Annotated in this window: 50 protein-coding genes, 1 tRNA gene and 1 riboswitch (1 of these 52 running past the window's edge); of the genes, 21 read left to right on the forward strand and 30 right to left on the reverse strand. The window is 39.7% G+C overall.

Annotated features, from left to right (window positions below; all coding sequences use genetic code 11):
- Positions 1-182, forward strand: a 182-nt coding sequence (locus tag L634_RS30920; RefSeq protein ID WP_034262390.1) for a transposase, incomplete at its 5' end; no start/stop codon positions are given.
- A gap of 354 nt (positions 183-536) precedes the next feature.
- Here L634_RS30920 and L634_RS0109405 read toward each other — a convergent pair.
- Both L634_RS0109405 and L634_RS0109410 read right to left on the reverse strand, forming a co-directional pair.
- Positions 537-2,831, reverse strand: a complete 2,295-nt coding sequence (locus L634_RS0109405; RefSeq protein WP_026582231.1) for a thiamine pyrophosphate-dependent enzyme — start codon at positions 2,829-2,831, stop codon at positions 537-539.
- Complete coding sequence (locus L634_RS0109410) at positions 2,831-3,844, reverse strand: 2-oxoacid:acceptor oxidoreductase family protein (RefSeq protein ID WP_026582232.1); 1,014 nt, start codon at positions 3,842-3,844, stop codon at positions 2,831-2,833. The genes L634_RS0109405 and L634_RS0109410 overlap by 1 nt, the downstream gene beginning before the upstream one ends.
- 348 nt (positions 3,845-4,192) lie before the next feature.
- On the opposite strand from L634_RS0109410, the gene L634_RS0109415 reads away from it, so the two are divergent.
- Together L634_RS0109415 and L634_RS0109420 are read left to right on the forward strand one after the other, a co-directional pair.
- Entirely contained in the window at positions 4,193-5,233 is a 1,041-nt protein-coding gene (locus tag L634_RS0109415) for an acyltransferase family protein (RefSeq protein ID WP_026582233.1), read from the forward strand.
- Between the two features lie 101 nt (positions 5,234-5,334).
- Positions 5,335-5,408: transfer RNA gene (locus L634_RS0109420), tRNA-Arg, on the forward strand.
- 561 nt (positions 5,409-5,969) lie between these two features.
- On the opposite strand, the gene L634_RS0109425 is transcribed toward L634_RS0109420, so the two are convergent.
- The 7 genes from L634_RS0109425 to L634_RS0109455 all read right to left on the reverse strand — a co-directional run bounded on the left by L634_RS0109425 (position 5,970) and on the right by L634_RS0109455 (position 13,780).
- Positions 5,970-6,479, reverse strand: a complete 510-nt coding sequence (locus tag L634_RS0109425) for an SRPBCC domain-containing protein (protein ID WP_026582234.1) — start codon at positions 6,477-6,479, stop codon at positions 5,970-5,972.
- A gap of 149 nt (positions 6,480-6,628) precedes the next feature.
- Entirely contained in the window at positions 6,629-7,123 is a 495-nt protein-coding gene (locus L634_RS0109430; protein ID WP_051428300.1) for an SRPBCC family protein, read from the reverse strand.
- Between the two features lie 12 nt (positions 7,124-7,135).
- Positions 7,136-7,471, reverse strand: a complete 336-nt coding sequence (locus L634_RS0109435) for an ArsR/SmtB family transcription factor (protein ID WP_026582236.1) — start codon at positions 7,469-7,471, stop codon at positions 7,136-7,138.
- A 436-nt stretch (positions 7,472-7,907) separates the two neighbouring features.
- Positions 7,908-8,276, reverse strand: coding sequence for a DUF2294 domain-containing protein (locus tag L634_RS0109440; protein WP_026582237.1), 369 nt, complete (start codon positions 8,274-8,276; stop codon positions 7,908-7,910).
- 768 nt (positions 8,277-9,044) lie between these two features.
- The gene (locus L634_RS0109445) at positions 9,045-9,551 is read right to left on the reverse strand and encodes a carbonic anhydrase (RefSeq protein ID WP_026582238.1); all 507 of its coding nucleotides are present in this window, start codon (positions 9,549-9,551) and stop codon (positions 9,045-9,047) included.
- 72 nt (positions 9,552-9,623) lie between these two features.
- On the reverse strand, positions 9,624-12,248 hold the full coding sequence (locus L634_RS0109450; protein WP_026582239.1) for a DUF2309 domain-containing protein: 2,625 nt from the start codon (positions 12,246-12,248) through the stop codon (positions 9,624-9,626).
- 2 nt (positions 12,249-12,250) lie between these two features.
- Entirely contained in the window at positions 12,251-13,780 is a 1,530-nt protein-coding gene (locus L634_RS0109455; RefSeq protein ID WP_026582240.1) for an NADH dehydrogenase subunit 5, read from the reverse strand.
- 1,551 nt (positions 13,781-15,331) lie between these two features.
- Between L634_RS0109455 and L634_RS0109470 the strand changes: the two genes are divergently transcribed.
- The 3 genes from L634_RS0109470 to L634_RS33805 all read left to right on the forward strand — a co-directional run bounded on the left by L634_RS0109470 (position 15,332) and on the right by L634_RS33805 (position 16,897).
- A complete protein-coding gene (locus L634_RS0109470) occupies positions 15,332-15,946 on the forward strand; it encodes a hypothetical protein (RefSeq protein ID WP_026582242.1) in 615 nt (204 codons plus the stop codon).
- Positions 15,947-16,100: 154 nt separating this feature from the next.
- On the forward strand, positions 16,101-16,259 hold the full coding sequence (locus L634_RS32615; protein ID WP_084028877.1) for an aspartyl-phosphate phosphatase Spo0E family protein: 159 nt from the start codon (positions 16,101-16,103) through the stop codon (positions 16,257-16,259).
- A gap of 491 nt (positions 16,260-16,750) precedes the next feature.
- Complete coding sequence (locus tag L634_RS33805; protein ID WP_198029738.1) at positions 16,751-16,897, forward strand: hypothetical protein; 147 nt, start codon at positions 16,751-16,753, stop codon at positions 16,895-16,897.
- A gap of 557 nt (positions 16,898-17,454) precedes the next feature.
- Here the strand turns inward: L634_RS33805 and L634_RS0109490 are convergent.
- Genes L634_RS0109490 through L634_RS0109500 form a run of 3 tightly spaced genes read right to left on the reverse strand, consistent with a single transcriptional unit; the run spans position 17,455 to position 20,362 of the window.
- Positions 17,455-18,174: a LutC/YkgG family protein gene (locus L634_RS0109490; RefSeq protein WP_026582243.1), complete on the reverse strand. Its 720-nt coding sequence runs from the start codon at positions 18,172-18,174 to the stop codon at positions 17,455-17,457.
- Entirely contained in the window at positions 18,171-19,604 is a 1,434-nt protein-coding gene (locus L634_RS0109495) for a LutB/LldF family L-lactate oxidation iron-sulfur protein (protein WP_026582244.1), read from the reverse strand. The genes L634_RS0109490 and L634_RS0109495 overlap by 4 nt, the downstream gene beginning before the upstream one ends.
- Before the next feature lie 41 nt (positions 19,605-19,645).
- A complete protein-coding gene (locus L634_RS0109500; protein WP_026582245.1) occupies positions 19,646-20,362 on the reverse strand; it encodes a (Fe-S)-binding protein in 717 nt (238 codons plus the stop codon).
- A 203-nt stretch (positions 20,363-20,565) separates the two neighbouring features.
- Here L634_RS0109500 and L634_RS0109505 point away from each other — a divergent pair, with 203 nt between their 5' ends.
- Positions 20,566-22,317, forward strand: coding sequence for a B12-binding domain-containing radical SAM protein (locus L634_RS0109505; protein WP_026582246.1), 1,752 nt, complete (start codon positions 20,566-20,568; stop codon positions 22,315-22,317).
- Between the two features lie 182 nt (positions 22,318-22,499).
- Here L634_RS0109505 and L634_RS33815 read toward each other — a convergent pair whose 3' ends face one another.
- Positions 22,500-22,661, reverse strand: coding sequence for a hypothetical protein (locus L634_RS33815; protein WP_198029742.1), 162 nt, complete (start codon positions 22,659-22,661; stop codon positions 22,500-22,502).
- 151 nt (positions 22,662-22,812) lie between these two features.
- Between L634_RS33815 and L634_RS0109520 the strand changes: the two genes are divergently transcribed.
- The gene (locus tag L634_RS0109520) at positions 22,813-23,163 is read left to right on the forward strand and encodes a DUF3905 domain-containing protein (protein ID WP_026582247.1); all 351 of its coding nucleotides are present in this window, start codon (positions 22,813-22,815) and stop codon (positions 23,161-23,163) included.
- A 40-nt stretch (positions 23,164-23,203) separates the two neighbouring features.
- Here L634_RS0109520 and L634_RS0109525 read toward each other — a convergent pair whose 3' ends face one another.
- The gene (locus L634_RS0109525; RefSeq protein WP_026582248.1) at positions 23,204-24,568 is read right to left on the reverse strand and encodes a TrkH family potassium uptake protein; all 1,365 of its coding nucleotides are present in this window, start codon (positions 24,566-24,568) and stop codon (positions 23,204-23,206) included.
- 184 nt (positions 24,569-24,752) lie between these two features.
- Between L634_RS0109525 and L634_RS0109530 the strand changes: the two genes are divergently transcribed.
- The 4 genes from L634_RS0109530 to L634_RS0109545 all read left to right on the forward strand — a co-directional run bounded on the left by L634_RS0109530 (position 24,753) and on the right by L634_RS0109545 (position 29,034).
- Positions 24,753-25,871 carry a CdaR family transcriptional regulator gene (locus L634_RS0109530; RefSeq protein WP_026582249.1) on the forward strand — a complete coding sequence of 373 codons (1,119 nt, stop codon included), beginning with the start codon at positions 24,753-24,755 and terminating at the stop codon, positions 25,869-25,871.
- Between the two features lie 118 nt (positions 25,872-25,989).
- On the forward strand, positions 25,990-27,402 hold the full coding sequence (gene glcD / locus L634_RS0109535) for a glycolate oxidase subunit GlcD (protein WP_026582250.1): 1,413 nt from the start codon (positions 25,990-25,992) through the stop codon (positions 27,400-27,402).
- Positions 27,399-28,724: a (Fe-S)-binding protein gene (locus L634_RS0109540; RefSeq protein WP_026582251.1), complete on the forward strand. Its 1,326-nt coding sequence runs from the start codon at positions 27,399-27,401 to the stop codon at positions 28,722-28,724. Before glcD ends, L634_RS0109540 begins: the two co-directional genes overlap by 4 nt.
- A gap of 109 nt (positions 28,725-28,833) precedes the next feature.
- Complete coding sequence (locus L634_RS0109545; protein ID WP_009331086.1) at positions 28,834-29,034, forward strand: alpha/beta-type small acid-soluble spore protein; 201 nt, start codon at positions 28,834-28,836, stop codon at positions 29,032-29,034.
- 41 nt (positions 29,035-29,075) lie between these two features.
- Here L634_RS0109545 and L634_RS30925 read toward each other — a convergent pair whose 3' ends face one another.
- The 7 genes from L634_RS30925 to L634_RS0109590 all read right to left on the reverse strand — a co-directional run bounded on the left by L634_RS30925 (position 29,076) and on the right by L634_RS0109590 (position 40,879).
- Positions 29,076-30,185 carry an anti-sigma factor domain-containing protein gene (locus L634_RS30925; RefSeq protein ID WP_051428301.1) on the reverse strand — a complete coding sequence of 370 codons (1,110 nt, stop codon included), beginning with the start codon at positions 30,183-30,185 and terminating at the stop codon, positions 29,076-29,078.
- The gene (gene sigI, locus L634_RS0109555; protein WP_026582252.1) at positions 30,182-30,928 is read right to left on the reverse strand and encodes an RNA polymerase sigma factor SigI; all 747 of its coding nucleotides are present in this window, start codon (positions 30,926-30,928) and stop codon (positions 30,182-30,184) included. The genes L634_RS30925 and sigI overlap by 4 nt, the downstream gene beginning before the upstream one ends.
- A gap of 120 nt (positions 30,929-31,048) precedes the next feature.
- Positions 31,049-32,329: a DUF5667 domain-containing protein gene (locus L634_RS0109560; protein WP_026582253.1), complete on the reverse strand. Its 1,281-nt coding sequence runs from the start codon at positions 32,327-32,329 to the stop codon at positions 31,049-31,051.
- Positions 32,330-32,684: 355 nt separating this feature from the next.
- Positions 32,685-33,158, reverse strand: a complete 474-nt coding sequence (locus tag L634_RS0109565; protein ID WP_026582254.1) for a hypothetical protein — start codon at positions 33,156-33,158, stop codon at positions 32,685-32,687.
- A gap of 262 nt (positions 33,159-33,420) precedes the next feature.
- Positions 33,421-36,714: an efflux RND transporter permease subunit gene (locus tag L634_RS0109575; RefSeq protein ID WP_034262395.1), complete on the reverse strand. Its 3,294-nt coding sequence runs from the start codon at positions 36,712-36,714 to the stop codon at positions 33,421-33,423.
- 226 nt (positions 36,715-36,940) lie between these two features.
- The gene (nhaC, locus tag L634_RS0109580; RefSeq protein ID WP_026582256.1) at positions 36,941-38,338 is read right to left on the reverse strand and encodes a Na+/H+ antiporter NhaC; all 1,398 of its coding nucleotides are present in this window, start codon (positions 38,336-38,338) and stop codon (positions 36,941-36,943) included.
- A 963-nt stretch (positions 38,339-39,301) separates the two neighbouring features.
- Positions 39,302-40,879 carry a peptide chain release factor 3 gene (locus L634_RS0109590; RefSeq protein ID WP_026582258.1) on the reverse strand — a complete coding sequence of 526 codons (1,578 nt, stop codon included), beginning with the start codon at positions 40,877-40,879 and terminating at the stop codon, positions 39,302-39,304.
- A gap of 184 nt (positions 40,880-41,063) precedes the next feature.
- Here L634_RS0109590 and L634_RS0109595 point away from each other — a divergent pair, with 184 nt between their 5' ends.
- Together L634_RS0109595 and L634_RS0109600 are read left to right on the forward strand one after the other, a co-directional pair.
- Positions 41,064-41,939 (forward strand): metal-dependent hydrolase, encoded by an 876-nt coding sequence (locus L634_RS0109595; protein WP_026582259.1) that lies wholly within the window; start codon positions 41,064-41,066, stop codon positions 41,937-41,939.
- A gap of 189 nt (positions 41,940-42,128) precedes the next feature.
- Entirely contained in the window at positions 42,129-43,346 is a 1,218-nt protein-coding gene (locus tag L634_RS0109600) for a NupC/NupG family nucleoside CNT transporter (RefSeq protein WP_026582260.1), read from the forward strand.
- Between the two features lie 390 nt (positions 43,347-43,736).
- On the opposite strand, the gene treC is transcribed toward L634_RS0109600, so the two are convergent.
- From treC to L634_RS0109625, 5 genes are all read right to left on the reverse strand, one after another.
- On the reverse strand, positions 43,737-45,422 hold the full coding sequence (gene treC / locus L634_RS0109605) for an alpha,alpha-phosphotrehalase (protein ID WP_026582261.1): 1,686 nt from the start codon (positions 45,420-45,422) through the stop codon (positions 43,737-43,739).
- A 257-nt stretch (positions 45,423-45,679) separates the two neighbouring features.
- Positions 45,680-47,353: a glycoside hydrolase family 13 protein gene (locus L634_RS0109610; protein ID WP_026582262.1), complete on the reverse strand. Its 1,674-nt coding sequence runs from the start codon at positions 47,351-47,353 to the stop codon at positions 45,680-45,682.
- An 80-nt stretch (positions 47,354-47,433) separates the two neighbouring features.
- Complete coding sequence (gene treP / locus L634_RS0109615; RefSeq protein WP_026582263.1) at positions 47,434-48,837, reverse strand: PTS system trehalose-specific EIIBC component; 1,404 nt, start codon at positions 48,835-48,837, stop codon at positions 47,434-47,436.
- 315 nt (positions 48,838-49,152) lie between these two features.
- Positions 49,153-49,338, reverse strand: a complete 186-nt coding sequence (tatA, locus tag L634_RS0109620) for a twin-arginine translocase TatA/TatE family subunit (RefSeq protein WP_026582264.1) — start codon at positions 49,336-49,338, stop codon at positions 49,153-49,155.
- Positions 49,339-49,457: 119 nt separating this feature from the next.
- Positions 49,458-50,174: an NAD-dependent deacylase gene (locus L634_RS0109625; protein WP_026582265.1), complete on the reverse strand. Its 717-nt coding sequence runs from the start codon at positions 50,172-50,174 to the stop codon at positions 49,458-49,460.
- Between the two features lie 125 nt (positions 50,175-50,299).
- On the opposite strand from L634_RS0109625, the gene L634_RS0109630 reads away from it, so the two are divergent.
- The 6 genes from L634_RS0109630 to L634_RS0109655 all read left to right on the forward strand — a co-directional run bounded on the left by L634_RS0109630 (position 50,300) and on the right by L634_RS0109655 (position 54,782).
- Positions 50,300-50,713, forward strand: a complete 414-nt coding sequence (locus L634_RS0109630; protein ID WP_026582266.1) for a YkvA family protein — start codon at positions 50,300-50,302, stop codon at positions 50,711-50,713.
- Positions 50,714-50,969: 256 nt separating this feature from the next.
- A riboswitch (TPP riboswitch) is annotated at positions 50,970-51,079 on the forward strand.
- A 120-nt stretch (positions 51,080-51,199) separates the two neighbouring features.
- A complete protein-coding gene (locus tag L634_RS0109635; protein WP_026582267.1) occupies positions 51,200-52,198 on the forward strand; it encodes an ABC transporter substrate-binding protein in 999 nt (332 codons plus the stop codon).
- A gap of 13 nt (positions 52,199-52,211) precedes the next feature.
- Positions 52,212-52,505, forward strand: coding sequence for a thiamine-binding protein (locus tag L634_RS0109640; RefSeq protein WP_026582268.1), 294 nt, complete (start codon positions 52,212-52,214; stop codon positions 52,503-52,505).
- Positions 52,502-53,269: an ABC transporter permease gene (locus tag L634_RS0109645; RefSeq protein WP_026582269.1), complete on the forward strand. Its 768-nt coding sequence runs from the start codon at positions 52,502-52,504 to the stop codon at positions 53,267-53,269. The genes L634_RS0109640 and L634_RS0109645 overlap by 4 nt, the downstream gene beginning before the upstream one ends.
- On the forward strand, positions 53,266-54,000 hold the full coding sequence (locus L634_RS0109650) for an ABC transporter ATP-binding protein (protein WP_026582270.1): 735 nt from the start codon (positions 53,266-53,268) through the stop codon (positions 53,998-54,000). Before L634_RS0109645 ends, L634_RS0109650 begins: the two co-directional genes overlap by 4 nt.
- Before the next feature lie 11 nt (positions 54,001-54,011).
- On the forward strand, positions 54,012-54,782 hold the full coding sequence (locus L634_RS0109655) for a TatD family hydrolase (RefSeq protein WP_026582271.1): 771 nt from the start codon (positions 54,012-54,014) through the stop codon (positions 54,780-54,782).
- Here L634_RS0109655 and L634_RS33355 read toward each other — a convergent pair.
- A complete protein-coding gene (locus tag L634_RS33355) occupies positions 54,779-54,940 on the reverse strand; it encodes a hypothetical protein (protein ID WP_157452382.1) in 162 nt (53 codons plus the stop codon). The two genes, L634_RS0109655 and L634_RS33355, sit on opposite strands and share 4 nt — an antisense overlap.
- 166 nt (positions 54,941-55,106) lie before the next feature.
- On the opposite strand from L634_RS33355, the gene L634_RS0109665 reads away from it, so the two are divergent.
- The gene (locus L634_RS0109665; RefSeq protein WP_026582272.1) at positions 55,107-55,844 is read left to right on the forward strand and encodes a hypothetical protein; all 738 of its coding nucleotides are present in this window, start codon (positions 55,107-55,109) and stop codon (positions 55,842-55,844) included.
- 345 nt (positions 55,845-56,189) lie between these two features.
- Here the strand turns inward: L634_RS0109665 and L634_RS0109670 are convergent, their stop codons facing one another.
- The 3 genes from L634_RS0109670 to L634_RS0109680 all read right to left on the reverse strand — a co-directional run.
- Positions 56,190-56,798, reverse strand: coding sequence for a hypothetical protein (locus L634_RS0109670; RefSeq protein ID WP_026582273.1), 609 nt, complete (start codon positions 56,796-56,798; stop codon positions 56,190-56,192).
- Complete coding sequence (locus L634_RS0109675; protein WP_026582274.1) at positions 56,773-57,309, reverse strand: RNA polymerase sigma factor; 537 nt, start codon at positions 57,307-57,309, stop codon at positions 56,773-56,775. Before L634_RS0109675 ends, L634_RS0109670 begins: the two co-directional genes overlap by 26 nt.
- A gap of 256 nt (positions 57,310-57,565) precedes the next feature.
- On the reverse strand, positions 57,566-57,671 hold part of the coding region annotated (locus L634_RS0109680; RefSeq protein ID WP_026582275.1) for an IS3 family transposase (this coding region is incomplete at its 5' end). 77 nt of the annotated region lie beyond the right edge of the window; 106 of 183 annotated nt are visible.

The following is a 57,671-nucleotide window of genomic DNA, read 5'->3' on the forward strand; positions in this document are numbered from 1 at the left end:
AAGGCAATAAAAAGTACAGAAGCCGAAAAATAGATGTCGAGCCCGTCTTTGGACAAATTAAACACAACCGAAAATTCAACCGGTTTTCTCTAAGAGGCCTATCCAAAAACACCACGGATTGGGGTCTTATTTGTGTTGCCCACAATTTAAAAAAGTGGGATGATCTTCTACAAAACAGGTAAAAAGAGTGAAGGTTTAGGAGGATAAATNGGGATATCTCTCCTAATTTTGAATAAGTTACTCGAAATTGAGGACAAAATGATCTCAAAATAAAAAACTGACTCAAAAGAGTCGTCGTTCAACGACCTTTTGAGTCAACCTCTTCCTTGCCTGTTGTTTTCCGCTAAGGCGCAAGCGAGCCGAGAGCTGTCCAGCGCTCCTCTGCGCCATGTACCCCAGGGCTTCCCTTTAATCTGTATTCCCGGAAGACTTCAAATAAGCTTCCTTAAAAATACAACGCATTTTTGAGAATCCCGCGTCTTCCACTTCAATCAACTAATTGGCAAAATCAATATTTAACTTAACACAGCCTCATTTTAAAGTGATGGATGCTCATGCTTGGCTTTAATTTTCTGCCACCTATATTCAATTTCTTCTTCTAGTTCATTTAAAAGCATTTTGTTTTCTTCCTTAAGCAAATGCTTTGTTTTGCCCATATATTTTAACCACTCAGATAACTCAACTCTTTTATTTTTAGATTCTGGATTATAAGTTAAGGTCGTAATCCCTTCTTCTACCTCATAAAGAGGGAAGAAGCAGGAATTTACAGCCGTTTCAAGGATTTTTTCTCCATACCGCTCTTCTGACTTCCAATTCAGCGGGCAAGTTATTAAGATTTTCCCGTAAACAGTCCCTGCATTCTGAGCATACCATTGTGCCTTGGCTGCCTTTTTAATTAAATCCTGCGGAAAAGCTTCACTGCCGGTAAATACGTACGGAATATTTGTTGATGCCATAATCTGAGCAGTATCCTTATGGTGGAAGCTTTTTCCCTTCTGGGTCCTTCCCACATTGCTGGTACTTGTCATATGGCCTTTTGGTGTTGAATAGGACAGTTGAGAACCGGTATTCATATAGCCCTCATTGTCATATTCAAGCATGATCAGCTTATGGTTGCGAAGCGCGGTGCCAATGGCTGAACCCATTCCGATATCCATGCCCCCATCACCAGTCACCATTACAAATATGGCATCATCCGATATGGTGATTTCCCCGCGATCTTTTAATTCCATAAAAGCTTCAACAGTGCCGGATAAGGTTGCTGCCCCGTTTTGGAAAAGATTATGAATCATCGTTTGCTTATGGGATGAATATGGATACGCAGCAGTTGTTACATAAGCGCATCCGGTTTGAAATAAGACAACAATATCGCCTTCAATGCCTTTAAAGAACAATTCCAGCCCTGTAAAAATTCCGCAGCCAGGACATGCGCCATGGCCTGAGGCAATTCTCTTTGGTTTTGAAGCCAGAGCACGAAGCGGCGGAATTTTAACCTTTAATTTATTGGTTTCAGGGTCTTTTTCAGTCTTGATCAAACCAGTGTTATATACTTCCCCATGCTGTGGAGCAATGACCGGGAACAGCATTTGCTCTTTTCTGCCTCGAATATGGCCATAATAATCAAAAGGCTTTTCAGCAAAACCTTTCTCTTGAGCTTTTATAGCTGCTTTGAAGAAAGCTTCAGCATCATCAGCATAGAAGTCTTTTCCACCGAGCCCAAATACCCGGCTTAAAACTATGGTTCGATTTTCCGGATCTTCCTGAAGAGCGGATTTAACTTCATGAGTAAGATTTGGCCCATGTCCGCCATAGGAGTCAGCACGTTCTCCAATTAATAGAGCCTTAACATTTTTTAAAGCCTTGCGGATTTCTGCTGAAGGGAACGGCCGAATAATATTTGGGCTGATTACACCTGCTTTGATTCCTTGCTTTCTAAGGCTGTCAACGGTGTCCCTAGCTGTTTCTGCAGCTGAATTTAGCAGGAACAGAGCTACTTCAGCATCTTCCATTCCATATAAATCAAGTACTGGGTAATCCCGTCCGGATAATTGGGCATATTCTTCCGATACCTCTTTAAATACTTCCCCTGCAGCGTACATCGCTTCAGACTGCTGGTAATGATTATTAATTAAATCGTCCCCATTCATATGGGCACCGATTGTGACCGGCTTTTTAGGGTCCCTTGCGAAATTGTAATCTGTCGGACATTCACCTACAAATTTCTGAACAATTTTACGATCTTTAAAATAATCTACTTTCCTTTTTTGGTGGGAGGTAAAGAAGCCATCATAAGCAACAATTACAGGAAGGCGGACCTTAGAGTGCTCCGCAACTCTAAGCGCCATTATGTTCATATCGTAAACTGCCTGGGGAGTCTTGGCCGTTAAAATAACCCACCCCGCATTCAGTGCAAAATACAAATCGGAATGATCCCCTCTTATATCCAAGGGGCCGCTGATTGAACGGGTTACAAGATTTAATACCATCGGAAAGCGCGTACCTGATTGAACTGGAAGCTGTTCAAGCATATACATTAATCCATTGGCGCTTGTTGCATTAAAAACCCTTGCCCCTGTAGCTGCCGCCCCGTAGCAAATCCCAGCTGAGCCATGCTCGCCATCTGCGGGTATTAGTTTTATATCATGTTCCCCTCTTGCCTTCATCTGATCGAGAAATTGAGCAACCTCAGTTGATGGCGTAATCGGAAAATATCCCATAATATGATAATTAATTTGGGCTGCTGCCATGGCTGCCATTTCATTTCCCGACTCGAACGTTGTTAGCTGTTCAGCCTCTTTCATTGTTTTCAGTTTATTTTCTAAAATAGCCATTATAAAACCCCTCCTGCTGCATAAGGAAAGTTTTGTTTTACCCTACGGGTATCCGCAAACCCTATCGTTTCACGTATTTCACTAAGAGCACTTGTCGGACAAGCCTCAACACACTTTAGACAGCCTTTACAATACTGATAATCGATTCCCTGCAGAAACATTTGCTTTCTGCCTTTTTTGTCTTCTCCTTCATGCCATACGAAGCAAAAATCAGGGCAAACTGTATCGCAGGCAGCACAGTTGATGCATTGCTCCTGATCAAACTGCGGCAGAAACCCCTGCCTAGAACCGCTAAGATCTTTTAGAATACTATTTGCCTGAGCTATAATGACACCGCCGATTTCCTGTGTTTCATACCCCAGCTGGGGTGCTGGTCTGCTAAAGTTTTTTCCTTCTGCATCTTCAGGAGCTTCATATGTTTTAAACTGGACTTCATGAAATCCTCTCTCAAAGGTACGAAGATTCGCTTCCACAAGATGCGGATATTTCTTCTCAAAGGTTTTGCGAATAACCATTTTAATAGATTCAGGATCAAGGAAATCGCAAATTCTGAAAAGAGCTCCAAGCATAGCTGTATTTACTTTTGTTTTTTCTTCAACTGCAATTTGCAGTGCATCTACGATGGCAAGAGTCCCATATTCAAGTTTCAGATCTTTCTTTATATCATCAAACTCCCTGGCCGAATTAACGAGCAGGATTCCGTCAGGTTCCATGCCGCTTGCTACATTAACCATTTTGTATAACGCCTCGTGAAAAACACCAATTACGTGAGGCTGCTCAATTGGGCTATGCGCCCTTATTTCTGTATTCGCTTCGCAAAACCTTACAAATGACTTGACTGGAGTTCCCTTTTTTTCTGAGCCGTAAGATGAGAAATTCGAGCCATTCAGTCCAAGCCCCAGAACTCCTGCCTCCGCGAGCATTTTCCCTGCCAGATTAGCCCCCAGTCCGCCAATAGACTCCAATCTTATTTCATAAAATCCCAATTCATTCGTTTTCGGTAAGATTGACATGTTCTCCCTCCCTAAATTGTTAACGGCTTAAAACACCGTAAGAGTATCCCCTATTGCAATTCTAAAAGAACTATTTCCATTTATCTGTGACAAATGTTATACTTCACATAAAAATTTTGAAACAGATCAAAAACAATCTAACAGAGCTTTATAACATAAGAAGTGAGCGCGCTTACATAATTATATAACAGAACAATTTTTGTAATATAACAGACTGAACAGGCTTTTTCCGGCTTACTTTTTCTGTAAATTAAACCTTCTTTTTACACGAGAAAAGCGGTTTACTTCATGTTAAAGTGGGTAAAGAAGGAAAGAGTTTTTGTGGGGGTCTTTAATAGAGGGGGATTTATGAATCAACGTGATTATTATTTCGACAATGCCAAGTTTATTTTGATCTTCTTTGTCGTTTTCGGACATTTGCTCCGCTCTTTTATTGAAGATAATGAAACGATCTACACCTTATACAAGGTGATTTACACCTTTCATATGCCGGCCTTTATATTAGTTTCAGGTTTTTTTGCAAAAGGTTTTTATAAAAACGGCTATATAAAGAAAATTGCAAAAAAACTGATTCTGCCGTATATCATATTTCAGGTTATTTATTCCGTTTTCTATTACTTCCTATATAACAAAGGAACGTTTGAGATGGACCCATTCAACCCGCATTGGTCTTTGTGGTTCCTGATCAGCATGTTCTGCTGGAACATCATGCTTTTATACTTTGCAAAGCATAAAGCTGTTTTTTCCTTAACAGCTGCCCTGCTGATTGGACTTGCCGTTGGCTATGCCGACTGGATCTCCAACTATTTAAGTTTATCAAGAACATTTGTTTTCTTTCCTTTGTTTTTACTTGGGTATTATTTAAAGAAAGAACACTTCTACGCTCTGTTTAAACCAAAGTACAGAATAAGTGCCTTATTTGTATTTGCAGTGGTGTTTACCGGTTTTTATTTATACCCGGATATCGATTACAAATGGCTCCTTGGCTCCAAGCCATATACAGAATTGGGCGCAGCATCTATAGGAGCAGTATTTACGAGACTTGGTTTCTACATCCTTAGCTTAATCATGGTATTTAGCTTCTTTGCCTTTGTTCCCCGTAAGCAATATTTCTTTACGAACCTGGGGAAAAATACACTTTACGTTTACCTCCTGCACGGCTTCTTTGTCCGTGTATTCCGGGTAAGCGAAGTGCAAAACTTCTTCAACAAGCCGGAAAACTTCCTGCTGCTTGCAGGAATTTCCTTGCTGCTTACCTTAATTTTATCAAGTAAACTGATTACATCGCTTGCCCAGCCAATAATTGAATTAAAAACATCACAACTAAAGAAATTAAAGGAAAGAACGAGGGCATATGTCCGCTTTTACCGCAAAAAGCTTACAAGTTAAAACTTGAACCGGCCAATTAGAATGGCTGGTTCTTTCTTTTTGCATATCCATTGACCAATTTTGATAAAGGCGCTATAATAAATAACTGTGTCAGATAATCTGTCCCAGTAGCTCAGCTGGATAGAGCAACAGCCTCCTAAGCTGTAGGTCGTGAGTTCGAATCTCGCCTGGGACGTCACAATAAAGAAAAGTGCAGAATCCATATGTATCAAGGATTCTGCGCTTTTCTTTATAATTATTTACTCTTGTAGTAAACCTTAAAATTTTTTATTTGGGGTCGGTTTGGGGTCGGAACGAATTTTATTAGTGACTTTATACCGCTATTGCGACTTGTTTTAGAACATTTATAATCAGTGTTGACGTATGATTCCGACTGGGTTCGAACCAGCGACCTCTCCCCTGTCAAAGTGGCAAACAATCACGGATACTATAGATATATTTCTAAAAATCCATTACATATCAAGGCTTCAGATGGAATGAAGTTTGTTCCTGTAGGGTTAAAAAGGACCGTTGTTTACCGTGTTCGTCAACAATTCGTCAACATCCAACACTTGTGCTCATTTTTGATTTCTTATTCAACTGCAGCACCCTTTAGCTTAAGTGCAATCTTCACAAACTTGAACAAGAAAATTATCTCTAAAGCTAACTTTTAAATATTTTAGAGGAATTAAAAAGAAAAAAAGCAATCCATATTGGCGGATCGCCCTTTTCCATGCAGGTTTAGCTGAATGAACTATTATTTAATGGAGGTAATATGCTCTTCTAGACGATCCCAAGTTTCAGTAATTCCTTGTTCCATTCCCATATCTAGGACGGTTTTTAGTGCTTCTGCAGAAGTATATACTGCACGATTAATAAGCCTTGTCTTTCCTTCATAATCTTCAAATGATAAGGTGATGTGAGTTGAAGGCATCTCATCGTTTTCTTTACCTTCAGCATCTGAAAAATAGTCAATATAAACGATCTCTTCATCCTGAATGATCTCTTGATAAACCCCTTTTCCCCAAGATTCGAATCCAAAAAAATCTCCTTGATTCTCATCAATACACTTCATACAATAATGCCAGATTCCACCTACTCTAAAATCCACGTTACATACAGTAAGAACCCAGCCACGCGGTCCCCACCATTGCTTAAGATGTTCTGGCTCCGAAAATGCTTTGAATAACAATTCCTTAGGTGCATCAAACTCACGTTCAAGAACAAGTGCGTTATCCTCTACTTTTGAGATCATTTTAGTTGACATATAAAATCCTCCAAAGATTATTTTTAATAATACCAACTGCGGAATACCCCATATCCTTTACTTGTTGTAGTATCTGGATTGAAGCAATTTGAAAGTATGATAATATCCTTTTTACACTGACATTTACATTTACCTGCCAAACTTTTTAATTATTTACCCATTATTCTCAACTGTTCTTCAAGGCGATCAAGGGTCTGGTTTGCTCCCTCAATGGCTCCATACTCTTTAACCACTTTTTCTCGAGTTTCTTCAGAAGAGAAGATCAATCGCATTGTAAGGAATGTTTTATTGTCCTGCTCGACAAAATTTACTATTGTTTGGAATTGTCCTGGATCATCCTCTATATCATCGCTGGATGTGTAAACGAGACGCTCTGGCTTTACAATTTCACGAAAGGAGATCTTGTTTGGATATTCAACACCATCCGGTCCTTTCATAATAAATCTCCAGATACCACCTGGCCTTATATCAATTTCAGAGGTCCTAATTGAAAAACCTTTTGGCCCCCACCAGTTTACTACGTGTTCTGGTTCCGTCCACGCTTTCCAGACAAGTTCTCTAGGTGCATTAAAAATTCGATTGACAATGAGCTCTGGTCCATTAACTTCCACGGTGGTCTGTTTATTCGCATTTATTTCTACCATATGAAACCTCCATCATTCACTATTATTATTTTCCATCTTTTTTTGCATTACCTTTAAATAATCGTCCAAGTTGTCAAATCTTTCTTCCCAAATTTGGCGATAAGATGCCAGCCATGAGTCCAATTGGATAAATGGCTCAGATTGTAATTGGTAGATGCGGCGATTCGCATCCACGTGCGCTTTAACAATTCCGGCGTCACTAAGAACACGGAGGTGTTTGGATGCTTGTGGCTGACGGATTTGTAAACGTTCTGCAATTTCCCCCACAGTAAGGGGCCCTTCTCGTAAAAGTTCAACAATCTGTAAACGATTGGGTTCGGCAAGAGCGCTCAATGTTGTCGTATCCATATATAGAACCTACCCCTATCCATAAAAACAGCTAAATATAATAATAACTATACTCTTTATAATCAACTGAAACATGTATTCAGCAGTCTCAATCCCCCCTCCCAACTTGCACACACTCCTCGAGAAATGAACTTATACTTTGGAGTTCTAACATGCGTTTTGTATTCCTCAAAAAGAATATAACACATAAGGAATATTCCTGTAAAGGAATATTTTAATTATTTTGTTGTTATTTTTAATTCATTAAGGCATTTTTATTCCTTTTATAAGGAAAAGTGTAATGTAACTAAACAGTCGAATAAGAAAATTTATCCTTCTTCCGCCAGGGAACATACTTTTCTGCATTGCCGCACAATTCACTCCAAAAGTGCCGACATAAAATTTTCTATAACAACAAAAAACACTGCCATTGAAAATGGCAGCAGACATTATTTCTTTACATTAAAAGTTTCTTCTCAAGATTATTAAATAATTTAAATACCATCACTCGTTCACCAGTACGAGTGCTTATATCAGTATAAAAACTTTTCACTTTTTCTCCAGTTATCGTTAATATAATATCCTTAAGACCTTCTTTACCTGATTCAACCAATTCCGAACGAGTTTTCTTTATAGTAAGCATTCCCTCCTTTGTTTTACAAACGGTATATTCAGCTGGTGTTAAAATACCTTTTAGATTTACAATTATCATATCCCTTAATATATCTGTCTTAACTGATACAGACCCACGCCCAAGAAAATCTTTTTCCCAATGAGTAATTGCCTTACTTATCTCAGATTCATAAGAACCTTTAGATATCTTCATTAATAATACATCTCCTATTTGTCTATTCCATATGCTTTTTAAGTATTTTTGACGATTTTCATCCTTATAAATTTAAGTTGAGCGCCGGTCGTCAATACAATTTCGAAAAGGTTCCAAGATGCATGCAAAACTGATTATTGCCCATCAATTAATCATGCCTAATGACCAAGACCTTCATTTACACCTTCAATATTTAATTCTATCTCACTGTTTATTGAGACCTCTATAATTTTGTAAAACCACAAGCTTCACAAGGTTACCTCGGAACTACATCTTATTACTCCTAATACTGGATTTTGACATAAGTTTGGGAATCTAATAAATTAACTTATTGTTGATATCTACATACGGCAGGGTTCATAGACATGAACGAAGCCATCTCAGATGCAGAAATACAAAGCAATGACATGCTTTACTTAAAAAACACTCTTCATCTCATAAAAGTAAAATCTAGAATTATACCTGAATTTGGTCTAACAACTTCCTCGTTTTTCAACAATCCACAAATGAATCTTATGATCCTCTGTCCCCCTAGAATAACGATAAGCTCCAAACCCTTCACTAACTATTCCCAGATAGACCAAGTTCTTCCATTCCCACTACCGCTTTTTCCGGTGAGTTTTTGAGGAAGTATGCTCTCGCTCAATATCTCCGGAAAAAGTTATACAATTGCCTGCTGTTTCCCAAACATTGTAGATGCCTTTTTCCCACATGTATGGATTCTAATAAGTTAATTCCCTGTTCTAATTCCAAAGTGACAAGTGATGATCAGCTAAGGGTCGGCACTGTTTTATTAACAGGAACCTCTACAATTGAAAACTTTCCATCCTTATTATTTACTAATAAGCCCCGAACTTTAACATATGACGGAACTAGTGGATGATGACGAATGATATCAACACTTTTTTCGATACTGCCACTACCATTTTCTTTACCATTTAGCCATTCATCAAGCGTACCTCCTGAAAATTCAGGCCTGCTATTTTGAAAAAGATAATCCAATGTTTGTATTTTATCTTTCATTGCTTCAAGTTGAGTTAGTACATTAACTTTGGAATTCCTCTTACCTTTTGTCCCTATAACAAAAATCTCCTCAACATTTTCCTGGTAAATAGCAATGATAACAGATCTCATTATATCCCCATAAGGATGTGAGATATCGGTACCATAGCTTTTTATAGTCAACATGTTTTCTGATCGAATATTAGTCACTTCTTGTATAATAGGCGCCAACCCGTCTTCAATGTCCGTTAAAAATAATGCTTTTTTATTCATATACGTACACCCATCCCTTCTTTATTTTTATGAACTTTTGATGGAGTAACAAACCAATGTTGTTTTCTGGAGTTACCAGTTTTCCCAACGTCCCTCTGGATCAATACTAGCAAGTCGAACCCATCCATTTTGAACTTTTTCTCGAAATGCTGAATCATTATTTAATAACCGCTTTACATATTTTCTAGGTGCTTGGATGACAATCAGTAAACGAAGAGGAGAATGATAAGCTTCGTGATCTGACTGCATAACTGATTGCCAAGGCAGTCCGGCTAACAAGTCACTTGCATTCCCCTGCATTACACCGAGACCTGCTGTAACGGTTTGAGTTGCTTTATTTCCACTACCATAAAAATGAGGTGCTACCGTTGAAGCGTAATATTGCAGATTAATCCATTGGGTCACCGTTCCTGGTCCTGCAATAATATTAGCTAGGAGATCACCACTTTCATCCTGCTTCCAATCATAATTATGAAGGAAAGCTCTACCTTCCAAGTCACAATCCCGAGTTAGTTCACGTTGGCCGATAATAAAAGCGGCATTACGAGCTAATCCCCATTCCGGACGTATCTCACTCCAATCTTCTGCAAACCGGTGTGCCTCAGCCTTGGGATTTTTAATTTTCGATTGAATATTCGGTAATTGGGTTAGACGTACTTCATTTGCTTTATGGCTCACTTTCGGCATAATAGCTTCGATACAATTAAATGCTTCTTGTGCAGCTTTAGAAAGTTCAGGAACATAAATCCAGTGTAATTCATCCACCGATGTTATATGCTCGGCGGCTACGAAAACGGTGTCATCAGGGATTTTAATTCCTTCAGAAGAAAGCTCTTCTCTTACAGTAGGAAGGTTGCATAAAGCAGCTAAAACCCTAGCATTGAATCCACCAGCCGCTCCACCACAGGCACCACAGTCGAGAGCGGCTGCATAGGGATTGTTGGTACTTTTGCTACCATGTCCGCATATTACGACTAATGGTGCGAAATTCTTTGTTAACCCCATCATTTTCAGAGCTTGGCGAGCATAATTCACTTTTTCATCTTCAGAAAAACCAACAGGTATCTCCTCTTCTTTATTATGATCATGATTAAGCGAGAGCGTTGTATTAGGTTTGCGTAACCAAGCCTCACGAAGTTCACGAATAAAACGATCTGCTCCTCTTGGCACAAAACTACGCGCTAACATTTGTAGACTAAGCCAAGGTCCACTTAGCTCAGGTAAAAGCAAGCTCGAAAGTACATTCTGTTTCATCATTTTAAATGTATAGCTTAAGGAATTAACTGCCTGCTTACGTTGTTGATATGATTTGAGTTCATTTTCATCTGCAAACTCTTTTATCTTGTGCCGAGGCTTTAGTATAACTGGCAAAGAAGAATGACTATGATTATTCCCGAGTTCACTAGTTGCGATCGGTAAGCCAAAGAAACCGGCAACTCCAACCGTTTCAAACGGACCTTCTTTTTCAAGTTGACGGCGAAAAGGTTCTGATCGTACATCAATGCAAAACGCAAATTGAGCTATTGCAGATTTTTTATCGTTGGTCTCACATTGTTTAGAGATAATCTTCTGACTTAAACGGTCTGTATGTGTTTTTTCCCAAGCTTCTAACCAAATTTTCCTGCGAAGTTTCTCATCAAAGCTATAGGCAAATGATAAATATTCGTTTTGTTCAGCAGCTGGCATCTTTGACCATTCCTCGATTGTAAGGTCCCCCCAATGAATCCAAGATGCTAAAAGGGGAGCAATCGAAACTTTTTTCTCAGATCGTTGATTAATCAAAGGTAAGTAAGGCTTTATAAGAGCCCACTCCATGGAAATTCGAACTGCTAAATATTCTGTTAGGAGTGTATGTTCATGGCTCGATTGTCGAGAACGCCAGAGCATCATTCCTGCCCACCCAGGTAAGGAAAGCAAATGACCTTCCAGATAAGTCTGTATTTCTGATTTTGGGATTTCTAGTGCAAATAACGCTTCTTGCAAAGCCAAATGTGCCTCTTGTGGCCAACCTTTTAAACTTTCACGTTGCTTTTTACTAAGTGCCGGATCATATTGAGTGAGACGCTGCCAAGCTCGATAGAAACCTTCCTCACGATTTGGCATTGTCCAACCCGCCTGTGAATCATCAAGAAACAATTTACACCACTTAATGACATAATGATCGAGAATATTGACTAACCTTTCACCATCTTGATTCTCTATATTTGAACTTATTGGTTTCATTGGAAAATTCCCGATACTATCGGTATTCAGTTCACTAAAATCCTCTACCAATTTCTCCAGCTTAAGAGATGATAAAAGGCTAGAAGGTAAAGGATCTAATTTTAGCGCAGCATGACAAAATCGCTCCACCACGTCCCGTGGGATATTAAAGGAATGTGAATCAAGCCAACGCTGTAAACCCATTTTCACAAAAGCCTCATCAATCTCACCTTTATTCTTTGCCGAAAGGATCATAGAAGCACTAGGATATATATCAACATCCCGAGTATTTCTTAACCAACTTGCAACCTGGTCAAAAGATTGCTTTTCCAGTCCCATCCACGGATTGCGTGCTGCAAATGTAGAAATAGGCCCGAGTGGTGCAATCACTCGGCTAGCAGATTCTATTAAAACGTTAATATCACTTTCTTGAAAATCAATACTTGTATCTTTCTTTTTTACATTTTCTTTCGTTAACACAGATGTCCCGCTCATCACTAATTACCCCCTTTAGATAAATATTGTTTTAGGTAGTTTGGATGACTTTCAACTGACTTTGTTTTTGCTTCACCTAATTGCACTAACCAAAGATAGAGTACTGTGAAGGAGACAGAAGAACGATTACGAATAACCCGCGAACCTATCGCATTACCAAATAGCAAGAGACAGACGACAATAATGACAACTGCCATTGGAGGTTGAACACTTTGAAAAACGGTTGTATGCAACCACTCATAGAAAAGGTTATGAATGATAAAATAAATGAGAGCAGCTCCTGCTAAAAATGACAAGCCGGCAATTCGGCCAATTCTTCCCTCTCCAAAAGCTACGAGCTGTGTCCAAGAAACAGACAATGACCACCCTAAGATTAACGCACTAATCAATTGATACCCCTTTTCAGGAGCCATGAGCCAAAAGGCACCCCCTACAGCTATACCTAAAGCCCGACCAGCCATGATCCATAAATAGGATGATCTTTCATTAATACGAGGCGATACTTCGAAACGACGCACTGCCGAACCGGCCTGTAAAAACAGCGTAGCTTTGAACAAACCATGTAAAATAAGATGAATAATAGCTGCAATATACGCACCTAATGCACACTGAATAAGCATGAACCCCATTTGTCCAATCGTGGAGCCTACTAACTGACGTTTATAGTCAACCTGGACTAAACTAATTCCAGATCCAATCAATACAGAAATACTTGCAAGAATAAGTAATATAATCGAAGCTATATCACCATTAAAAAGAGGGGAAAATCGGGTTAGCATAATCCCACCTGCATTTACTAAGCCTGCATGCATAATCGCAGAAACAGGAGTCGGGGCAACAACAGACTCAATTAACCACCGTTGGAAAGGCCATTGGGCTGCAGGAATTATCACAGCTAATATAATCAATAAATTAATCCCTGTTTTATCCCATGATCCAAGTTGAGCTAAGCTTTCATTTGTTAGAGCTAATGATAACTGCCATTGACCTGTGACTTGAAAAAGCCAAATCATTGCGAATAACAAGGAAAACCAACTTAATATAAATAATCGGCCAGAAACCTTGGCTGCTTCACCAGCTACTTTCCAAGCACTGTTTAACCTTATCAGTAAGGTTAGCCCGACGAGAGTTGCTCCCCAAGATATAATCATCAAGCGGAGATCAGCACTTAACCATGCAATTGAAACAGCACCTGTAGTGAACGTAAAAAGTGTAAAATATTTTCGATAAGAACGATCTCCCATTAAATAACGTACAGAAAAACGCTGAATAATTAAGCCAATTGTAAGAACAAAGAAAACCATTAACCAAGCTAAGGAATCTAGGTACCAAGGACCAACACCTCTATTCATACTGTTACTAGTGAGAGCCAATAAGGAAACTATTAATGGTAAAGCCACGATACCGATATGAATACGAACAAAACTTAATGGTATCCGTGGGTATAAAAACAAAAGACCACTCAGTCCAGAAATAACAAGCGTAATAAAAAATAATGATAACAACGGTGATGAGCTCAAAGAACCTAACATAAAACATTTCCCCTTCTATGGCTTTAACATATTAATAATTACTTTTAAAAAGGCCTTATATCTTTCTAAAAAGGCATTCATTATATTTGCTCCTTTAGGATTTTTTGAATAAATTTGTATTTACTCAATAAAAAAACCGACAACCTCAGGATTCAATGATTATTTAAAACCATTGAACCTTGAAAATTGTCGGCTTCACTTCAACTAACCTGGCGAAGTTTTTTGAAGAGCTACCTTTTTATAGTTTATATTACTTTATATTTTACATTCTTACTAAAGAAAATAACGGATAACTTAATTCAGTCGCTTATTATGAAATAAATCGATTTATGTTACTCTTCCTTTTTATTTATATTAGGATACCTTTTCCAGTCAATATTAAAAGAATGCTAAAGGCCTAATTACAAAAAAAGGGGAAATAACATCTACCGATTATTAATTTAAATATAAAATATGACAAATTAAAAAAAATGTCAACAAGAAAGCACCCATATACTGTTTCATTGGAATTCAACATAAAGGTTGGAATACACAGAAAAGCTACACAGGAACACAGAGTTCCCTAACCTATTGAACCGTCAATTTAAACAGGATTTTCCTGGAAAAGTACTTCTTACAGATATCGCATATTTATATTATGGGTAAGGTCAAAAAGCTTATTTATCAACGATTAAAGATGTTTCCACCAATGAAATAGTAGTTTATCATGTTTCAAAGTATGACTATGGAATTGGCAGCCGAAATCTCTAAAAACGCTAAAGTAGAATAAAAACTTTAAGAAGGCAAAAGATGCTTTAATTCACTCGGACCAAGGCGTTCACTATACACACCCTGATTATCAAAAGTTAATGAAAAAATGAGGATTACGTCAGTCCATGTCCAGAAGAGGAAACTGTTGGGACAATGCCCCAAGGTTTTTCCGGAGGTACCCTAAATCGGGATTTTACAGCCTCCGGTTTAAACAGGATCACTTGTGGTCCCCCTTGAGCTATACGCATCACCATATTGAGCCGTTAGCCTACCTCCATCATCTTTCATTGATTCCCTCAGCATCTTTTTAAAGTTCATCATCCAATGATAGTCTTTAGGAATAGATTCTATTTGTTTGCTGGCAGCTTCTTCACCCAGGACCCCTCCAATGATATCCTTTAAGCAGGCAGGTCAGGAGGAGTCCTGGCTTTTTTTGTCCTTACAAATCATTTTTTAGTTTTTTAAGGAATCCCGGAATGATTGTCTTATTTCTGCAGTTATTGCAATATACCCCGTCAACCCCTTTAATAAAGTAAGTTTCCATGATGTATTGTGGGATTGGCCGGGGCACACCACATTTAGAACAAAACAATAAATAGCTTGTTTTTTTCTCGGACATACCCCTTCCCCCTTATATTAATAGTACTTGGTTTACTTCATTATTAATATTATTCGGGATGTTCTTATCTTTTCCTGTTACAAAGGCCGCAAATCAACACCTTCTTTTCTTTCCAAATTTTTATTTCAATCTAACTTCCCATTAAGTATAATTATCTAAATTACTTATAAAGGATGGACGCCATGTTCAAAAAATTCTTTGGAAAAAACGATACAGTTGCTGACTTCTGGGATTGGTTTGAAAAAAATTCACAAGACTATCTTCAGTTAAAAGAAGAAACTATAAATCCTCTGTTTAACAAATTAGGTAATCAGTTATCTAGGATAAATATAGATTTAACCTTTGAGTTTAGTGCAGATCTTATTGATGGAAAGAGAGAATTTATTATAAGCGCTGATGGTGTTCTGTCTGCTTTTCCAGATGTCATTAACCTTGTTGAAAAAGCGCCCGATCTTAATGGTTTTAAAATAATTGCTTTTCGTCAAAAAAGTAATATTGATGATATATCCACTATCGATTATGAAGATATTAGTTTAGGTCCAGATGATGTCTATTTCACTTACAGAAAAAATGGTGACACTTTAGACATTGTTTTATTTCTAAGAGGTTATGACTCTGATTTTGAAGAATGGGAAAACGCAGCCTTTATATTATTAGACTCTATTATTGGAGAATATGATGTAGCTACTAAAATAGGAAATATTGATATGCTGCCTTATAAAGAAAACCCTCATTTAAAACCTATTGTAGAATTCCCCTTATTAATAAATAAGGAGGTAACTGGGATAAGCTTATAAAGCTAGTCCCTATTAATTTCCTGTACCCCACTAATTCATTTTTGCTAATTTTATTTTTTGTAATTTATTGACAAGTTTTGTCGAAATCATTCATTATTTTTCCTTTACCTGTAATAATAGTTCCTGGACTTTTATTATTTAAAGGAGCAAATAAATGTGTCGTTTTTGCCGTGATCTTAGAAAAAAGATTCAATTTTATAGAAAAACCCTAATTGAAACAGGAATAAACAAAGGATTACAAGATCCTGAGACTTTAAAAAACAGTCAGATATTGGATGAACTAATCTTCAGGTATCAGTCTAAATGTAAGTAGCTTTTCAATGTATGAATCGCTTACTATCACCGCGAATATGCGGTTTTTTTATTGTTAATATGCATTGATGTACATAATACTTTTTTTTGCTGGGTACTTTATTGTTACCGAGCACGGCTGGTCCTCCACTATTGAACATACTAGACATGCTAACTTTAAAGAGAATGACCCTTAGTTAACTCCTTTCTAAATAATGCTCTGTGGACTCTTACTCGAAATAGAGGTGTCTTATTATGCTTAGTTGGCTAGACGAAAATACTTTAAAAAATGTTTACTTCTTATTAGCTATCCCATTAATTCTGTTTTTGGTTTGGATTATAGCTTCTTTCTTGGTAATAAGAGCTTCGATAAAAGAAAAATGATCATAATTGCCCGTTTGTTTCCTTGTCTTTAAAAGGCTTATTTTGTGAAATTTTAGCGACGGTCTTGAAATACTATTGAATTGATTCATAATAAATGTATCTTATTATTTTCTGAAAGGAGCCTTAGCATTGGATGAACTTTCACTCTCTTTCACAAGAGAGCTGACAAAATTGGTTGATGATTATTTTAAATGCAATGATGAGAAAATTAAGGATCAAATCCATTCAGATATTGTGCTTTTAACCGAAGCTTTTATGATATGTGATGCTCCCTAAATCATAGTTATGTTCCATACTAGGTTCCGCTATGCAGCCTCCAGTTTATTTTAGTTACATACTGGTTTGTGTTTTTCCGAATAGCATTTCACACATGGACCCTCCATGTAGTAATAATTGGCCTGGGCTTTCCACAAACCCTGCAGATCTTTAAGTAAGTATTCCAACGCTGATTGCAGTCTCTGCATTCAAGGAATAGTTCCCTGAAAAGTGCTTTACTATTAAGGATTGGCGCTTTTTTCTTTTTGTTACAGAAAATCAACAAATATTTACAAGCATTTATAACTATTTTAAAGCTCGGGTGCTATTTTATAGGAAGTGGGGATAGCAAGTGTGGCTATCATGGCGCTTGGCGAAGGAGGAGCCAAGTGCGTTGTTTTTTCTAGGAAATAACCGGACTTGGCTCGACAATATGATCGAAGAATATATAATATGCTTTTTGTTTTTATCTAACAAGTTATTTTGACCAGCAGCATTAACTTATTTTCAAGATAATCTTTTCCAAGGATATGCTCTGAAAAAAAGTATGCTGCTCAACTCAGCATACCCTTGCCCTTTTATAAATCATCGATCACAATATAAGCTGCTTTGACCGGTCCATGAACACCGACGACAAGATTCATTTCAATATCAGCAGAGTTGCTTGGACCTGTAATAAAATTTATGCAGGATGCTACCTTCTCTCCTGATTTTACTTTTTCCCGAATGATTCTTGCTGCTTGTGTCATGCGCGGTACCAATGTACTTTTCGGGATCATTATGACAGAGGCTGCAGGGAGGAAGCTGACAGTACGGCCCCTATCCTTGCTGCTGAATAAGACTGCTGTGGCAGATTCAGCCAGGGTAATATCACTGAACGTGATTCCTATATTTGCATGTGCAGCATACTCTATGTTTTTTTCCCCCATAGAATAATCCCATTCATGCACCTCCACACCTTCTTTCGGCCAAATTTCTTTGAATAGCTTTGTGAGTCCGAATTGCCCATAGCGCTCGTCCTTCCAGGTTACAACTGGCCCCCCGCCAAATTCGCCAACAATTTTTTTTAGCGTTTCAGGCAAGGCTTCAGCACTTGTTTCAATCAGGTCCGTATGTATCTTCGTACACTGCGTTTTTAAGGCTTCAAGCAGCTCATCTTCATTGGCTTCTTTTAAAACTGCGTCCTGCGGGCTGTAGCCCCAGTTTGGCCTTTCGACTCCATCAATTCTTTTTTCCCTTCCTAGACGTTCTGCAATTTTACTGAGAAAAGCATCTCTATTTTGGATTAATCCATTCACTTTTGCACACCTCCTTTTGACCGGTTTTGGAACCAATCTCTAAATCTTTCTTTATTTGGTGCAGGAAAATCGCGGATTTCTGTCCAGGCTTTTAAAGGTCCAGGCCCCTTAGTGATTTTTTCGCCTGCAGTGAACGGGTTCATTGCTGTTGGAGCAAGTTTTGAACCTATCTTATAAAGAGATGGAGATGCTGCCCCAAGGCCAAAAGCCTTCATAGCCATTTTTTCAGAGATTGGCGCCCTCCCCTCTTTCTCCACAATAACCTGGCGGTGCTTATGAAGGAGCTCATGCAGCGGAATTTTAACCGGACAGGCTTCTGTACAAGCTCCACAAAGAGTAGAGGCATAAGGAAGTTCCTTGTAGTCATCATAGCCTCCCAAGAGCGGCGAAAGAACAGCTCCAATCGGTCCGGAGTAGATAGAGCCGTATGAATGTCCTCCAACATGTCTGTATACCGGACATACATTGACACATGCAGCACAGCGGATACATTGCAAGATGGATTGGAACTCTCCACCCAAAATGTCCGAACGTCCATTATCGACGATGACCAAATGAAAATCCTCAGGTCCATCAACATCGAACTCTTCCCTTGGCCCTGAAAGTACAGTTATATAGCTTGTCAACTTCTGGCCAACAGCGCTTCTAGTCAGCATGCTGACCAGCACTTCCATTTCTTCATAAGTAGGCACGAGCCTTTCCATACCCATTACGGTGATTTGTGTCTTCGGCAGTGATGTAACGAGATCTGCATTGCCTTCATTCGTTACTAAAGTTATGGAGCCCGTTTCTGCAACAGCAAAGTTGCACCCCGTTATACCAACATCTGCTGTTAAGTATTCCTGGCGAAGCATTTCTCTGGCATGCCACGCAAGCTCTTCAGGCTTCTCTGTATTCCGGTAGTTCAACTTCTCAGCAAACACGTCACGTATTTGTTCTTTATTTTTATGAAGGGCCGGTGCCACAATATGCGAAGGAGGATCATGGTCATCCACCTGCAGAATATATTCTCCCAAATCAGTTTCAATGACTTCGCATCCTGCTTCTTCCAATTTGGCATTTAAGTTTATTTCTTCAGTAACCATCGATTTTGATTTCACAACTTTTTTTGCATTTTTCTTTTCAATTACTGTCCTAATATAACCTGATGCCTCCTCTGCAGTTTCAGCAAAATATACGTGTCCGCCCCTTTTAGCCACATTTTCACTTAACTGGTATAAGTAATAATCAAGATGCTCAAGGACGTGCTGCCGTATTTCCTCTGCAAGAGACCTCCATTCTTCCCAGTTCCCCAGTTCATGGACAGCATCAAGCCTTCTTGTCTGAAGCCTTTCCTGTGCTCCTGACACAGCCCCTCGCATAAAAGTATTATTAATCCCAGCATCCACACGCTCTTTAAATTCATCATTTGGACCTATTTTCATAGCCATTCTCATTCCCCCTAACAAAAAAGACCTCAAAATTAAATCATTCAGCGGCTATTTAAAACTTCAGCAATGTGCAGCACCTTTATCGGTTTGCCTTGTTTCCCAATTCTTCCTCCTATATTCATTAAACACCCTGCGTCTGCACCAATTAAGTAATCTGCACCAATCTCTTCAATATGTTCTACCTTTTCATCCACCATTTGTTGGGAAATCTGCGCCATTTTGACCGAAAACGTTCCACCGAAACCACAGCATTGCTCTTTCCCTGGAAGCTCGGTAAATTCAAGACCTTTCACTTTTTTTAATAATTTCATCGGTGCTTCCTTTACTCCCAGAAGGCGTGTCATATGGCAGGACGTATGATAGGTGGCTTTCCCATCAAGCCTTGCACCAACATCGTCTATCTTTAAAATATCAACAATAAATTGAGTAAGTTCATACGTTTTTTCTGCAAGCTCTTTTGCTCTTGATTCCCACACTGAATCTCCTTTAAATATGTGGGGATACTCATGAAACATATAGGCGCATGAACCTGAAGGAGATACAACATACTCAGCATGTTCAAATGCTGTGATCATCCTTTTCATAGCTTCCTTTGATTCCTTTACATATCCGCTGTTATAAGCAGGCTGGCCGCAGCAAACCTGTGATTCCGGAAAATCTATTTCGCATCCCAGCCATTCAAGCAATTCGACAGTTGCTTTGCCGGCATTCCCCTGAAACAAATCTACCAGGCATGTCGCAAAAAGGCTTACCTTCATACTTCCCTCTCCCTAAGCAATTTTTATATCTATTATTTTACTATACTTGGGATAACCTTTGCTTCAATTTAAAAAATATTCAAATAATTTTACTCTGCACAATTGCACCTGTAATCTGACAATGTTTTACTTCCTTTAATTCCGGCAAAAATATGATAAAATGATATGATGTCTAAGATGCAAATAAAGGGAGTTCAAAATAAATGACTGTAATAGCAAGTACGCTGAATGCGAAATATATTCATACAAACATTGCCATCCGCTATTTAAAGGCTTATGCTGAGCCTGATTTTAATGTGGAGCTGGCTGAATATACAATTAAAGACCCTGTGATGAATATCGTTACAGACCTTATTCGCAAAAAACCTTCTGTGATTGGTTTTAGCTGTTATATATGGAATATTGAAGAGACTATTAAGGTCATTAAAATGATTAAAAAAATTGATCCTTCCATTCACATTGTAGCTGGAGGACCTGAGGTAACGTATGATGTTGCCGAATGGATGGAAAATATAAACGAATTTGATTTTATTGTGATCGGAGAAGGTGAAGAAACCTTCAAGCAGCTTTTAACTGAATTAAATGGCGGCATGAATATGGAAAATGTGCACGGTCTCGCTTTTAGGAAAGACGGTCAGGTCTATATTAATCCGCAGCGGAACAAGCTTGATTTGCGGGAGCTGCCTTCTCCATTCCGATTTGAGGAAGATATTCCTCACCTATCGAAGCGTGTTACTTATATAGAGACAAGCCGAGGATGCCCGTTTAGCTGCCAGTTTTGCCTATCTTCCATAGAAGTGGGGGTGCGCTACTTTGACAGAGAAAAAATTAAAGAAGATATCCGGTATTTAATGAAAAATGGTGCCAAAACTATTAAATTTGTTGACCGCACTTTTAATATCAGCCGCAGTTATGCTCTTGAGATGTTTCAGTTTCTGATCGATGAGCATCTGCCCGGAACTGTATTTCAGTTTGAAATCACTGCAGATATCATGAGGCCTGAAGTTATCGAATTTCTTAATAAAAATGCACCTGCAGGTTTATTCAGATTTGAGATTGGCGTTCAGTCAACGAATGACTACACAAATGAACTGGTTATGAGGAAACAAAACTTCGATAAGCTTTGCAGGACGGTTACAATGGTTAAAGATGGAGGAAAAATCGACCAGCATCTTGATTTAATTGCAGGACTGCCCGAGGAAGATTATCATTCCTTCAAAAAAACATTCAATGATGTTTTTGCAATGCGTCCGGAAGAGCTTCAGCTTGGCTTCTTGAAAATGCTGAGAGGCACTGGCCTAAGACTAAGAGCCAAAGAACACAACTATATATATATGGATCATTCCCCATATGAAATACTGGGAAATAATGTTCTTTCTTTTGATGATATTATCCGTATTAAACAGGTTGAAGATGTTTTGGAGAAATATTGGAATGACCACAGGATGGATGCTACAGTTGAATATTTGGTCACAAAAGTCTTTCCTACTCCTTTCGACTTTTTCCAGGAGTTCGGCAGCTATTGGGAGAAAAAAGGATGGTCCCGAATTGGCCATCAGCTGGAGGATCTCTTCAGGCGCTTATTAGAGTTCCTTCAATACAAGGAAATTTCAGATCTTGATATTGTCGAGGGCCTTATGAAATATGACTATATTTCAAAGCAAAAGTATAAGCCAAGAAAACCATGGTGGCAGCCAAGCTTTGAAAAGGCTGAAAGGTCAAGGATTTATCAGTATCTCCTTGAAAAACCTGACCAATTGGGAGAAACCTTTTCCAGTCTGAAGCTATCTGAAAAAGAAATATACAAACACACATTATTAGAAAATCTGACATTTGATATTGAGAAATATTTTAAAGAAAACAAACTGGAGCGGAAAGAAACAGCCTTCCTCGCCTATTTTGATCCAAGTGAGGAAAAGGTGTCCATCTTCTCGGGTGCCCTAAATAATTTATAAATGCTAAAAAAACCGGCAATGCCGGTTTTTTTAGCATTTATCATCATTTCTGTTTTTATTTTTTTCGCGATTCATAAATGGCAGCTCATATAATTTATTTGCGTTTATATCGCCAAACTCCATCCCAAATTCTATATTCGAAGAATCACTGTGTTTGACGTCTTTTGGCTTTCTTTTATTCACTAGGCTCTACCCTCTCTCCCATGTTTGGAGTTTCGGTTTGCTGTTTTCACCGTGTTTTCACCCTGGCTGAATTCCGCTGAGAATTCTGATTCCTGCAGGTTCTTTTTAGGAGTTTTGCTGTATTTTTCAACCGCATTATATTCAGCTTTGCGCTTGGCCATCCTTATCTCCTCCTTTTAAGCTAAATTTACTTTATTATTTTTCGTAAAAAAACAGCTTTCATTCCTGTATTAAGCTTCCTTATTTTACTTCTGAAAATAATGATAAAAAAAATCCTTCAACATAAAATAAGCAAAAAAGGAATGAATCGCTTTGACAAACAAGAAGAGCAAAAACACAGAAAATATTGGAATTGATAATACACTTCCGCATCAAATTGAAGCGCCAAGCTTTAAAGATACAGGAATAAACCTTCAGCCACCTTTTAAGAACTCATTTGATGTAACCATCGGGGACAGTTTCTACTCGTCAGACAACTCACCTTTGGAGAACTGGAGTGATGAGACGGATCCTGAAATAATGGCAGGCGATGAATGGGTACATCCAACAAATGATATTGGGTGGAACACAACGGAAAACAAAGAGCTCCTTGAAAGCAGGAAACCTCCGCAGGGATATCCTTTTATGCACCCCACAAAAGATGTAAGCCGAGGTACTGACTAAAGGAAATACAAAAGCAGTCCGGAATTTTCCGGACTGCTTTTTAGCCAATAATAACGCGTTCTTTTGGATAATGAAAATTTGGCTGCTTTTCTTTTCCACCTATTATATATAAGAAAGAAGTCAATCCTATTCTCCCAATAAACATTAGCGCCATAATAATACACTTCCCTATATTTGACAGGTCCGGGGTAATCCCCATTGATAAACCCGTGGTACCAAAGGCGGAACAAACCTCAAAAATAATCTCTATAATATGGTGGTTTTTCTCGGTAATACTTAGAATCACAACCGAGATAAAACACATTCCCACAGCAAGCAGAGTGATTGCCAAGGACTTAAGTATATCATCTTCGTGAATTTCTCTCTTAAAGACCTTAATATCGCGATTTCCCCTTGCAAAATGATAGATGAAGAGAATATTGACGGCAAAAGTAGTCGTCCTGATTCCTCCGCCGACTGAGCTTGGTGAAGCCCCGATAAACATCAAAATACTCATTACCAAAAGCGTGGGCATAGTGAATTCACTGACATCCATGGTTGATAGGCCACCGCTTCTTGTCGTTGCTGATTGAAAGAATGCGTAAAAAAAGCTCTTGTGCCAGCTCATGTCTTTAAAATAATGTCCGAATTCCATTACAAGCAAAATTACCGTGCCGAATACAAGGAGAATGGCATATGTAACAGTGGTCAGCTTTGCAAATAAAGAGAAACGGAATGGCTGCCCATGATCCCATTTGCTCCTGAATAAATATGCTTTTGTTTCAATTAGTACCGGGAAGCCTATTGCTCCTAATGTAATCAGGATAATATTAATAAGCTGGACAAAATAGTCGCCGGCATAAGGCTGCAAAGATGCACCGGTAATATCCATCCCTCCATTAGTCGTGGCGCTTACTGATGCGAAAAGAGCGTGAAGAAAGGCTTCATCCCAAGTCGAATAATACTTTAGAAAATGAAAGCCAAGGATTAGCGCACCAATTGTTTCAATTACAAGGATAATCTTAATAATCTCCTTAATTAAATTAACAAGTCCAGATAAAGCATATTGATTATGGTCCACCATAATTAAACGGCGTCCCCGGAGTCCAATTTTGCGGCCAAGCAAAAGCCAAAAAAAGGTTCCCAATGCCATAATGCCTATCCCGCCAAACTGAAGAATAAACATGATGACAAAATAGCCGAAAACACTGTATGTTTCTGAAATATTAACCACTGACAGCCCTGTAACACTCACAGCGCTGACTGCAGTGAAAACAGTGTCAATAAATGCCACTTCAACACCAGGCTTATGAACACCCGGTATCCTCAATAACAAAACCGAAACAGAAACTGCCAATAAATAATATCCTGATATCACTTGGGCAGGTGTAAGTTTATCCAGCCAATGTCTTAAATCTTTCCACATAATATACCTGACCCTTCCGAAAATTTTCCTAACCCTTATCATAAAGAATATACCCTGTTTTTTAAAGGGCTATAAGAAAATTCGCACGAAGTTTTTTATTTTTATATAATAAAACTAGAAAAGCGCTATGCGCCCACCTATTGGACAAGCTTTCTTTTGAAAATAAATCAGGAGGATATATAACATGCTATTGCCTGATCTTGCAGAAAAAATCATTGCCGAAGTACGTAAATTTCTTCATGAAGATATCATTGTTGCCGATACATGCGGCGTCATCATTGCAAGTACGGATACAAGCAGAATCGGAACCTTTCACGAAGGTGCTCTGATTACAATAAAAACCCGAGACAAGTTAATCATAACGAAAGAAGACCAAACAAGACTGAAGGGGGTAAAAGCAGGCATTAATCTCCCCATATTCTTTAAAGGCGAAACGGTTGGTGTTATAGGGATTACCGGGATTCCTGAAAAGGTTTCTCCATATGGGGAAATTATTAGGAAATTGACAGAGTTATTTATCAGCGAAAGCTATTATGCAGATCAGCTGGACTGGCAAGCCAGAGCGCTTGAAGGATTTATGTTTGACTGGCTCCAGACTAAAGAATGGGACCCTTCCTTTAGAGAACGGGCGCATTTGCTTAACATCAATCTCTCAATTGATAGGCAAGTCTCCATAGCTGAATTTAAACAGAGCCACCAATTGATGAACAGAGACCTCTGGAATACAATCCTATCCTGGAAGGAGGCCAGCCGGGACGATTTAATAATTCGGTGGGGAAATGACAGGATTGTCCTTTTAGCAGGGGCCTCCTCCACTAACAATCATTATCACCTAAAAGAGAAAGCTGCCCGCTTCCACCGTTTTTTGGAAAGTCTATTATTGAGACAAGTTTATATGGGCACAGGGAAGCCCGTTTCCCCATCCAATATGGCTGATGCATTCAGGCAGGCGGAACGTGCCTTAAAAATAGCAAAAGACCGAGGAAAAATCATTTTCGATGAAGATCTGACAATGGAAATGATATTTGATGACCTCTCTCATGAAACAAAAAAAGATTTTATTAATAGAACTGTAAGTCCAATTATTCATGAAGAAGATTTGATGTTAACCATCCAAGAGTTATTCAAACAAAACCATTCTCTTAAAAATACTGCTGAAGCCCTGCACATACATATTAATACTTTGCATTACCGGCTAAAAAAGATACATGACCTATCCGGCTTGAACACTTCAAATATTGAGGATCTTATTAAATTGTATTTAGCCATTAGACTTTTAGAGGAAGGTACAAAAAATCCCTAAATGTGTTGTTATTTTTCATACTTTTATCTATAGCAGGGCTTACCTGCTTTTTTTTATACTGAAATTATATACTTAGCTATTCAGCTTCACCAGTACATTTTAAGGGAGAGAAACATGAATGATCGACAGCCATATTAAAGATAAATTAAAAGCCATTGTTGGCGCTGAAAATTTTGATGACTCAAAAGCTGGGCGCCTGGTTTATTCCTATGATGCCACCCCTAACTTTCAATCCATGCCAGACGCTGTCATCAGTCCCCGAGATAAATATGAAGTTGCAGAGGTAGTAAAAATTTGCAACAGCAGCAATTTACCCATAGTAGCGAGAGGCTCCGGAACCAATCTTTGTGCGGGTACATGTCCAACAGATGGGGGCATAGTACTTCTATTCAGGCATATGAACAAAATTCTCGAAATTGATGAAGAAAACCTGACGGTAACTGTGCAGCCAGGTGTCATTACACTGAATATGATAAATGAGGTTGAAGCACGAGGGCTTTTTTATCCTCCTGACCCAAGTTCAATGAAAATCAGCACTATAGGAGGCAACATCAACGAGAATTCAGGAGGGCTTCGAGGTTTAAAGTATGGTGTAACCAGAGATTATGTGATTGGGCTGGAAGCAGTCCTGGCCAATGGGGATATTATCAGAACCGGAGGAAAGCTTGCAAAGGATGTGGCAGGCTATGATTTCACCCGGTTACTTGTAGGATCGGAAGGAACTCTGGGGATTATTACGGAAGCAATATTAAAATTAATCCCACTGCCTGAAACCAAAAAGACCATGCTGGCTCTTTATCAGGATTTGGAAGAAGCTGCTAAATCAGTATCTAAGATCATTTCACAAAAAATTATTCCGGCTACACTGGAATTTCTGGATCAGCCTACATTAAAAGTTGTTGAAGACTTTGCCCAAATAGGACTGCCTACAGATGTTCAAGCAGTGCTTCTGATTGAACAGGACGGTCCGCTGGAAGTTGTAGAAAGAGATATGCAGAAAATGGCTGAAATCTGCCAAGAGCATGGAGCTGTTTCAGTCAAAGTAGCAAAATCGGAAGGTGAGGCTGAAAGCTTGAGGACTGCCCGCCGTGCGGCATTATCAGCCCTGGCCCGCTTAAAGCCGACAACAATCCTTGAAGACGCAACAGTCCCAAGGTCGGAAATTGCCAAGATGGTAAAAGCAATCAACGAAATCTCAGATAAATACAGGCTTTCGATCTGCACATTTGGCCATGCCGGAGATGGGAATCTGCATCCTACGTGCCCTGCAAATGCCAGAGACCATGATGAAATGGAGCGCGTAGAAAAAGCATTTGAAGAAATTTTCATAAAGGCAATTGAGCTTGGCGGCACGATTACTGGAGAACACGGAGTAGGAGTTATGAAGGCTCCTTATCTCGAACTTAAGCTCGGTAAAGAAGGAATTGCAGCGATGAAGGCAGTTAAGGCTGCTCTTGACCCGAATAATATTTTGAATCCCGGGAAAGTATTTGCCAAGGACAGCAGAAAACGAGTGGTGGTTACAAAATGACAACAGAGAAAGAACAAGCAATCATACAGCAAGGATTTATGGAACGGATGGATGAGGATGAGCTGCTAAATTGTATGCGCTGCGGATTTTGCCTTCCCTCCTGCCCCACATATATTGAGTCAGGCTATAAAGAAAATCATTCCCCTAGAGGCCGAATCGCTCTGATGAAGGCAGTAGCAGATGGACTTATCGAACCTGATGAAGATGTTGAACGTTCCCTGGACCTATGCCTAGGCTGCCGTGCCTGTGAGCCTGTATGTCCGTCTGGCGTAAAGTATGGCCACCTGTTGGAGGAAGCAAGAGATATTATAAATCAGAACAAAAACCACTCACTTCCTGAAAAGGCTGTCCGCAAATTGGTTTTTAATGAGCTTTTTCCGCATCAGAAGAGAATGAGAACCGCAATGGGTCTTCTGGGATTTTATCAGCGTTCTGGGCTTCAATCTTTTGCCAGAAAATCGGGAATGCTAAAATGGCTGCCGGAAAACCTGGCGACAATGGAAAAAGTGTTGCCCAATGTTCCAACAATGAAAGAAATGAAGAATCGGCCAACACACCTATCTCCGAGGGACACGCCTAAAAAGAAAGCTGCCTTCTTTACTGGATGCTTAATGGATACGATGTTTCTAAAAACCAATAATGCAAGTTTAAAACTTCTGCAGCTCGCTGGCTGCGATATTGTGATACCTGAAAATCAGGCATGCTGTGGGGCACTGCACGGACATAGCGGTGAAAAACAATCTGCCAAAGAACTTGCAAAAAGGAATATTGAAGCTTTTGAAAAACTAAATGTTGATTATATTATTACAAATGCAGGCGGGTGCGGTGCTTTTCTTATTGATTACGGACACCTTCTCAAGGATGATCCTGAATGGGAAGGCAGGGCTAGGAAGTTTTCTCAAAAGCTGAAGGATATCAGTGAGGTTCTTTATGAACTTGATTTTCATTTGAAAGCAAAGCTCAACCTTCCACGCCAGGTTATAACCTATCAGGACTCCTGCCATTTGCGAAACGTCATGAGGACCGAAAATGCTCCCCGAATTCTGCTTAAATCCATTAATGGAATTGAGTTTAGGGAAATGAAGGATGCAGACAGATGCTGCGGTTCAGCCGGGATTTATAATATTGTCGAGTCCGAGATGTCTATGCAAATTTTAGACCACAAAATGATTCAGGCGAAATCAACAGATGCTCAAACTATTGTTACAGCTAATCCTGGCTGTCTTTTGCAAATGAAACTTGGCATTGAACGGGAAGGATTATCCGGGAAAGTAAAAGCTGTTCACATAGCAGATTTGCTTTTAGAAGCCGCTGGAGGCTAATAAAAATTCCTTCGCGAAAAAAATTACCACTTATGAAACTCCCTTAATTATTCATACTACAAATACAGAGAGCAGAAACTCTGTAGATCATTAAAAGGAGTTGAATACAATGGCACGAAGCAGCAATAAATTATTGGTACCTGGCATTGAACAATATATGGATCAGGTGAAATATGAAATTGCCCAGGAATTTGGTGTTCAATTAGGCTCTGATACTGTATCCCGGGCAAACGGATCTGTGGGCGGAGAAATCACAAAAAGACTTGTTCAGCAAGCTCAAGCTCAAATGTCCGGCCAAAACAATCAATAACAACTTTATATAAATGGAAAAAGTCCGGAGAATTCCGGACTTTACTGTTTATTATTCTTTTCTTTGTTTTTAGCAGAGCTCTCTGGCTTTTTGCCATTTCCTTTGCTTTCACTATTGTTCTTATTGCTTAACTGAACTTTATTATTTTTGGAATGGGTGTTTGACTCATTTTTTTTTTCGTTATTCTCTTTATCGCTATTCCCTTTGTTGTTTTGGGTATTATTATTCCCATTGCTCTTATCGCTGGGATTTTGGTTAGCTTTTTGCTGCTCGATTTTCTTTGTTTGACCCGGAGCAGGTGTTTTTTCTATCTGTGTTTTAGGTTTATCCATGTTTGCTGCAGCAGGAACAGGCTTTTCTTGTTTTTTAAATTGGCCTGGCGGAGTTTCTGCAGATTTTTTGTCTTTTTCTTGGCTTACCTCTTTTTCAACAGTCGCATTTTCAGAAGATGCTTTTTCTTTCTCAGAAGATTTTCTGTTTGCCTTTAATTGATTTTCTTTGTATAAGCCTGTAGTGATCCCCTTTTCAACTGCCTTTTCTCTATCTTCTTCACTGGCTTCAATCAAAGTAACTTCTAGCTGCTCTTTTTGTGCAGCTTCTTTTATTTCTGTTAGTTCTGCCTGAAAGACATCATCTTCTTTATTTTCCTCATCTGCATAGACTGCGGCAATAACCATCTCATTATTTTCCTTTAAATAACCCTGTTCTTTTAATTGATGGAGAATCTTTTCTGCTACAGCCTGGATATTTTCTTTTTTCCACTTCTTAATTTTTTCTACAATAAGCTTTCCGTCTTCATTGTAGGGCACGAGTTCAATTACCTGATGCTTTTCATTGACCCCTAATTCAATGCTCGGATTTACATCAATCGACATATATGCATAAACTTCTTCGCTTTGATAAAACGGCAAAAATGAAACGACTGCTAACAGAAGCGCAAAAGCTGCTGCAAATATGGCTTTACCTCTAAGTACATTAAAAATAGGTAAAGAAGATGACTTTTTTCCGTTTTCTTGTTCTAATGGGAAGAAATCAATTTCCTGTCCGATCACGTATACCCGGTCCTGTTTACGGGCACGCAGAAATTCACCTTCCGGGGTTAACAGCGTTAAAAACCGTTCGTTGATTTCCATTATAATTCCAGTTTTCACGTTTCCAACACCCCTTTGATATAATCCCTTAAATATACATAATCACCAGCTAAAATTAATGAGATGGCAATGATGTACTTTCTGTTTCTCTCTATTGTTTTTCTGCTGAGCGACACAAAGCTTTCTAATTGTTTAATCGGAAGCCTTTTCTTTTCAATAAGAATCGTTTTCAGCTCTTCATTTTCGACAAGAATTCTGGCAACTTCCATTGCATTTTTTCTGGCATCTGCATGTTTTGGAGACTGCTCAATCAGGTCGCTGAAGGTGAGATCGAATTGCTGAAGAATTTGTGTAAATTGAAGAATCTCTTCTCTTCTCAGTTCATCATCTGTTTTTTTCCTGAAATCTTCAATCGACAATTCATCTTCAATTGAGGAACCAGCAGACTCATCTTCATCCGTGATAGAACTGCCATCAAAACTAAGGCTTTGATATTTTGCCTGCTTGCGAATATAATCAATGACCCGCCTTTTGATCAATACTTCGGAAAAGCTGATAAGTGAGCTTCCTTTTTCCGGAGTGTACTTTTGAATCGCCTCATTAAAAGCAATAAGGCCAATGCTAAATTCATCATCAGATTCGTGAATATATCTTTTGCACACGGATGAAACTGTTTTAGCTATAAATGGCCTATACGAATCAATTAAATCATTTTGCAGTACTGCATCCCCCTGCTGTATTAACTCAACCGTTTCTTCAATCGATCTTTTCCGTTTTTTAGCCATGAACAATAAACTTAGCATTAGCCTCACCTCTTTTCAAAACACATTATATCATACGATGTCCATACCGTTTATTTAAGGGTGGCTAAAGAATTAGGAAAAGAAAGCTGAAAGTGCTTTCTTTTCCTCTTTGTTCATAACTTAGTTTTTGTTCTCTTTTCCTTTGTCTTTAGCTTCTGCAGCTTTGTCTTGTCCTTTACTGGCATTGCTCTTTGCTTCTTCCTGCTTTGCTTGAACTTTTGCTGCCTGCTGTTCTTTTGCTGCTGTTTTTGCAGCTTCACGTGCTGCTTTTTCAGCTTGCTTTTCGGCTTCGCGTGCTGCTTTTTCAGCTTCGCGTGCTGCCTTAGCATCTTCTCTCTTTTGGGCTTCCAATGCTTTTGCTTCTGCATGGACCTGTTTCTTTACAGCTTTCTCTGCATCTTTTGCTTCTTTTGATACCTTAACAGGAGCTAAAGCGGCATCATCTTCCTCTTCTGTTGCCGTTTCTTCTGTTTCTGTATCAACAGCAACATCCGTTTCTGCAGCAGTTTCCTCTTCAACTGCAACCTCTTCTGTTACTTCTTCAGATTCGTCGCTTCCTGCATACTCTTCTTCCATTTCTGCTAATTTAGCTGCAAGTTTTGTACGGAACTTTTCAATATTCTTTTCCATAGCAGCAATGCGCGGGTGGGCTGTTCCTTCAGCCTGCTCAATTTCTTCCCCGGCTTGTTCTTTGAACTTAGCAAGGTTTTTTTCTAGTGATAATATATTTTGAGCCAAAAGCTCTTTCACTTCTTCCACAGAATCGTCTGCTGCTGCATCATCTTCTGCAGCCACTTCTTCATCAGCTGTTACATCCTCTTCTGCAACTGCTTCTTCATCCGTTACTGCGTCTTCGTCTGCTGCTGCGTCTTCAGTAGCCTCATCTTCGGATTTTGGCTCTTTATCATCAGATTCTTTATCTTCTTCAATTGCACTGTCTGCATTTTCCATATGTTCTAATGCTTTTTCGATTGCTTCCAAAGCTTCTTCTTGGCTGCCTTCAGCAAAAAGTGCTTCTGCTTCAGCCAGGCGCTCTGCTGCATATGTAGCAAGTAATTTAGCTTCTTTTACATCATTAAAAGTTAGAGCAAGCTTAACTTTTTCCAGCGCAAGCTTAGCAAAATAGAAGAAGCTGCCAGGCAATAAGGAAGGCGTTTCAGTTTCAATCTCGTCTAGCTTTTCTTCTGCATTTTCAACTGCTTCTGCAGCGTCTGTATTAGTTTCTGCTGCTGCGTCTGAATCCACTGATGTTTCAGTTTCCAGTTCAACTGTTTCAAGATCTGCATCTGTATTTTCATTTGCAAAAGCACTTGTAGCAGAGAATGTGAATGTTCCAGCAATTACTAATGCCAGTGTGCTCTTTGCAATTTTATTCATTTCTTTGTTGGATAAAAATTTCAATGTGTTTCACCTCATGTTTTTTTTAAGCGGCCCGCTTTGTTCACTACAAGGTTACGAAAATAGGATGAGGGTTTGTGGGGGTGTTAATAAATTTTATAAAAAAAGGTGTGTTAAATAATTTGGGCATTTGCAGAAAGCGGGAGAGCCTTGGAATGATTTCGCACTTCCCTTGAGTGGTTATGGCATTTTATTCCCTGATGCACGGAAGTACGGATTCTAGACGAGGCCTTCGGAACACCTGACGAAAGAGAAAAAGCTTTAACAGCACCAAAGCATTTTGGTGTGCTAAAGCTCTTAATAATGATTGGTTTTGATGGCACAGCAATAAGAATCAATGGCTTAAGGACCCTATGCTCTAATTTACAGAATATCTTCTCCACTTTAACAGCAGCCATCTAATACTAAATCCTGTTAATAAGCCTGGGATGACAAAAAGCATAGGAAGAAAGACTGGTCCAATTAAAACGCCAAATAATTTTAGCTTAGTCGAATACATAAGACCGACTGTTACAAAATATGCACTAAATACAAAGGGAAGAAAAGACAATTGCTCATCTTTGGGCATTGCACTTCGGTAAGCATCCCACATTGCAAACATATACAGACAAGGATAGAACATAAGCCATTGGTAATTAAGTACATGGATGGCCCTGTCAATCTCCCCCATAAAACTGAGCATAATGGCGGAATTAAAATGGCTGAATACATTGATGATAAATTCTAGCACAACAAATAAGGTTCCTTTCCAAAGCTGCCCCATTAATAATTGGCTAAAACCGGGCAAGGCAATACTCCATAAAACCGCTTCTAGTTTACTGAAATTTTTCATTCATTTATCACCAGCTACAATTCGATAGTATTATTGTGTTCTGTTTACAAGCCAATTATCAATTATATTTCCATTTTATTTCCTGAAATCGTACTGACAGATATTATCCCATATTTGAAATAAAACATTCATGTTGAACTCTAATACTAGAAAAGCAAGGCTTTTAACATATGTCCAATTCAAATAGAAACTGCAAAAAAATATTTTTCCAGCTTCAAAAAGACCCCAAAAAGCCCCTCTCAAATGAAAGGGGCCCCACCTATCAAGATTCTTTATCCCGATTATGACTTTTCTTTTCTCCATCTTCGTCTTTTACAATTTTTAATAATTCTTCAAGCATAGCTGCCATGTCGTTCCTGCTATATGGACGGGGTTCAGCAGCAGGAAATTGATCGTTATCCTCTTCTGCCCTGTTCTCTTCTCTTTCCTCTTCCCTTTCCACTCTCTCTTCTAACAAATATGCAGGCACTAAATGGCCTTCAGGCGTTGCATACATTTTATTTAACCGCCTTGTATCTTTATCAAAGAAGCTGTATACGACTGGAATGACAAACAAAGTTAGGAAAGTGCTGCTGATTAAACCGCCAATCACAGTAATGCCCATAGGCTGATTGATTTCTGTTCCTTCACCAATGCCAAGAGCAAGAGGAATCAATCCAAGAATAGTTGTTAATGCTGTCATCAGGATAGGCCGTGCCCTGTCTTTCACTGAAACTACAATGGCGTCATAGGTCTTAAGTCCGCTTTCTTTCTTTTGATTAATATAGTCTACGATGACAATTGCATTATTAACAACAATACCTGCAAGTACAATAATCCCGATAATAGCAGTTAAGCTAATAGGTGTACGGGTTGCAGTTAAAGCAATTGCCACACCAATAATCATAAGAGGCACAGTAAACATGATTACAAATGGATACTTTAATGATTCAAATTGTGCAGACATAACAAGGTATATGAATACGATTGCCAGGATAAAGGCCAAGGCCATATCATCAATGGAAGATTCAAGCAACTCCCTGTCCCCGCTGAATACTACCTGAGTTTCTTCAGGTAAATCCAGGTCGGCAATTTTTTCGTCCACTTCTTTGGAAATAGCCCCCATATTTGTCGAGGATTTGTATTTCAGCGTAAACTGGACCGCATCCTGCTGATTAATTCGCTGAATATTGACAGGTCCCTCTCCCCTCTCAATATTCGTTACTTCATCTAAAGAAACATAATTGCCATCTGGCTTTTTAATGAGCAAGTTCTTCAAATTATTAATGTCCTGGGTCACTTCTTTATCATACTCAACAAAAACGCCGTAAATATTTGATTCATCATCAATCATTTGGGTTGCACGATTGCCTCTTGTCACATCATTTACAGCCATCGCAATTTGCGCAGGTGCCAGCCCTTGCTCGAGTGCCTTTTCCCTATCTACAGTTATTTGGATTTCCTCAACTGTATCCATTAGATCTGTGGATAGTTCTGTTACATCTTCAAGTTCATTTAATTCGCTGTAGATTTTATCAACATTCTCATTTAAACGATTCGGATCTGTATCACGTACACTGAATGTGAGTGTATTCGGCGATGTACCTGAGGAAGATTGCATATTGAAGGATAGGACTGCACTTTCATTCACTTTGGATGCTGCCTTTTCCAAATCCTTCTTAACATCATCAACGAACTCAAACGTCGACCGTTCCCGTTGGTCCAATTCTTTCATCTTAATATAAAGCTCAGCAATATTGGCATTTGTTGAACCACGGAAGGAGCCTTCCTGGGTTGTTCCAATCAGGCTGACATACGTATCAATCTCATCTTCATCCTTAAGTTCTTCCTCTACTCCGGCAATAACCTTTTCTGTTTCAGATAAGGCAGTACCATTCTCCAGTTCCATACGGACTGTAAAAAATCCTTCATCCGTATTTGGAAGAAATTGCGTTCCGACTGTCGTCAATCCAAAGCTTCCTGCTCCCAGAAGCAGCATGGTAATCGCAATCACCACAGCGCGGTTTCGCAATGACCACTTGATTGATTTTTCGAGCAGCTGGATAATGCCGGATTCCTGCCTTTTGGCTTCAAGGTTTGATTTAGGAGCTTTTAATAAACGGCTGGCAAGCATAGGAACAACCGTTAGAGCAACAACCAGAGAAGCAAATAGACTAAAGGATATTGTCAGTGCAAACTCTGTAAACAATTCACCAATGATACCTGTAATAAAAACAACAGGGAGAAACACTGCAACAGTTGTTAACGTAGAAGCGGTAATTGCTGAACCAACTTCTTTCGCACCATCGCTGGCAGCCACTTTGGGATCTTTCCCCATAGATAAATGACGGTATATATTTTCGATAACCACAATCGCGTTATCAACCAGCATCCCGATCCCGAGTGCAAGGCCGCCTAACGTCATAATATTTAATGTGAAATTTGAAAAATACATTAAGACAAATGTAAAAATGACTGAATAAGGAATAGAAATACCGATAATCAGGGGACTCTTAACATTTTTCAAAAAGAAGAAGAGCACAATCATGGCAAAAACTCCGCCAAGAAGCAGTGAGTTTGAGATATTTCCAATGGCGAGATTAATGTAGTCTCCTTGGTCAAAAAGAATTTCCGATTCTATGTCTTCATATTGCTCTTTCTCCAGAAGGTCATCCAATTTATTAATAAACTCTTTTGAAACTTCTGCTGTATTGGCATCAGACTGCTGAAGAACACTTAGCAATACGGATGGCGACTGATTTGTTCGAGTAATGGTTCTATCATCCTGATTCGTTAATTGCACATTTGAAATGTCCTGCAAGCTTACCTTTTCACCATTAGCAGGATTTACCGTGACTGTCAGTTCCTTTAATGTTTCAAGCGAATCAATGCTGCTGATAATTCTGGTGGTTAGTTCTTTCCCTTCTGTTAACACCGGATCTCCAGGCATCGAGATATTATTTCCTTGAATTACATCTACTACATCAGACTGGCTTAATTGATAATCCCTTAACTTTTCCTGGTCGAGTTCAACCCGTACTTCCTTAATAGCCGTTCCCGACATATTAACACTTGCCACACCTTCAACCTTCGCAAGCTCCAGGTTTAATTCCTCAGCAAGTTTTCTAAGAGTTTCAGCGTCCTCCTCCGCACTCAAAGATAACTGTATAATAGGAAACTGGGATGGATCAAACTTCATAAACCGCGGATCATTTGCATCATCCGGCAGCTGAGTCTGGTCAAGTCTCTGAATTACCTCACTCTGAATCTCATCAATATCCGTCGTCCAGGAAAATTGCATTAAAATAAAATTGGCGCTTTCCTGAGAGGTCGAAGTAAGAGTTTTAATGCCCGGCAATGTAGCGAGATTCTCTTCCAATGGCTTTGTCACTTTTTCTACTACCTCTTCAGGGCTGGCCCCAGGGTAGGAAGTAACAACAACCCCTACAGGCGGATTAATATCTGGTATGAGTTTTAACGGGATGTTCAAAAGGGAGACAATCCCTAATATAAGCACTAAAAACATCGATACCAATGTAAATATTGGCCTTCTAATAGAAAAATCACTTATACGCACTCTTCGCTGCTCCTTTCAATGGCTGAAACTAATTCCAGTTCTCCGCACCATTACGAATCCAACTTTATTAATCAAATTCTTACATATTCACGATGGAAAACAAATTTACCAATAAACCCAATTTAACTATATAAAAGCTATTACCACTATGCAAGCAATGAGTGTGCTCTGATATGTGGCAAAAACGTGACAATGTGAATTCCCAGGAAATAAAAAAAAAGCAGCTTTATGCAGCTGCTTTTTTATTAGCTTTCGTAATTTTAATTCCAGTCAAACCGTAGAATAGCGTGATAATAGGGCTCAGCAGGCAGAAAAATGCAAATGGAAGATAAGATGCAGTTTCAACCCCTAACACACCAGTAAGGAAAACACCGCATACACTCCAAGGGACCAAAGGGTTAACAACAGTACCTGCATCCTCAAGAATCCTGGAAAGATTCTTCGTATGCAGCCCTAATTTTTCAAACGATTCCCGAAATGCATTGCCGGTTAAAAGAATGGAGAGATATTGCTCTCCAAGCAGGAAGTTAATCCCGATCGCTGTACCAGCTGCAGATGCAATCAAGGCTGGCCCCCGTTCCAGCATGCCTTTAATTCCTTCAAGCAAAGCTGGCAGTATTCCTAATTTAATGAATAAGCCTCCCATTGAAAGGGCAAGCAGCACAAGTGAAATAGAAAACATCATGCTTTCCATTCCGCCCCTTGATAATAAGGAATCGACTTCTTCTAACCCGGTTTTAGAGACATAGCCTGAAAAAAGCAATGACATTACTTTTTGTACCCCAAAGCTGTCCTGAACAAAAACTGCTATTAGCAGTGATGATAGGATGCCAGCTGAAAGCGTAATAATGGCTGAAACCTTTTTAATAGCTAAAACAGCGAGGATAGCAAAAGGCAGCAATGAGTACCAATGCACAAGCCCCTGATCAATCAGCGTTTTTTTCAACTGGGCAATTTTTGTAAAGTCCGATGCCGCTTCACCTGGAGATAATATTGCGAAGAGAACGAGAGAAATAGCGAAAGCAGGAACTGTCGTCCAGGCCATATTTTTAATATGCTCAAATAAATCTACCTTTACAGTTGCAGAGGACAAATTGGTTGTATCAGATAAAGGAGACATTTTATCACCAAAAAACGCTCCCGAAATAACTGCACCTGCAGTAATCGCTGCTGACAGATCTAAGGCAGAGCTCACACCCATAAACGCAACACCCAATGTAGCAGCAGTCGTCAGCGAGCTTCCAATGCTCATGCCAATTATAGATGCTACAACAAATACAATGGCATAAAAGAACTTTCCATTAACAGCTTCCAATGCCATGTAAATAAAGGTAGGAATAGTGCCGCTTGCCATCCAGCTGCTGATCAGCATTCCAATGAAGAAAAAAATAAAAATGGCGCCAAGCCCCGACTTGGCTCCTTCAATTAGCCCATTCTCCATCTCCTTAATAGATACTTTTTTTAATAGGCCGTAAGCAAATAACCCCATAACCGCAAAAACAACCGGGATATGCGGAACTGCTCCAGAAAAAATAATTGAATAACTGATCCCGGCTAAAATTAATAATGTTACAATAAATGCCTCCAACGGCTTTATACGCAATGCTGCATGGTCCTGATGCATGGTGTATTCCTCCTTAAATATCTGTAAATCCAAGCAAACAAAAAGAGCCCTCTCTCCTTTAGGGACGAAAGAGCTCCGCGGTACCACCCTAATTGATAAGCCGCTATTCGGCTTATCCTCTTTAAATGTTTAATGTCCTTTTTTAAATGCAGTTGTAATTCAATTAATTGCTGCCTGGATTTTCAGCACCCATCCAGTCTCTAGTTGCTGCCGGCAATTAATCTAATGAGCTGCGGACATGGTTTATTTTCTTTAATTCAACCTGTAACTTTCAAACTTAAACGCTTTTTAGCGTTAAAGCGTGTGTGTTAATACTATAATATCTATTTACATAAATGTCAAGTGAATTTGGTAGAGGAATATACCGGATTACTATAAAAGAGATAAAGTTTTTTATAAGCGGGATAAACTTCTTTATAAGACAGATAAAAATTTTTATACTGCAGATAAATTGTTTTATAAGTAGAATAAGGAATCAGGCATTGGTTATTTTTGCTTGGATTGATTGTATTTACACGCAGTTTTTTCATTTTTGGCGCGAAGGTGGTCTTTTTCCGCGCGAGTTAGTTCGTTTACGCGTGAAATGAGCTATTTGCGTGCGGTTTCGCTTTCTTTGTGCGCGTTCGTACCAGGTGCGCGCGGCTCTTGCTCTTTTGAGCACGGGGGTAAGCCGTTTACGCGCACTTTCTCTTCCTTTTTGTGCAGACGTACCAGGTACGAGCGGTTCTTGCTCCTTTTGCGCGGGCTGTTTACTTTTTCGTGGGCATCCCCCTTTCTTTGTACGCGGGCATACCGGGTACACACGGCTCTCGCTCCTTTTCGCGCAGCGCGGAGGTGAGCCGTTTTCACAAGGCTCCTCTTTCTCGGAGGGCATGCCCGTTGCCCAAAATTCCACCTCTCAATTTCCATCTAATTCTCTGTTCCAGAAAAATAAAACCGGCCCCCTTTCAGAGGCCGATTTCTTTATTGTGAATCCATAGGATTATATAATGTTACATCCGGATTTTTTTCTTGGAACCATCTTAATGCGAAGTCGTTTTCAAATAGGAATACATTTTTGTCATAACGGTCTTTGACCAGCAGGCTTCTTGCACTGGAGAGATTTTCATTCACTTCGTCTTCTTCTACCCAGCGTGCAATTTTGGAGCCCAGTCTTTCCATATACACTTCTGTGTTGTATTCATTTTTCATGCGGTGCTCAAATACTTCGAATTGGAGCTGTCCAACTGCTCCCAATAAATATTCTTCCATTTTTACAGTTTTAAAAAGCTGAATGGCTCCCTCTTGCACCAGCTGCTGAATGCCTTTGTGGAAGTGCTTTTGCTTCATGACGTTCTTCGCAGTTACTTTTACAAAAAGTTCTGGTGTAAATTGCGGAAGGCGTTCGTACTGGAAGTTATTTTTCCCTACAGTTAAGGTATCTCCAATCTGGTATGTTCCCGGGTCATAGATTCCGATAATATCACCGCTCACAGCCGAATCAACAGTGCTCCTGTCATCAGCCATAAATTGTGTGGACTGTGCAAGCTTTATCGACTTTCCGATCCTTGGAATATTGACTGCCATCCCCCGTTCAAATTGGCCGGAACAAATTCTCAAAAATGCAATCCTGTCACGATGTGCAGGGTTCATATTTGCCTGAATCTTAAATATGAAGCCCGAGAATTCTTCTGATAGCGGGTCAATTTCACCGGCTGACGAATTGCGCGGCTGAGGAGGCGGTGCAAATTGCAGGTACGATTCAAGGAACGTCTGTACACCAAAGTTTGTCAAGGCGCTTCCGAAAAATACAGGCGTTAATTCACCGTTAGCAATCTTTTCTCTGGAAAATTCATTTCCCGCTTCATTCAATAGCATAATTTCTTCAAGAGTTTGATCATAAAGGCCGGATTCCTTTAAAGTATGTTCCCCATCAATTTCGCCATCATCATTTAAAGCAACAAAACGGTCATCTTCTTCCACACGGAATTGTTCAATACGGTTATTAAAGCGGTCATAAATGCCAAGGAACTCTTTACCCATGCCGATTGGCCAGTTCATTGGGTAAGATTCAATCCCCATTACTTCTTCCAATTCTGCAAGCAATTCCAATGGCGGCTTCCCTTGGCGGTCAAGCTTATTCATAAAAGTGAAGATCGGAATTCCTCTCATGCGGCATACTTTGAAAAGTTTAAGAGTTTGCTCCTCAATCCCTTTGGCAGAGTCGATAATCATGACTGCACTATCAACCGCAGTTAATGTTCGATAGGTATCTTCACTGAAATCCTGGTGGCCAGGAGTATCGAGAATGTTTACTCGCGCACCTTCATATTCAAATTGCATTACACTGGAGGTAACGGAAATTCCACGCTGCTTCTCGATTTCCATCCAGTCACTAGTTGCATACTTGCCTGTCTTTTTCCCTTTTACCGTACCCGCATCCCGAATGGCGCCGCCGAATAAAAGCAGTTTTTCTGTCAGCGTTGTTTTCCCGGCATCCGGGTGGGAGATAATCGCAAAAGTGCGACGGGATAAAACTTCATCTTTAAAATTCTTGGGCATAATCGTTCCTCACTTACTTATATGAAAATTTTAATAATGGACAATCTAACTTAATTATTGCAATACCTTCAATTCTATCGCGCGGGAGTAAAGTTTGCAACGCATTATGGAGGCTTATTTCTTTTTATAATCCATATTCCGTCTTATAATTATTAAACAATATGAAAATAAAGGAAGCTGAACTATGGATACCATTACACATACTTTATTCGGACTAAGCCTTTACGGAGCAGTTGATAAAAGGGATATGGACAAAAATCATAAAAGGGCTTATTTGCTTACTGCTGTAGGTGCCAGCCAAATCCCTGATATTGATGTCATTTCCCGTCTATGGGATACCGAAGGGCTGTATCAAATGTGGCACAGAGGAATTACCCATTCAGTTTTTCTTACTCCGGTCTGGGCTTTATTGTTTTTCCTTTTTTCCGTCCTGTTTTTCAAGGTAAAGGATAAGAAAGTTTTCCTGCTCGGATGGCTCGCCGTTTTCATACATAATACAAGCGATTTGTTCAATGCCTGGGGCACTGGATATCTTGAGCCTTTTTCAAATATGCGAATTACTTTTGGAACAATTCCGATCGTAGATTTGGTATTTTGGATAATTATTGGTGGAGCCCTCCTATTCTCAAAGAGAAATAAGCAAAGGTCACCTTATTACTTTAAAATGGCTTGGGCTTTTATGCTGCTCCATGTGATTATCCAAAGCACCCAGGGTTTCCTGATCTTTAAGCAATACGATGGCCAATTTGATCAAGTGGCATTGTCTGCAGACTTTGTTCCATGGTCTTATTCAGTCATTGCCAAAATAGAAGATGAAGTTACCATCTATAAAGATAACTTATTTCAGGAAAAAGAAATTCAGTATGTACTGGAATCAAATGAATCAGGTGATTTGGACAAATTGTTCTCTCAGCGCCCTGAAGCGAAAACCCTTTACGAATGGTCACCCTTTGTCGTTATTGTTGACGACGATGAGCGGCTTGGTATCTATGATCCCCGTTTTTACAGAAACGGCCAATCCTTTTTATTTGAATATATTGAGAAAAACACAAAGAGATGAGCCAAAGTGCTCATCTTTTTTTAGTAAATATAACTTTGTACGGATATATTATTTTTCATGAATTTGCACCTTTTGCACATAATAAAACTAGCAGGCTTTAAAGAAGTGATTTTTGGGAATAGGATTATTGCCGATTCACTCCGCCCAATTGTTTTGCAAGGAATACTACATAATATAAGAGGTGTTAAGATGAACTATCTATGGGGAATATTTGGTATCATTGTCGTTTTAGGGATCGCTTTCTTGCTTTCAAGCAATAAGAAGGCAATCAATTTGCGTACTGTAGCCGGGGGACTTGCCATTCAGCTGATATTTGCCTTTCTGGTACTGAAATGGGAGACAGGAAAAAATGCGCTGAACTGGCTTACTATGAAAATAAATGACATTATTAATTATGCCAATCAGGGAATCAACTTCTTGTTCGGCGGCCTTTTTACAGAAGAATCGGGCATCACTTTTGTTTTTGCCCTGCAGGTGCTGCCAGTCGTTATCTTTTTCTCTTCCTTAATTTCAGTGCTCTATTATTTAAGGGTTATGCAGTTTGTTATTAAGATATTAGGCGGAGCACTTTCCTGGCTTCTTGGCACTAGAAAAGCTGAATCGATGTCAGCTGCTGCGAATATTTTCGTAGGACAAACAGAAGCGCCGCTTGTTGTTCGGCCTTATATTGCCAATATGACGAGATCTGAGTTATTTGCTGTCATGACAGGAGGCCTTGCGTCTGTAGCAGGATCAGTTTTAATTGGATATTCCCTGCTTGGAGTGCCTCTCGAGTATTTGCTTGCAGCGAGCTTTATGGCTGCACCAGCAGGATTAATTTTGGCCAAAATAATGCTCCCCGAAACAGAAGAGAAAGAAGAACCAAAGGAATTTGATATGGAAGTAGACAGGGATTCTGCCAATGTTATTGACGCTGCTGCAAAAGGAGCCAGTGTCGGCTTGGAACTTGCCTTGAATATAGGTGCCATGCTGCTGGCGTTTATCGCCCTGGTAGCCTTAATTAACGGGCTGCTTGGCTGGGTTGGCGGCTTGTTTGGGTTTGGGGGATTAACCCTTGAAACCATTCTGGGATACATCTTCTCACCGCTCGCGTTTGCAATTGGGGTTCCCTGGGAGGAGGCCCTGCAGGCAGGGAACTTTATCGGCCAAAAATTAATATTGAATGAGTTTGTTGCTTATTCTTCTTTTGCTCCGGAGATACCAAACTTATCTGATAAAACAGTTGCAATTATCAGCTTTGCCCTCTGCGGTTTTGCCAATATATCTTCACTAGGTATCCTTCTTGGGGGACTTGGAGGATTGGCTCCAAACCGCAGGCCTGATATTGCACGCCTTGGGCTAAAAGCTGTTGCTGCAGGTGCCCTTGCCTCAATGTTAAGTGCTGCAATTGCCGGCATGCTGTTTTAATCGGCTGCCATAAGCAGTATCTTTCCGAATAGATGAATTCGTTAAATATTATTGGACCTTTTCTTTGATTATAAATTTTTCTTTATTGAAGGCTGTTTTCGTAAAGTTTGTTGCTTTTAACTGCAAACTTAATTTAACCTACCGAGTTGATTGTAGCGGAGGGCACTTGACTCCTGCGGGAAGTGAGGCAAGTGGGAGACCCCGCAGGCGAAGCCGAGGAGGCTCTCATTCCTCCCCGCGGAAAGCAAGTGCCCGTAGCGGAAATCAACGGGCAGAATTTATAAGTAAAAACAACAGTTTATGAGAAAAGAGCCTTATTGAAATATCCAAAACATCTGCCTTCAAAAGGAAAAAATCCTCCTGCTTCCCAGTAGCAGGAGGATTTTTATTTTATTTTTTCAAATAGTAAATAACTGATTCATACGGACGCAATTTGATTTCCTGGTCAGCTAAAGGTGAACCCTTATAATTGGATAGCAGGATTTCTGAATTATACCCAGCTAAATCAACTCCAGCTGGCAGAGTAAATGATGTTTCTTTACCGTAGAAGTTATTTACCACAACGAGCTTTTCATTTTCTCCATTTCGGATGTATGCAAATATATCAGGGTGATCTTTGGAAATCAGCTCATAATCTCCATATGTGATGATGTCATATTGCTTACGAAGCTGGATAAGTTTTTTATAATGATAAAATACGGAATCTTTGTCTTTCAATGCATTTTCCGCATTGATTTCCTTGTAATTAGGCGCAACGCTGATCCAAGGCGTCCCTTCTGTAAAGCCGGCATTAGATGAGCTGTCCCATTGTACAGGCGTACGGGAGTTATCACGGGATTTGCTTTTTAATATCTTAATAATTTCCTGTTCAGGCATCCCCTTCTCACGCAGGATATTGTAAATGTTCAATGATTCAACATCCCGGTACTCATCAATGCTGTCAAAGCCAGGGTTGGTCATGCCAATCTCTTCTCCCTGATAAATATATGGAGTTCCCTGCATCATGTGAATCGCTGTCGCCAGCATTTTTGCGGATTCGCGGTGATATTCCTGGTCATCTCCATACCTGGAAACAACGCGAGGCTGGTCATGATTGCACCAGAATAGCGCATTCCATCCGCCGCCTTTATGCATTTCAGTCTGCCACTTTGATAAGATCTGTTTCAATGCACTGAAATCAAAATCAGCCAAAGCCCACTTCTCTCCATTTGGATAGTCCACTTTCAAATGATGGAAATTAAATGTCATGCTTAATTCTTCACGCTCAGGGTTTGAATACATGATGCAATGGTCAATCGTTGTGGAGGACATCTCTCCAACCGTCATACTATCATACTTAGAGAAGACATTTTGATTCATTTCGTGCATGAATTCATGGGCACGAGGTCCATCTGTATAAAACCTGCGGCCATCGCCTGGCGGTACAGAGCCGTCATCATCAGGAAAACGCTGGTCCTTTGAAATTAGATTAATGACATCCAGTCTGAAGCCATCCACCCCTTTTTCAAACCAAAACTTCATCATGTCATAGACCTTGCGTCGAAGCTCTTCATTTTCCCAATTTAAGTCAGCCTGTGTAACATCAAAGAGATGCAAGTAGTATTGTTCTGTTTTTTCATCATACTCCCAGGCATTTCCGCCAAATTTAGACTCCCAGTTTGTCGGTTCACTTCCATCCGCTTTCGGATCCTTCCAAATATAAAAATCGCGATAAGGATTGTCCTTTGATTTTTTTGCTTCCTTGAACCATTCATGCTCAGTAGAAGTATGGTTCACAACAATATCCATGATAATTTTAATATCACGGCTATGTGCCTCTTCCAAGAGCTTGTCAAAGTCCTCCATTGTTCCATATTCTTCATGGATGCTGAAATAGTCGCTAATATCATAGCCGTTATCACGCTGTGGAGACTTATAAATCGGCGTCAGCCAAACAACATCGACCCCTAATTCTTTTAAATAATCCAATTTGGCTATAATACCGGGAATATCCCCCACTCCATTTCCGGTCGTATCGTTAAAACTTTTTGGATAAATTTGATATACAACTGCTTTTTTCCACCACGGTTGTTTCATTTCAATCACACCTGTTTTTAGTATTTTTATTTAAGGCTCTTTTCGTAAAGTTCGTTGCTTTTCAGGGGCTAACTAAGTTTAACCAACTGAGTTGATTGTAGCTGAGATCACTTGACTCCTGTGGAAGAGAGGAAGTGGAAGACCCCCCATAGGCGAGCCGAGGAAACTCTCATTCCTCCCCGCGGAAAGCAATTGCCCGTAACGGAAATCAATGGGCAGTATTTATAAGTAAAACAGCAATTTATGAGAAAAGAGCCTTATGTAAAGACAAGGACCTGTGCTTCATACGGCCTCAGCTTGATTGTTCTGCTAACATGAAAATCTTTATAATTCCCGATCAGCACCTCTTGGCTGTTTCCCTGTACATGAGCTGGAATTTCAACTTCAAGGGTACTGCCATAGAAATTGCATACAACAAGAAGTGTCTGGCCGCTAAGGGTTCTAGTATAGGCATAAACTTCCGGATGGTCCGCCAGGATTAAGTTATATTTTCCGTAGACAATAATTTCATGCTGCTTTCTAAGTTCTATGAGCTTGCGATAATAATGGAAAACAGAGTCCGGATCTTTAAGCGCCTGTGCCGCATTAATATTTTTATAATTGGGATTCACTTTAATCCAAGGTGTTCCTTCAGTAAAACCGCCATGCGTTGAAGAATCCCATTGCATGGGTGTCCTTGCGTTGTCACGTCCTTTTGCATAGATGCTTTCCATGGTCTTTTGCTCCGTCCAGCCATCACTAAACGCCTCTTTATAAAAATTTAAGGTTTCAATATCCCTATAATCCTCAATGCTTTCAAAGCGGACATTGGTCATGCCGATTTCCTCGCCCTGATAAATAAAGGGTGTCCCCTTCATCATATGAAGAAGCGTTGCTAGCATCTTGGCAGACTTTTCCCGGTACTCCCCATCATCGCCGAATCTGGAAACAGAGCGCGGCTGATCATGATTATTAAAATAAAGGCTATTCCAGCCAGCTTCATCCAATTCATTTTGCCATTTTGTGAGATTGGCCTTTAAATCCCGCAAATCCAGGGACTTTAGGTCCCATTTGCCATTTGGTCCGTTATCGAGGCTTACATGCTCAAATTGAAAGACCATATTTAGTTCGTTCCGGTCTTCTCCTGTATACTGTCTGGCCCATTCAGGTGTAACACCCGGCATTTCGCCTACAGTCATAACATCATAATTGGATAAGGCTTTTTCATTCATTTCCCGCAGGTATTCATGGATTTTTGGTCCATTGCGATAATACTTGCTGCCTGAAGCATACTTTTTTCCAGACTTCGGTACATCGTCAGGAAGGCCATCCACTTTGGAAATGAAATTGATGACATCCATCCTGAATCCATCAATGCCTTTGTCAAGCCACCATGTCATCATGCCGTAGATTTCATTTCTTAATTTCGGATTCTCCCAATTCAAATCAGGCTGTTTTTTCGAAAACAGATGCAAATAGTATTCACCAGTATTTTCATCAAGCTCCCAAGCCGATCCGCCAAAATTGCTTCCCCAATTGTTCGGTTCTTTTCCGTTTTTGCCTTCACGCCATATGTAGTAATCCCTGTATGGATTGTCTTTGGATTTCCTCGATTCAGCAAACCAAATATGCTCGTCTGAGCTATGATTCACAACCAAATCCATAATTAGCTTAATGCCTCTTTTATGCATCTGAGCAAGAAGTTCTTCCCAATCCTCCATTGTTCCAAAATCACTCATAATATCCTGATAATCGCTGATATCATAGCCATTATCATCATTAGGTGATTTATAGACCGGGGAAAGCCAGACAACATCAATTCCAAGCTCTTTTAAGTAATCAAGCCTGGAGATGATTCCCTTAAGATCTCCCACACCATCGCCATTACTATCCATGAAGCTGCGAGGATAGATTTGATAGACAACACTTTCCTTCCACCATTGCTTCTTCATCTGGCAACCTCCTATATTTTTAGCTAATCTAAAAAAGGCGATACCATGGAATCAAAGTATCCCAGGGTATCATAAATTTATTAAGCTTTTTTAAATCTGGAAAAGATCATCGTAAGAACGAATGGTACAACTAGCGCAATTCCCATTCCAATAAAGAATGAACCCCAGTTTTCTGCAAAGATGGAGAAGAAAGCCGGCAAACCGCCTACACCGATGGATGGTGCTTTAACTCCGTTGATTGTGATAAAAATTCCGGCAATGGCAGAACCAATAATAGCTGCAAAGAACGGGTATTTAAAGCGAAGATTTACCCCGAACATGGCCGGCTCTGTTACACCCAGCCACGCTGAAATCGATGAAGTGAGTGCAAGCCCTTTTAGTTTTTCATTTCCTTTACTTAACAGCATCATTGCGAAAGCAGCTGAGCCTTGGGCAATATTTGAAAGAGCAACCATCGGCCATAAAAATGTGCCGCCGATGCTGCCAATGAGCTGAAGGTCAACTGCTAGGAATGTATGATGCATTCCTGTGATAACCAGGGGTGCATATAACCCGCCATAAATAAGGCCGCCAAGTGCAGGAATAGCTTCAAAGATTCCGACTACGCCATTTGTAATCCAGCTTCCGATTGTAAATGTAATAGGTCCTATAGCAATGAATGAAAGAAAACCTGTTACTAATAAAGCGATTGGCGCAATCGTCAGCAGCTGGAATGCATCTGGAATTCTTTTTCGTAAAAATACTTCAATCTTTGCGAGAACATAAGAAGCAAATAATACCGGTAATACTTGACCCTGATATCCTACCTTTTCGATTTCAAGTCCGAATAGATTCCATTTTGGAACTTCCTCTGCTGCCCCATATCCCCAAGCATTTAATAGATCCGGGTGAACAAGCATCAAACCTAATACAATACCCAAGAGCGGGCTTCCGCCAAAACGGTTTACCGCACTCCAGCCAATTAATCCTGGGAGAAATACAAATGCTGTATTGGCAATCAAATTAATAATGCTCGCCAAATCAGCCCAGTTAGTATAAACTTCGACAAACGACTTCCCCTCAAAGAAAATATCAGGTGCTGTCATTATATTATTTATCCCCATCAGCAGACCTGCAGTTACAATGGCAGGAAGGATAGGAATAAAGATATCTGCCAGCGTTTTAATTCCTCGCTGCAATGGATTCAGATTTTCAGCAGCAGCTGTTTTTGTTTCTTCTTTTGAAGATTCCCCAATGCCTGTTGCTTCTGTCATTTCTTTATAAACCTTATCAACAAGGCCCTGTCCAATAACAACCTGGAATTGTCCATTGGAAGAAAACGAGCCTTTTACAACATCTATATTTTCAAGTTTTTCCTTATCCACTTTTCCTTCATCTTTTAAAGCAAAGCGCAATCTTGTAACGCAATGAGTAGCAGCTGCTATGTTTTCTTTGCCGCCGATTGCCTCTACGATTTGCTCGGCTGATTGTTTATTAGCACTCATTCTTCCCTCTCCTCCTGTTACCGTTTTCATTCTTTTGGAAAAACAGCTCAAAGGTTCTTCTTTATTGTTCTCGTTCTTTACATATCTATCCATTTCCCTTTGAATATGCAGGCTATTACCCAAACTATAAAAAGATAACTTGTATATACATGATCTGTTTACGCTTTCATTTTATCTTGTATATACATGTTCGTCAACATTTTTTTCTTTTCCGTTACTTTTCATTTGCTATATACCCATCAGGAAGCAGAAAAACCCTTAAAAATACAAAAAAGCCGGCTTCCAGACTTTTGTCTGTGAAACCGGCTTTTAATCCTATTTAAGCTGCTCTTTCTTTTTATCATCGTCATCATCGTTTGTTAATTCACGGGTCGATTTTTTAAATTCCTTTAAGGTTTCTCCGAAAGCCTTTCCGATTTCAGGCAGCTTCTTCGGGCCAAAGATTATAAGTGCCAGGACCAAAATCAAGATTAAACCTGGTATACCAATATTGGTTAACATGTCATACACTCCTTATATATACAATCACGGTAAATATTCAAAAGACAATAAGCAAAATCTAGGTTCACTGTCCATTATAGTAGAAAGGAAGAAAAAAGCATAGCAAGATTAGGACTTTTTTATTTACAGATAGCACTATTAAGTTCTTCCAGTACTTCGCCAATTTTTCGGTTATGGATGACTTCATCTGCATAGAAATCGTAATCCGTAGGCTCCATATTGACGATCACGAGTTTTGCGCCGTTTTGTTTCGCTATCAGCGGGAACTGATTAGCAGGCGAAACGGTTAAAGATGAACCAAGCACAATAAAAAGCTCTGCTTTCTCAGATTCTTTTGCAGCAAAATCCAAAGCCTTCTCTGGCAGCATTTCTCCAAACAGAACAACCGATGGGCGCAAAAGCCCCCCGCATATACATTTATATTGGTCATGCAGATATTCCTCGCTCGGATAATCTTTTTTGCATTCCTGGCAGTGCAGCGTCTGAAGGTTCCCATGAAGCTCTGCAACATTTCGGCTTCCTGCTAAGCCATGAAAGCCATCTACATTTTGTGTAATGACACTTTGGATGATGCCCTGTCTCTCCCAATCCGCTAGAATAAAATGCCCTTTATGCGGCTTGCACTCTTTTAGCCCAGTTACCCTGTGCCGATAAAATTCGATAAACTCATTAACATTATGATTTAAAGCTTCTGTACTGGCGATTTTCCCAGGATCTTTTAGGTTCCACATTCCCTTATTAGCCGATCTAAAATCAGGCAATCCGCTTTCCGTTGACATGCCCGCTCCTGTTAAAATAACAGTATAGCTGGACTCCTGCAGCCATTTTACCAGCATAAATATCAGCTCCGTTTTATTATTGTTATATTTATTATAGAAAGAATGTTTATGTAGTTCTAAGCATGCGGTAAATAATAGATTATACCTGTTTATCTTATATATCAATATGGGAGTGATTGCAAATGCCAGACATGGAAACAAAAGATTATCGGGAAGGTTATAAAAAATTTACTTCCAGGGCCAAAAGATATGCGGAAGATCCTGAAAAAACGAGAGGACTGTTAAGCAAGGCAACAGCTAAAGCAAATCAAAATAAATCGTCTTTAAGTGACATATGGGAAAAATTTCAGCTTTTGATTGACATGGTGAAATCCTGGTCAAATGGAGATTACAGGCACATCTCTAAAAAATCAATTATCTTTGTACTTGCTTCAATTTTATACTTTGTTTCGCCTATTGACATTGTACCTGATTTTTTATTTGGAATAGGAATGATTGATGATGCAGCCGTTCTTGGATTTGCATTAAACCAAATTACAGGGGAACTTGAAAAGTTTAAAGCCTGGAAGCAAAGCCGTACAATTGAAGTAAAATAGGAAAAGGGTTATTGGAAAGGCCCGGCCAAACTGTTTGATTTGCCGGTTAAAATTGCAAAAAACCTGCTAAACTTGAGTTCATTGCCTTTGAGACAAGAAGCACTTGAAAGATAACGGCCAAAAAACATATATTCATTGGCCAATTTATATCATTTTTCAGCCAAACTCTAATAATCAGGATTACTTTTTGCTGTCCTATCTGCTTTCTTTTGCTATAATAATGGAGGAAAGTAATAGAAACCCGCTAATTGAATAGCAAGAATTGTAGGGGAGCCGGTATTGCCGGTTGAGACTTCATCCTTCAGATGTTGACCCTTTGAACCTGATCTGGCTGATACCAGCGTAGGGAACATATTCTTAAACATAAAAATGTTTGTTTATATGCGCTCTGGTATTTATGCCGGAGCGTTTTTGTTTTTCAGGGCAAACTATAATATCTTTCCAATTCTTAACCATATTACATAAAGACTTACAGGAGGTTACATGATGAAAAAATGGATTGCAGCTGTATGTACTGTCCTGTTTCTCGCCGGCTGTAGCGGAAACGGGCAAGAAACTCAGCAAAGCGAAAAAACAGAAAAAGAAGGATTAGAAAAAGTCACAGTCGTTTTGGATTGGACTCCAAATACTAACCATACCGGTTTATATGTTGCTAAAGATAAAGGATATTTTAAAGAAGAAGGACTGGATGTTGAAATCATAATGCCAGGTGAAGCAGGTGCAGACCAGCTTACCGCATCCGGCAAAGCGGATTTTGGGGTGAGCTACCAGGAAAGCATTACAGAAGCCCGGGTACAGGGGGTTCCGCTCGTTTCAATCGCTGCTGTTATACAGCATAATACGTCCGGCTTTGCCTCTCCAGCTGATAAAAATATTAAGTCTCCAAAGGATTTTGAAGGAAAAACCTATGGAGGCTGGGGAGCTCCTGTCGAAAAATCGGTAATCGAATCACTGATGAAAACAGAAAATGCTGATGTTGGGAAAGTATCCATTGTTAACATGGGGGATGCCGACTTTTTTACAGCAGTTAAAAGAGATATTGACTTTGCATGGATTTATTATGGATGGACAGGTGTAGAAGCAGAACTTCGCGGGGAAAAGATTAATATGATCTATCTAACCGACTACTCGGAAAAACTGGACTATTACACACCTGTTTTAGCGACCAATGAAAAAATGATTAAAGATAATCCAGATACCGTAAAAGCTTTTGTTAAAGCCGCATCAAAGGGCTATGAATTTGCCATCGATAATCCCGGGGAAGCAGGGGATATATTATTAAAGAACGCACCAGACCTTGACAGCGAGCTTGTGAAAAAAAGCCAGGAATGGCTTTCACCGCGTTACCAGGACGATGCTGGCAGATGGGGTGAACAAAAGCTTGAAGTGTGGGAAAACTACGCAGACTGGATGTATGAAAACGGGCTTTTAGATAAAGAATTAGACGCCGGCAAAGCTTTTACAAATGACTTCTTGCCGGAATAAGGAGCGAGATAAAATGGCAAATGCACTTGTAAGCATTCAAATCATCCCAAAAACCAAAAATGGGGAAAATGTTATACCGTATGTGGATGAGGCTATAGCCGTAATCCAGAAATCAGGGGTAAAATATGAAGTCCACCCTTTGGAAACAACAATGGAAGGCGATCTTGAACATTTACTGAAAATTATCGCTGACATGAATGCCAAAATGATAGAAATAGGCAGCAGCAATGTGATCTCACAAGTGAAAATATTATACCAGCCTACAGGAATTGAAATGAATGATTTAACGGAGAAATACCGTCCATGAAAAAGGTTTTATTGAAAGGATGGAGACCAGTGTTGGTTCTCCTCCTTTTATTCATTTTTTGGGAATTGGCAGTTAAGCTGGCAGAAGTCCCTGCCTGGCTTCTGCCGCGGCCCACTGATATTTTTCAGGAGGCGATTGCAGGGTGGGAAAGCTTTCAGTTTCACCTTCAATCCACAGTCATGCTTTCTGTGATTGGATTTGCCATCGGTACGGGGATTGGCCTGCTGACCGCAGTATTGCTGCATTTATTGTCCTTTTTAAGGGAATCAGTTTATCCTCTTCTCATACTATCACAAAATGTGCCTATAATTGTTTTGGCTCCTTTGCTGGTGGTGTGGTTTGGATTCGGACTTCTTCCAAAGCTGATTGTCATCACTCTGGTATGCTTTTTCCCAATTACAGTTGCCGCTTTGGATGGGTTCAGGCAGACACCACGGGAACTTAAACATTATATGCTAATGGCTGGTGCAAGCAAAGGACAGCTGTTTTGGAAACTGGAGCTCCCATACTCGCTTCCGTCTGTATTTTCCGGCTTAAAGATCTCTGCAACATACAGCGTGATGGGAGCAGTCATTTCTGAGTGGCTGGGTGCAAAGGCTGGCATTGGCGTTTATATGACTCTCGCCTCTTCATCATTTCGGACTGACCGTGTATTTGTTGCCATCTTTGCCATAATGGGGTTAAGCCTGCTATTTTTTGGAGCTATTCTTTTGGCAGAGCGTTTGCTGGTAAGATGGAAACCACGGGAGGGTGCACAAAAATGATACAGTTATCAGTTGATCGTTTAACAAAAAGCTTTGACTCGAACCTTGTATTAAACAAGATAAGCTTTCATATAAACCAAGGCGAATTTGTCTCTATCCTGGGACCATCTGGAAGCGGAAAAAGCACTATTTTTAATCTGATTGGCGGTTTACTTCTGCCTGATAATGGTTCCATTCATTTAGGAGGAGAGATTATCAACGGCAAACGCGGGTCAATCAGCTATATGCCTCAGACACCATCCTTAATGCCATGGAGGACTATTCTCCAAAATGTCTTGCTTGGCCAAGAGCTTAAAGGGAAGGCAGATACTGAAACTGCCAGGGATATGCTTTATAAAGCCGGGCTCGCTGACTACGAAAGTGCTTACCCCCATGAACTGTCAGGCGGCATGAAGCAAAGAGCTGCTTTTATCCGGGCACTTTTAAGTCCGCAGCCCGTCATTCTATTGGATGAACCTTTTTCTGCTTTGGATGAACTGACCCGCCATGACATGCAAAAATGGCTGCTTGATATTTGGAACGAGCATAAACCGACTATCCTTTTCGTTACGCATAATATTGAAGAAGCTATCTACCTTTCTGACCGTATTTTGGTTCTCAGCAGCAGGCCTGCTCAAGTGGCGCATGAGTTTAAGGTGCCTTTTTCGAGGCCTCGTAAAGAGCAGCTAATGCTTGATGAAAAGTTCCTCGATTGCAAAAGGACAATCCATAAAGCCTTAAAAAAACAATAGAGGTGAATATTTTGGATAAATTAATTGATGCCCATATTCATCTTGATCAATATAGCGATGATGAAATAACAGAAATCTTTAAAGATGTCCCTTTTCAGCTGTCAGTCATTTCTGTTTCATATGACTTGAATTCCTGCAAGCGAAACCTTGCTCTTTCTAAAAAATATTCTAATGTAAAACCTGCCTATGGCTTTCACCCTGAACAAGAACTTCCTAAGGATCAGGAGCTCTCAGCGCTTTTTAGCTGGCTGGATGATCATCAGGAGGATATGGCAGGAGTAGGAGAAGTAGGTCTGCCATATTATTTAAGGAGAAAGCATGCTGGCAGCTTTAAAATGGAGGGTTATATAGAGCTGCTCGAAGAATTTATCAAGCTGGCAAAAAAGTGGAATAAACCATTGGCCCTTCATGCTGTATATGAGGATGCTCCGGTTGTATGCCGGCTGCTGGAAAAGCATTCAATCCAAAAAGCCCACTTCCATTGGTTTAAAGGAGATCCTGGGACTGTCAGAAGGCTGATTTCAAACGGATATTACATCTCCTTTACCCCCGATATCGTTTACGAAAAGGAAATACAGGATCTTGCACGGTCTTATCCGATAGATCGAATGATGGCTGAAACCGATGGGCCCTGGCCATTTGAAGGGCCTTTCAAAGGCCAGCTTACCCATCCAGCCATGATATTTGAGTCTATCAGAACCTTAGCCCATCTTAAGAAAAAGCCTTTAGAAGATGTTCATAGGCAGCTTTATCAAAACACTAAAAGCTTCTATTATAATTAGTTGGATTTTAGACGGCCATTTGAAAGTAAATGGCCGCTTTCCTTTTTATAGAGAACTTCTATGACCTTTTTACAGAGACCATAAATGATCCGGGGCCATTCTTGAAGCGATTCACTCCATTCCCGATACACATTCAAATTATTACTTATATGATACATCCTACACAATCCCCCTATAGGATGCGGATTCTGCTGCTTTTTTTAAAAAGGCGAATACTTTCATAATGGTCAAAATATACTAGATAAATATAATCACTTCGCACCATTCCTTATATTGGAAATATACGTTAATCTTAATTTGGACAATACTTTTAGGAGGTATGAGATGAAAAAGTATATTTTTTTGCTATTGACTATTTTACTAGTCTTTTCTGGAAATGCGTTTGCACAGCCTAAAAGCGGTGCTGCAAATTTGAGCGAAAAAGAATTTATGAAGGCAGTCAGAAAAGCTGATGAATTTAAGGATTTCAAATCTTCCTTTCTAAACGGTGCAGATGCTAAGCCCAAGGCCCTTATCGATGGGAATGGCTCCCAGTATGGCTGGGCAGTCCAATATGAAATCGAATATAATGCAAAGAATGTTTTCTTGAATGAGGAGGCCATCGTTAACTTCTCTTCTCTTTTATCCTTTTCTTATGAATTTGATAGCGGATTAAAGGTCCGCCTCGTTGACTATGGCAGACTGTTAGATGACCAGGCTTTTTATATTAAAGATTTAAGGTCAGATGAAGAGACTAAGATAGATGTTTCGAAAGATCATACGTTTAAAGAGTTTTTGGCCGAAGTGGAAATGAAAAAGAAGGAGGTGCTCGAGAAAGCAGCAAAAAACAGCTTAGAAACTGATAAGAGCACGGCCGCAGGCGAACTTTGCTACTACTGCACAAAGTATGAATGGCGCGGAGGATATCCTTGTGCTGCTGCTGCCATGGAATCAGAGACTTCTGTTTCCTCCCAGCTGGCAACACACGGCTTAGATGAAGATGCTGTTACAGCTAATTGCTATGTTCCCCGCTACAAGGTTTGCGTTGCAGGAGAATGGAGAACCTATTGCCCTATACAATAGAAAAATAGCATAGGGGGTTTTTCAATCTCATAACCGGCTAAGCACAAGCTTAGCCGATTTTTTTACACCTTAGTGCCTTTAATGATTGCTTCTGGAAGAAGAAAAATAGCATTACCATCACTGACACGGTAATGCCACCTGGGTTTGCACTGTCCCTTTATCCCCTGAGATCTGCAGAGACCAACCCGAATATAAGAAACTGCCTGCCCTTTGAATGAAGGAAAAACCTCGCCAGCAGTAAAGCGATTTATTCAACTAAAGCAGATGTGCCCCTGAATAAAACTTTCCCGAAAAATGTAAAGAAATAGGATTTTAAGTTAAAAAAAGACCCCTTAATAGAGTTAATTAAGGAGTTTTCTGTATGCTCTCAGCCACGGCTTTTAAGTATTCCAGAAAAAGAGTGCTTTCTTCAGAGGAAAGGATATACAATTCTTTACTTTCCATTGTCCTGACATATACTTCACCATGCTCTTCCCAGATTTTTAGCTTAAGCGGCTCTTTCCCTTTTAACATAAATTGCACATCATACAGAGGTTTAGTTGTGAGTTTTACCTTTGACGGCTCGGCTGAATTGATGGCGTTCCTGGCTGCCTCTTCCCATTTTTCATCCTGTATGGTGGCTATATTTGGAGAATAAACACCTTCTGCTGAAAAAATCTTTTCAGCTTCAGATATAGCAACAGCGGTTTGGGTAATACTGCTTTCGCCAATTAAAACTGGGCTATAGCTGCCTCTGGTCATAGCATCTTCAGAATAAATGATAAAAGCGAAAAGAAAACAGGCAGCCAATGAAACAGCAGCGGTTAAAAACCGCGGAAAAAAGGCTTTCCTCTCCCTTGGCCTCTCCTCTAATTCGTTCATTATTTTCCGAAAGCTCTCCTGTTTCTGTTTTTGCGAACGCGGAATACGGTCCAATTCACGGAATGAATTATCGAATCCGGATGAGTTCTTCATGGATCTCCCCCCTTTTCTGCAGTTCTTTTTTTAGCGCGGCGAGTGCCCTGGAAGTGGTGATTTTTACTTTATTTTCATTCCAATTCAAAATTTCGGCCGTTTCCTTAATGGAAAACTCCTTTATTTTTCTTAAGATCAGAACCTCCTGATAGCTTAATTTCAAATGGCGGATCGCTACATATAGAAGCGCTGCTTTTTCTCCTTTTATAATAATCTCTGTTGGGGTATCTTCATCTGATGGCAGCTGGAACTTTTCAATCGAGAAAAATTTGAACCTGTTTTTTTTGCGCAGATAATCAATGGCTACATTCCGCGATATCCGTACAAGCCACGTAAAGATTTGCGACTCTCCATTAAATTGATTCATATATTTATAAGCTTTTATAAAAGTATCCTGGGTCAAATCTTCTGCAACCTCTTTATCATTTACAAGAAGAAATATGTATCCATAAATGCGATCACTATATTCGTTATACATTTCTTCAAATGCTTCTGCGGAAATTCTCTCCATTGTGGGCGCCCCCTCGCATACTATTAGACGAATCAGAAAAAAAAAAGAAACACTTCTCTCCATTTTTATAAAAAAAAATTCTGATGTTCCACTTTTTCTAAAAACGAAATTGGACTGCACTGATACTACGTCAAGAAAACGGACAAATTAAATTGGGCACTTTCTTACTTTCTTCCTACCGCGCTATCGCTTGGTAACCTGGACAAATGATGATCTAACTTGCGTTACATCATAATTTGTCCAGGAAAAGGTTAAATTAGGCGACTTTCATTTTTGAGTAGTAAGCTTTTTCAAACTCCATCGGTGATTGGTATCCAATGGTTGAATGAATCCTCTCTGGATTGTAAAAACAAGTGATATAC

Source organism: Bacillus sp. J33 (genome assembly GCF_000518885.1).
In the GTDB taxonomy this organism is placed as follows: Bacteria; Bacillota; Bacilli; order Bacillales; family Cytobacillaceae; genus Cytobacillus.

Excerpts from the sequence above, each read along its gene's own strand:
- L634_RS0109625 (WP_026582265.1), bottom strand. The coding sequence starts at position 50,174 with ATGCTGGTAAAATGGCTGCAGGAGTCCAGCTATACTGTTATTTTAACA.
- treP (WP_026582263.1), bottom strand. The coding sequence starts at position 48,837 with ATGAGTGCTAATAAACAATCAGCCGAGCAAATCGTAGAGGCAATCGGC.
- L634_RS0109500 (WP_026582245.1), bottom strand. The coding sequence starts at position 20,362 with ATGAAGGTAAGCCTTTTTGCGACATGCCTGGTAGATTTGTTTCAGGGG.
- L634_RS0109600 (WP_026582260.1), top strand. The coding sequence starts at position 42,129 with ATGAACTATCTATGGGGAATATTTGGTATCATTGTCGTTTTAGGGATC.
- L634_RS0109415 (WP_026582233.1), top strand. The coding sequence starts at position 4,193 with ATGAATCAACGTGATTATTATTTCGACAATGCCAAGTTTATTTTGATC.
- L634_RS0109530 (WP_026582249.1), top strand. The coding sequence starts at position 24,753 with ATGCTATTGCCTGATCTTGCAGAAAAAATCATTGCCGAAGTACGTAAA.
- L634_RS0109445 (WP_026582238.1), bottom strand. The coding sequence starts at position 9,551 with ATGAATAAAAAAGCATTATTTTTAACGGACATTGAAGACGGGTTGGCG.
- L634_RS0109665 (WP_026582272.1), top strand. The coding sequence starts at position 55,107 with ATGAAAAAGTATATTTTTTTGCTATTGACTATTTTACTAGTCTTTTCT.
- L634_RS0109455 (WP_026582240.1), bottom strand. The coding sequence starts at position 13,780 with ATGTTAGGTTCTTTGAGCTCATCACCGTTGTTATCATTATTTTTTATT.
- tatA (WP_026582264.1), bottom strand. The coding sequence starts at position 49,338 with ATGTTAACCAATATTGGTATACCAGGTTTAATCTTGATTTTGGTCCTG.
- L634_RS0109540 (WP_026582251.1), top strand. The coding sequence starts at position 27,399 with ATGACAACAGAGAAAGAACAAGCAATCATACAGCAAGGATTTATGGAA.
- glcD (WP_026582250.1), top strand. The coding sequence starts at position 25,990 with ATGATCGACAGCCATATTAAAGATAAATTAAAAGCCATTGTTGGCGCT.
- L634_RS0109435 (WP_026582236.1), bottom strand. The coding sequence starts at position 7,471 with ATGGATACGACAACATTGAGCGCTCTTGCCGAACCCAATCGTTTACAG.
- L634_RS0109670 (WP_026582273.1), bottom strand. The coding sequence starts at position 56,798 with ATGAAGAACTCATCCGGATTCGATAATTCATTCCGTGAATTGGACCGT.
- treC (WP_026582261.1), bottom strand. The coding sequence starts at position 45,422 with ATGAAACAACCGTGGTGGAAAAAAGCAGTTGTATATCAAATTTATCCA.
- L634_RS33815 (WP_198029742.1), bottom strand. The coding sequence starts at position 22,661 with ATGGCCAAGCGCAAAGCTGAATATAATGCGGTTGAAAAATACAGCAAA.
- L634_RS0109630 (WP_026582266.1), top strand. The coding sequence starts at position 50,300 with ATGCCAGACATGGAAACAAAAGATTATCGGGAAGGTTATAAAAAATTT.
- L634_RS0109645 (WP_026582269.1), top strand. The coding sequence starts at position 52,502 with ATGAAAAAGGTTTTATTGAAAGGATGGAGACCAGTGTTGGTTCTCCTC.
- L634_RS0109610 (WP_026582262.1), bottom strand. The coding sequence starts at position 47,353 with ATGAAGAAGCAATGGTGGAAGGAAAGTGTTGTCTATCAAATCTATCCT.
- L634_RS0109505 (WP_026582246.1), top strand. The coding sequence starts at position 20,566 with ATGACTGTAATAGCAAGTACGCTGAATGCGAAATATATTCATACAAAC.
- L634_RS0109675 (WP_026582274.1), bottom strand. The coding sequence starts at position 57,309 with ATGGAGAGAATTTCCGCAGAAGCATTTGAAGAAATGTATAACGAATAT.
- L634_RS0109470 (WP_026582242.1), top strand. The coding sequence starts at position 15,332 with ATGTTCAAAAAATTCTTTGGAAAAAACGATACAGTTGCTGACTTCTGG.
- L634_RS0109545 (WP_009331086.1), top strand. The coding sequence starts at position 28,834 with ATGGCACGAAGCAGCAATAAATTATTGGTACCTGGCATTGAACAATAT.
- L634_RS0109640 (WP_026582268.1), top strand. The coding sequence starts at position 52,212 with ATGGCAAATGCACTTGTAAGCATTCAAATCATCCCAAAAACCAAAAAT.
- L634_RS0109565 (WP_026582254.1), bottom strand. The coding sequence starts at position 33,158 with ATGAAAAATTTCAGTAAACTAGAAGCGGTTTTATGGAGTATTGCCTTG.
- L634_RS0109595 (WP_026582259.1), top strand. The coding sequence starts at position 41,064 with ATGGATACCATTACACATACTTTATTCGGACTAAGCCTTTACGGAGCA.
- L634_RS32615 (WP_084028877.1), top strand. The coding sequence starts at position 16,101 with ATGTGTCGTTTTTGCCGTGATCTTAGAAAAAAGATTCAATTTTATAGA.
- L634_RS0109425 (WP_026582234.1), bottom strand. The coding sequence starts at position 6,479 with ATGTCAACTAAAATGATCTCAAAAGTAGAGGATAACGCACTTGTTCTT.
- L634_RS0109405 (WP_026582231.1), bottom strand. The coding sequence starts at position 2,831 with ATGGCTATTTTAGAAAATAAACTGAAAACAATGAAAGAGGCTGAACAG.
- L634_RS0109590 (WP_026582258.1), bottom strand. The coding sequence starts at position 40,879 with ATGCCCAAGAATTTTAAAGATGAAGTTTTATCCCGTCGCACTTTTGCG.
- L634_RS0109450 (WP_026582239.1), bottom strand. The coding sequence starts at position 12,248 with ATGAGCGGGACATCTGTGTTAACGAAAGAAAATGTAAAAAAGAAAGAT.
- L634_RS0109410 (WP_026582232.1), bottom strand. The coding sequence starts at position 3,844 with ATGTCAATCTTACCGAAAACGAATGAATTGGGATTTTATGAAATAAGA.
- L634_RS33355 (WP_157452382.1), bottom strand. The coding sequence starts at position 54,940 with ATGTATCATATAAGTAATAATTTGAATGTGTATCGGGAATGGAGTGAA.
- L634_RS0109650 (WP_026582270.1), top strand. The coding sequence starts at position 53,266 with ATGATACAGTTATCAGTTGATCGTTTAACAAAAAGCTTTGACTCGAAC.
- L634_RS0109495 (WP_026582244.1), bottom strand. The coding sequence starts at position 19,604 with ATGGCTATGAAAATAGGTCCAAATGATGAATTTAAAGAGCGTGTGGAT.
- nhaC (WP_026582256.1), bottom strand. The coding sequence starts at position 38,338 with ATGCATCAGGACCATGCAGCATTGCGTATAAAGCCGTTGGAGGCATTT.
- L634_RS0109635 (WP_026582267.1), top strand. The coding sequence starts at position 51,200 with ATGAAAAAATGGATTGCAGCTGTATGTACTGTCCTGTTTCTCGCCGGC.
- sigI (WP_026582252.1), bottom strand. The coding sequence starts at position 30,928 with ATGCTAAGTTTATTGTTCATGGCTAAAAAACGGAAAAGATCGATTGAA.
- L634_RS0109430 (WP_051428300.1), bottom strand. The coding sequence starts at position 7,123 with ATGGTAGAAATAAATGCGAATAAACAGACCACCGTGGAAGTTAATGGA.
- L634_RS0109440 (WP_026582237.1), bottom strand. The coding sequence starts at position 8,276 with ATGAAGATATCTAAAGGTTCTTATGAATCTGAGATAAGTAAGGCAATT.
- L634_RS0109525 (WP_026582248.1), bottom strand. The coding sequence starts at position 24,568 with ATGTGGAAAGATTTAAGACATTGGCTGGATAAACTTACACCTGCCCAA.